General features: G+C 73.4%; 48 protein-coding genes (2 of these 48 running past the window's edge). 20 read left to right on the forward strand and 28 right to left on the reverse strand.

The features are described 5' to 3' along the window. Positions 1 to 558, forward strand: the 3' portion of a protein-coding gene (locus OG989_RS03410) for a class I SAM-dependent methyltransferase (RefSeq protein WP_327029637.1). The gene continues 639 nt to the left of window position 1, outside the view; the window shows 558 of its 1,197 coding nt (coding positions 640–1,197); its start codon lies off the left edge, out of view; the stop codon is at positions 556 to 558. Between the two features lie 238 nt (positions 559 to 796). Then, on the forward strand, positions 797 to 1,213 hold the full coding sequence (locus tag OG989_RS03415; RefSeq protein ID WP_091627481.1) for a helix-turn-helix domain-containing protein: 417 nt from the start codon (positions 797 to 799) through the stop codon (positions 1,211 to 1,213). Positions 1,214 to 1,264: 51 nt separating this feature from the next. Here the strand turns inward: OG989_RS03415 and OG989_RS03420 are convergent, their stop codons facing one another. Both OG989_RS03420 and OG989_RS03425 read right to left on the reverse strand, forming a co-directional pair. After that, positions 1,265 to 2,386, reverse strand: coding sequence for a hypothetical protein (locus OG989_RS03420; RefSeq protein WP_225852453.1), 1,122 nt, complete (start codon positions 2,384 to 2,386; stop codon positions 1,265 to 1,267). 188 nt (positions 2,387 to 2,574) lie between these two features. Further along, positions 2,575 to 4,710 carry a RecQ family ATP-dependent DNA helicase gene (locus OG989_RS03425; RefSeq protein WP_327029638.1) on the reverse strand — a complete coding sequence of 712 codons (2,136 nt, stop codon included), beginning with the start codon at positions 4,708 to 4,710 and terminating at the stop codon, positions 2,575 to 2,577. 219 nt (positions 4,711 to 4,929) lie between these two features. Here OG989_RS03425 and OG989_RS03430 point away from each other — a divergent pair, with 219 nt between their 5' ends. After that, on the forward strand, positions 4,930 to 5,775 hold the full coding sequence (locus OG989_RS03430; RefSeq protein WP_151456749.1) for a hypothetical protein: 846 nt from the start codon (positions 4,930 to 4,932) through the stop codon (positions 5,773 to 5,775). A gap of 73 nt (positions 5,776 to 5,848) precedes the next feature. Here the strand turns inward: OG989_RS03430 and OG989_RS03435 are convergent, their stop codons facing one another. Then, positions 5,849 to 7,036: a serine hydrolase domain-containing protein gene (locus tag OG989_RS03435; protein WP_327029639.1), complete on the reverse strand. Its 1,188-nt coding sequence runs from the start codon at positions 7,034 to 7,036 to the stop codon at positions 5,849 to 5,851. A gap of 109 nt (positions 7,037 to 7,145) precedes the next feature. On the opposite strand from OG989_RS03435, the gene OG989_RS03440 reads away from it, so the two are divergent. Continuing rightward, positions 7,146 to 7,622, forward strand: a complete 477-nt coding sequence (locus OG989_RS03440; RefSeq protein WP_151456746.1) for a hypothetical protein — start codon at positions 7,146 to 7,148, stop codon at positions 7,620 to 7,622. A gap of 150 nt (positions 7,623 to 7,772) precedes the next feature. Here the strand turns inward: OG989_RS03440 and OG989_RS03445 are convergent, their stop codons facing one another. The 5 genes from OG989_RS03445 to OG989_RS03465 are packed head-to-tail and all read right to left on the reverse strand — an operon-like array spanning position 7,773 to position 12,500. Beyond that, the gene (locus tag OG989_RS03445) at positions 7,773 to 8,900 is read right to left on the reverse strand and encodes a branched-chain amino acid ABC transporter permease (RefSeq protein ID WP_151456745.1); all 1,128 of its coding nucleotides are present in this window, start codon (positions 8,898 to 8,900) and stop codon (positions 7,773 to 7,775) included. Further along, positions 8,897 to 9,787, reverse strand: coding sequence for a branched-chain amino acid ABC transporter permease (locus OG989_RS03450; RefSeq protein WP_151456744.1), 891 nt, complete (start codon positions 9,785 to 9,787; stop codon positions 8,897 to 8,899). Before OG989_RS03450 ends, OG989_RS03445 begins: the two co-directional genes overlap by 4 nt. Beyond that, entirely contained in the window at positions 9,787 to 10,551 is a 765-nt protein-coding gene (locus OG989_RS03455) for an ABC transporter ATP-binding protein (RefSeq protein ID WP_151456743.1), read from the reverse strand. Before OG989_RS03455 ends, OG989_RS03450 begins: the two co-directional genes overlap by 1 nt. Continuing rightward, a complete protein-coding gene (locus OG989_RS03460; RefSeq protein ID WP_151456742.1) occupies positions 10,551 to 11,294 on the reverse strand; it encodes an ABC transporter ATP-binding protein in 744 nt (247 codons plus the stop codon). The genes OG989_RS03455 and OG989_RS03460 overlap by 1 nt, the downstream gene beginning before the upstream one ends. A 6-nt stretch (positions 11,295 to 11,300) precedes the next feature. Then, positions 11,301 to 12,500 (reverse strand): substrate-binding domain-containing protein, encoded by a 1,200-nt coding sequence (locus OG989_RS03465; RefSeq protein WP_132230839.1) that lies wholly within the window; start codon positions 12,498 to 12,500, stop codon positions 11,301 to 11,303. An 899-nt stretch (positions 12,501 to 13,399) separates the two neighbouring features. Between OG989_RS03465 and OG989_RS03470 the strand changes: the two genes are divergently transcribed. Then, positions 13,400 to 14,734, forward strand: coding sequence for a TrkH family potassium uptake protein (locus tag OG989_RS03470; protein WP_151456485.1), 1,335 nt, complete (start codon positions 13,400 to 13,402; stop codon positions 14,732 to 14,734). Further along, complete coding sequence (locus OG989_RS03475; RefSeq protein ID WP_151456484.1) at positions 14,724 to 15,392, forward strand: potassium channel family protein; 669 nt, start codon at positions 14,724 to 14,726, stop codon at positions 15,390 to 15,392. The genes OG989_RS03470 and OG989_RS03475 overlap by 11 nt, the downstream gene beginning before the upstream one ends. An 11-nt stretch (positions 15,393 to 15,403) precedes the next feature. Here OG989_RS03475 and OG989_RS03480 read toward each other — a convergent pair whose 3' ends face one another. The 7 genes from OG989_RS03480 to OG989_RS03510 form a co-directional block, all read right to left on the reverse strand. Then, a complete protein-coding gene (locus OG989_RS03480; protein ID WP_327029640.1) occupies positions 15,404 to 17,086 on the reverse strand; it encodes a serine/threonine-protein kinase in 1,683 nt (560 codons plus the stop codon). A gap of 70 nt (positions 17,087 to 17,156) precedes the next feature. Continuing rightward, a complete protein-coding gene (locus tag OG989_RS03485) occupies positions 17,157 to 18,710 on the reverse strand; it encodes a fused MFS/spermidine synthase (protein WP_327029641.1) in 1,554 nt (517 codons plus the stop codon). 36 nt (positions 18,711 to 18,746) lie between these two features. Next, entirely contained in the window at positions 18,747 to 19,787 is a 1,041-nt protein-coding gene (locus OG989_RS03490; protein WP_327031101.1) for a coiled-coil domain-containing protein, read from the reverse strand. A gap of 192 nt (positions 19,788 to 19,979) precedes the next feature. Continuing rightward, positions 19,980 to 20,792 carry an inositol monophosphatase family protein gene (locus OG989_RS03495; RefSeq protein ID WP_327029642.1) on the reverse strand — a complete coding sequence of 271 codons (813 nt, stop codon included), beginning with the start codon at positions 20,790 to 20,792 and terminating at the stop codon, positions 19,980 to 19,982. After that, a complete protein-coding gene (locus OG989_RS03500; protein ID WP_151456480.1) occupies positions 20,785 to 21,237 on the reverse strand; it encodes a response regulator in 453 nt (150 codons plus the stop codon). Before OG989_RS03500 ends, OG989_RS03495 begins: the two co-directional genes overlap by 8 nt. After that, positions 21,234 to 23,003, reverse strand: coding sequence for a sensor histidine kinase (locus tag OG989_RS03505; RefSeq protein ID WP_327029643.1), 1,770 nt, complete (start codon positions 23,001 to 23,003; stop codon positions 21,234 to 21,236). Before OG989_RS03505 ends, OG989_RS03500 begins: the two co-directional genes overlap by 4 nt. Next, a complete protein-coding gene (locus OG989_RS03510; RefSeq protein ID WP_151456478.1) occupies positions 23,000 to 24,178 on the reverse strand; it encodes a PP2C family protein-serine/threonine phosphatase in 1,179 nt (392 codons plus the stop codon). The genes OG989_RS03505 and OG989_RS03510 overlap by 4 nt, the downstream gene beginning before the upstream one ends. 307 nt (positions 24,179 to 24,485) lie before the next feature. Between OG989_RS03510 and OG989_RS03515 the strand changes: the two genes are divergently transcribed. Beyond that, a complete protein-coding gene (locus tag OG989_RS03515; protein ID WP_327029644.1) occupies positions 24,486 to 26,861 on the forward strand; it encodes a M28 family peptidase in 2,376 nt (791 codons plus the stop codon). An 84-nt stretch (positions 26,862 to 26,945) separates the two neighbouring features. On the opposite strand, the gene OG989_RS03520 is transcribed toward OG989_RS03515, so the two are convergent. From OG989_RS03520 to OG989_RS03545, 6 genes are all read right to left on the reverse strand, one after another. Beyond that, positions 26,946 to 27,413: a hypothetical protein gene (locus OG989_RS03520; protein ID WP_151457179.1), complete on the reverse strand. Its 468-nt coding sequence runs from the start codon at positions 27,411 to 27,413 to the stop codon at positions 26,946 to 26,948. 108 nt (positions 27,414 to 27,521) lie between these two features. After that, positions 27,522 to 28,166 (reverse strand): response regulator transcription factor, encoded by a 645-nt coding sequence (locus OG989_RS03525; protein ID WP_192581575.1) that lies wholly within the window; start codon positions 28,164 to 28,166, stop codon positions 27,522 to 27,524. 35 nt (positions 28,167 to 28,201) lie between these two features. Further along, on the reverse strand, positions 28,202 to 29,464 hold the full coding sequence (locus OG989_RS03530) for a sensor histidine kinase (protein ID WP_151457177.1): 1,263 nt from the start codon (positions 29,462 to 29,464) through the stop codon (positions 28,202 to 28,204). Between the two features lie 93 nt (positions 29,465 to 29,557). Beyond that, on the reverse strand, positions 29,558 to 29,812 hold the full coding sequence (locus tag OG989_RS03535) for a Smr/MutS family protein (RefSeq protein WP_007465523.1): 255 nt from the start codon (positions 29,810 to 29,812) through the stop codon (positions 29,558 to 29,560). 213 nt (positions 29,813 to 30,025) lie between these two features. Next, the gene (locus OG989_RS03540) at positions 30,026 to 30,394 is read right to left on the reverse strand and encodes a tetratricopeptide repeat protein (protein ID WP_327029645.1); all 369 of its coding nucleotides are present in this window, start codon (positions 30,392 to 30,394) and stop codon (positions 30,026 to 30,028) included. 96 nt (positions 30,395 to 30,490) lie between these two features. After that, positions 30,491 to 31,261, reverse strand: coding sequence for an ROK family protein (locus OG989_RS03545; RefSeq protein ID WP_132230825.1), 771 nt, complete (start codon positions 31,259 to 31,261; stop codon positions 30,491 to 30,493). Between the two features lie 75 nt (positions 31,262 to 31,336). On the opposite strand from OG989_RS03545, the gene OG989_RS03550 reads away from it, so the two are divergent. The 3 genes from OG989_RS03550 to OG989_RS03560 all read left to right on the forward strand — a co-directional run bounded on the left by OG989_RS03550 (position 31,337) and on the right by OG989_RS03560 (position 34,126). Next, positions 31,337 to 32,974: an ABC-F family ATP-binding cassette domain-containing protein gene (locus OG989_RS03550; RefSeq protein WP_327029646.1), complete on the forward strand. Its 1,638-nt coding sequence runs from the start codon at positions 31,337 to 31,339 to the stop codon at positions 32,972 to 32,974. A 38-nt stretch (positions 32,975 to 33,012) separates the two neighbouring features. Continuing rightward, a complete protein-coding gene (locus OG989_RS03555; protein ID WP_151457752.1) occupies positions 33,013 to 33,330 on the forward strand; it encodes a hypothetical protein in 318 nt (105 codons plus the stop codon). 70 nt (positions 33,331 to 33,400) lie between these two features. After that, positions 33,401 to 34,126 carry a methyltransferase domain-containing protein gene (locus OG989_RS03560; RefSeq protein ID WP_327029647.1) on the forward strand — a complete coding sequence of 242 codons (726 nt, stop codon included), beginning with the start codon at positions 33,401 to 33,403 and terminating at the stop codon, positions 34,124 to 34,126. 27 nt (positions 34,127 to 34,153) lie between these two features. Here the strand turns inward: OG989_RS03560 and OG989_RS03565 are convergent, their stop codons facing one another. After that, entirely contained in the window at positions 34,154 to 35,161 is a 1,008-nt protein-coding gene (locus tag OG989_RS03565; protein ID WP_327031102.1) for a LacI family DNA-binding transcriptional regulator, read from the reverse strand. A 136-nt stretch (positions 35,162 to 35,297) separates the two neighbouring features. On the opposite strand from OG989_RS03565, the gene arfA reads away from it, so the two are divergent. Genes arfA through OG989_RS03590 form a run of 5 tightly spaced genes read left to right on the forward strand, consistent with a single transcriptional unit; the run spans position 35,298 to position 41,084 of the window. Continuing rightward, on the forward strand, positions 35,298 to 36,812 hold the full coding sequence (gene arfA / locus OG989_RS03570; RefSeq protein WP_327029648.1) for an arabinosylfuranosidase ArfA: 1,515 nt from the start codon (positions 35,298 to 35,300) through the stop codon (positions 36,810 to 36,812). Between the two features lie 57 nt (positions 36,813 to 36,869). Then, positions 36,870 to 38,198: an ABC transporter substrate-binding protein gene (locus OG989_RS03575; RefSeq protein ID WP_327029649.1), complete on the forward strand. Its 1,329-nt coding sequence runs from the start codon at positions 36,870 to 36,872 to the stop codon at positions 38,196 to 38,198. Between the two features lie 6 nt (positions 38,199 to 38,204). Beyond that, positions 38,205 to 39,170 (forward strand): carbohydrate ABC transporter permease, encoded by a 966-nt coding sequence (locus tag OG989_RS03580; RefSeq protein ID WP_151454947.1) that lies wholly within the window; start codon positions 38,205 to 38,207, stop codon positions 39,168 to 39,170. 10 nt (positions 39,171 to 39,180) lie between these two features. Continuing rightward, a complete protein-coding gene (locus OG989_RS03585) occupies positions 39,181 to 40,071 on the forward strand; it encodes a carbohydrate ABC transporter permease (protein WP_327029650.1) in 891 nt (296 codons plus the stop codon). After that, complete coding sequence (locus OG989_RS03590) at positions 40,068 to 41,084, forward strand: glycoside hydrolase family 43 protein (protein WP_327029651.1); 1,017 nt, start codon at positions 40,068 to 40,070, stop codon at positions 41,082 to 41,084. The genes OG989_RS03585 and OG989_RS03590 overlap by 4 nt, the downstream gene beginning before the upstream one ends. A 126-nt stretch (positions 41,085 to 41,210) precedes the next feature. Here the strand turns inward: OG989_RS03590 and OG989_RS03595 are convergent, their stop codons facing one another. Continuing rightward, positions 41,211 to 42,713, reverse strand: coding sequence for an amino acid permease (locus OG989_RS03595; RefSeq protein ID WP_225852230.1), 1,503 nt, complete (start codon positions 42,711 to 42,713; stop codon positions 41,211 to 41,213). A gap of 311 nt (positions 42,714 to 43,024) precedes the next feature. On the opposite strand from OG989_RS03595, the gene OG989_RS03600 reads away from it, so the two are divergent. Both OG989_RS03600 and OG989_RS03605 read left to right on the forward strand, forming a co-directional pair. Beyond that, complete coding sequence (locus tag OG989_RS03600) at positions 43,025 to 44,689, forward strand: glycoside hydrolase family 10 protein (RefSeq protein ID WP_327029652.1); 1,665 nt, start codon at positions 43,025 to 43,027, stop codon at positions 44,687 to 44,689. 179 nt (positions 44,690 to 44,868) lie between these two features. Continuing rightward, positions 44,869 to 45,405, forward strand: coding sequence for a phospholipase (locus OG989_RS03605; RefSeq protein WP_327029653.1), 537 nt, complete (start codon positions 44,869 to 44,871; stop codon positions 45,403 to 45,405). A 79-nt stretch (positions 45,406 to 45,484) separates the two neighbouring features. On the opposite strand, the gene OG989_RS03610 is transcribed toward OG989_RS03605, so the two are convergent. After that, positions 45,485 to 48,319 (reverse strand): ATP-binding protein, encoded by a 2,835-nt coding sequence (locus tag OG989_RS03610; RefSeq protein WP_151453405.1) that lies wholly within the window; start codon positions 48,317 to 48,319, stop codon positions 45,485 to 45,487. 99 nt (positions 48,320 to 48,418) lie between these two features. Beyond that, entirely contained in the window at positions 48,419 to 48,637 is a 219-nt protein-coding gene (locus OG989_RS03615; protein ID WP_151453404.1) for an FmdB family zinc ribbon protein, read from the reverse strand. A 38-nt stretch (positions 48,638 to 48,675) separates the two neighbouring features. On the opposite strand from OG989_RS03615, the gene OG989_RS03620 reads away from it, so the two are divergent. From OG989_RS03620 to OG989_RS03630, 3 genes are all read left to right on the forward strand, one after another. Continuing rightward, positions 48,676 to 50,307 (forward strand): lytic transglycosylase domain-containing protein, encoded by a 1,632-nt coding sequence (locus OG989_RS03620; protein ID WP_327029654.1) that lies wholly within the window; start codon positions 48,676 to 48,678, stop codon positions 50,305 to 50,307. A gap of 72 nt (positions 50,308 to 50,379) precedes the next feature. After that, a complete protein-coding gene (locus tag OG989_RS03625) occupies positions 50,380 to 51,396 on the forward strand; it encodes a GNAT family N-acetyltransferase (protein WP_151453410.1) in 1,017 nt (338 codons plus the stop codon). A 97-nt stretch (positions 51,397 to 51,493) separates the two neighbouring features. Continuing rightward, on the forward strand, positions 51,494 to 54,772 hold the full coding sequence (locus OG989_RS03630; RefSeq protein ID WP_327029655.1) for a lamin tail domain-containing protein: 3,279 nt from the start codon (positions 51,494 to 51,496) through the stop codon (positions 54,770 to 54,772). 64 nt (positions 54,773 to 54,836) lie between these two features. Here the strand turns inward: OG989_RS03630 and OG989_RS03635 are convergent, their stop codons facing one another. The 3 genes from OG989_RS03635 to OG989_RS03645 all read right to left on the reverse strand — a co-directional run. Further along, positions 54,837 to 55,403 carry a helix-turn-helix domain-containing protein gene (locus OG989_RS03635; protein WP_192581302.1) on the reverse strand — a complete coding sequence of 189 codons (567 nt, stop codon included), beginning with the start codon at positions 55,401 to 55,403 and terminating at the stop codon, positions 54,837 to 54,839. Positions 55,404 to 56,174: 771 nt separating this feature from the next. Then, positions 56,175 to 57,158 carry a porphobilinogen synthase gene (hemB, locus tag OG989_RS03640; RefSeq protein ID WP_327029656.1) on the reverse strand — a complete coding sequence of 328 codons (984 nt, stop codon included), beginning with the start codon at positions 57,156 to 57,158 and terminating at the stop codon, positions 56,175 to 56,177. Positions 57,159 to 57,177: 19 nt separating this feature from the next. Further along, positions 57,178 to 57,671, reverse strand: the 3' end of a protein-coding gene (locus tag OG989_RS03645; protein WP_327029657.1) for a uroporphyrinogen-III synthase. It continues 1,087 nt past the right edge of the window; only the last 494 of its 1,581 coding nucleotides appear in the window; its start codon lies off the right edge, out of view; it ends in the stop codon at positions 57,178 to 57,180.

A 57,671-nucleotide genomic window follows, 5' to 3' on the forward strand; every position in this document is an offset into this window, starting at 1 on the left:
AACACCGAGCTGGCCGAGCGGCTGGGCTGGGCAGACCGGGTCAGCTTCGTGGCCGGCACGATCGCCGACGCCGTCGTGGAGCCCGCCCCCGATCTGGTGCTGGCCCTGCACGCCTGTGACACCGCCACCGACGAGGCGCTGGCCCGGGCGGTGCGCTGGCAGGCCCGCTGGGTGCTCGCCGCGCCGTGCTGCCACCACGACGTCGCGGCCCAGCTCCGCGCGCGGCCGGCCCCGGCCCCGTACGAGCTGCTGACCCGGCAGGGCATCCTCCGGGAGCGCTTCGCGGACGTCCTCACCGACGCGCTGCGGGCCGGGCTGCTCCGGCTGCACGGCTACCGGGCCGAGGTGGTGGAGTTCGTCGACTCCCGGCACACTCCGCGCAACCTGCTCATCCGGGCACGACGCACCGGCACCGCGCCCACCGCCGCCCAGCGGACGGAGTACCGGGAACTCGTCGACCAGTGGGCGGTCACCCCACGGCTGGCGGCGCTGCTGCCGCCGGTGCCCGCGCCGGCCCCCGGCACCCCGGTGCCGGAAGGCGTCGCGGCTGCCCGCTGAGCGACCTCGGGCGTCGCGGCCACCCGGCCCCGGGAGGGCGCACCGGCCGACGGACGGGCGTCGAGCGTGGTCGAGCGGTCACGGAGACCGCCGGGCGCGTGTGATCCACGCCATTCCGCAGGGTGCGGAGTCCCGCTCACGAGACGGTCTGGTCGATCAGTCAACTGTTTCCCTGCCTTTCCGTACTACCCTCGGAGGCGCACCGCCGGGTGCCGGTCGGGAGGGAAGACCCGCAGGGATGGGTTCCGTAGAGGTTTCTCCGCAGATGGCCTTCGCACGTTTCGTACGGCGCGCCATCGACGACGCCCGCGAGGAACGCGGCTGGACCGTCACCGACCTGGCGTCCCACACCGGCGTCGGTCGGTCGACCGTGTTCCGTTGGCTCGCCGGAGACTGGCAGGACTACCCCGAGCTGGCCAAGGTACGCGGCTTCTGCGCCGCGCTGGACCTGCCGGTCGCGGCAGCGTTCCGCGCGCTCGGCCTGCCCGACGCCGGTCCCGCGCCCCGCCGGCGCGTCGACGACGGCCCGGTCGAGGCGGACGTCCGGGTGATCCTGCAACGGCTGGCCGACCCGACCGTGCCGGCCGAGGAGAAGCACCACATCCGCGACCTGCTGCGCTACCTGGCCCGCCGCCCCATCCGCCGCGCCGGCTGAGCGCCACCAGCGGAAAGTGCCTCACCCGGCTTCGGGCGGCATCCGCGGGGGTCAGGGCACCGTCAGCGTGAACTCGGCGGTCCGCACCACGCCGGCGACCTGGAAGTCCAGGTAGAGCCGGTACCGGCCCGGGTCGGGCGTGGTCACCCAGAACGTCACCGCCCCGTCGACCGGCTGCGGCTCGGGGTGGACGTGCAGGTAGCCGAGATCCCCCTCGCGCAGGGCGACCAGGTGTCCGTACGCGCCGAGGTAACGCTCCAGCGCCGGGGGTCCGCCGGCCGAGTCGACACGGAAGGTCAGCGGCACGGTCACGCCGGCCTGCGGGGTGCCCTGGTAGTCGACGGTGAAGCCGTCGACCGTGGCGGAGGACGCCGGCGCCGGCAGCGGCCTCGGCTGGTAGCCGCCCGGCGCGGTCAGGTCCACCCCGAGGGTCACGGCGGTCTGCCGGCCGTCGTCGGCGAGCGCGGTGAAGTCGGCGTACGCCCGCCAGACCCCCGGCTGCGGCAGGGTCAGCGGCACCGACCAGGTGCCGTCGGCCGCCATCGTCGGGTGCAGGTGCTGGTAGCCGGTCAGGTCGCGACGCACCACGATGAGGTGCATCGGCTTCTCGTGCACGACCGCGAACCGGGTCACCGGGCGGCGTTGCGCGTCCCGCACCAGGAAGCGCAGTTCGCCCGCGCGGCCGGCGGTGAACGTGGCGGCCAGAGGGGTGAGCGTGTAGCCCGCCGAGCTGACCGAGAGACCGGCGGCCTGCGCCGCCGCGGCCTGGTCGACGCCGTGCTCGTGGGCGCCCGTACCCGGCGGGTGGCTGTGGCCGGTAAGGGCGCTGTCCGGTCCCGCCGCAGCGGACGGGCCGCCGCCGTTCAGCCGACCGAGGCCGAAGCCGAGCAGGACGGCGAGCACCAACCCGCCGACGACCAGCGCAAGCCGGACGGTGCCGCGGTCCGGCACGGCCGACACGTGCTCCGGCCCGGCGGACGCCTGCTCCGACGAGACCAGCGCACCGTCGGACGCGACCGGCGCCTGCTCCGGCGCGGCCGGCACGCCCTCGGGCGCGGCCGATGTGTGCTCCGGCGCGGTCGGCACGCCGTCGGGCGCGGCCGAGGCGTGCTCCGGCGCGGCCGACACCTGGTCAGGCACCGCCGCCGTCCCGGTCGCGAACGGGCTGCTCATCGGTCATGCCGCCCACGCTACCGCCCGTCGGCACCGCGTCGGCCCGCCGGTGGCGCGGCGTGGCGACGGTCGCAGTCCGCCCGCGTCGGGAACTTTCCCGACCGGTCCGGACACGACGCCACCGCAGCTCGGGCCCCTCCGCCCAGGCATCGGCGGCCCGGCCCGCCGGACCGGGCGGCGCCGGTGGCTCAGCCGGCTACGGCCAGGGCGAGCGGGAGCACGTCGGGGGCGCCGGCCCGGCGCAGTTCCCGTGCGGCCATCGTCATCGTCCAGCCCGAGTCGACCAGGTCGTCGACGAGGAGCACGGGCCCGTCGAGCCCGGCGAGGGCGTCGGCCAGGTCGTCCGGCACGGCGAAGGCGCCGTGCAGGGCGCGTACCCGCTGGGCGCTGTTGCCGCGCGGGCCGCCGGCCGGCGCGCCGGTCGGCGTCACCGCACCGAGCAGCGGCAGCCGGCCCACGGCGGCGATCCGCTCGGCGAGCGAGCCGACCAGCCGGGGCCGGCGGCGCGAGCCGACCGCGACCACCCCGACCGGGCGGCGCGGCCACCGCTCGTCGCCGTGCGCCCACGCCTTCAGCACCTCGACCACGGCGGCGGCCACGTCTTCGGGTACGGCCACGTCCGCCGCCTCCGGCCCGACCAGGTCGCGCAGCCGGCCGCCCCACCCCAGGTCGGACAGCCGCCCCACCGCCCGCCCCGGCAGCGCCTGCTCCGCCGGGGCGATCCGCCCCTTCAGCGGTACGCCCACCGCCTCCAGCCCGGTCGGCCAGAGCTTCTTCGGCGTGATCTCCACGCCGGGCCGGCCGAGGAAGGTCTGCGCGGCGGTCTGCGCCACCTCCGACACGTCGGCCGTGAACAGCGGGCCGGCGCAACGGTCACAGCGGCCACAGTCGGCGGCCCCGACGTCGTCCAGGCACTCGCGCAGGTAGCGCAGCCGGCAGTCGGGGGTGCTCGCGTACTCCCGCATGGCCTGCTGCTCGGCGGTGCGCGCCTCGGCGACGCGGCGCAACCGGGCCTCGTCGTAGACCCAGGGCTCGCCGGTGGCGAGCCAGCCGCCGCGCACCCGGCGGACCGCGCCGTCGACGTCGAGCACCTTGAGCATCAGCTCCAGCCGGGCCCGGCGCAGGTCGACGATCGGTTCGAGCGCCTGGGTGGAGAGCGGCCGGTCGGTGTGCAGGGCGGCCAGGACGGCGCGGACCTGCGCCTCGGGCGGAAAGGCGAGCGAGGCGAAGTAGCGCCAGATCGCGGCGTCCTCGGTGCCGGGCAGCAGCAGCACCTCGGCGTGCGCGACGGCCCGGCCGGCACGGCCGACCTGCTGGTAGTACGCGATCGGAGACGGCGGCGCGCCGAGGTGCACGACGAAGCCGAGGTCGGGCTTGTCGAAGCCCATGCCCAGCGCGCTCGTGGCGACGAGCGCCTTGATCTTGTTGTCCAGCAGGTCCTGCTCGGCGGCCCGCCGGTCGGCGTCCTCGGCCTGCCCGGTGTAGGAGGCGACGGCGTAGCCCCGGGAACGCAGGAACTCGGCGGTCTCCCCCGCCGCGGCGACCGTCAGCGTGTAGACGATGCCCGAGCCGGGGAGCCGGTCCAGGTGGTCGGCGAGCCACGCCAGCCGGTACGCCGGGCTCGGCAGCTCGACCACGCCGAGGCGCAGCGACTCCCGGTCCAGGCTGCCGCGCAGCACGAGGGCGTCGCCCAACTGCTCCGCCACGTCGGCGGTGACCCGGGCGTTGGCGGTGGCCGTGGTGGCCAGCACCGGGGTGCGCTCGGGCAGGTTGCCCAGGAACGTACGCAGCCGGCGGTAGTCCGGCCGGAAGTCGTGCCCCCAGTCGGAGACGCAGTGCGCCTCGTCGACCACCAGCAGGCCGGTCGTGGCGGCCAGCTTCGGCAGCACGGTGTCCCGGAAGTCCGGATTGTTGAGCCGCTCCGGGCTGATCAGCAGCACGTCCACGGCGCCGGCGTGGATCTCGGCGGTGATCTCGTCCCACTCGTCGAGGTTGGCGGAGTTGATCGTGCGCGCCCGGATGCCGGCCCGGGCCGCCGACTCGACCTGGTTGCGCATGAGCGCCAGCAGCGGCGAGACGATCACGGTGGGCCCGGCGACGCCTTCTGCGCCGGCCGCCTCCCGGTCCCGCAGCAGGGCGGTGGCCACGAAGTAGACCGCCGACTTGCCCCACCCGGTGCGCTGCACGCAGAGGACCCGACGACGGTCGACCACCAGCGCCTCGATCGCCCGCCACTGGTCCTCCCGGAGCCGGGCGTGCTCGCCGGCCAACCGCCGCAGCACCGCCTCGGCCCGCTCCCGTACCGCCGTCCGATCCTGGCTCATCCGGCATTTCTACCAGCTCCGGCGGACGTTCCCCGCTTCCGCGAGACGGCGGACCGCCCGGGGGCACACCGCCCGACCGCCCTCGGAGGGAACGGCCCGCGCGGGTCGGCCGCTTATGAGGCCGAGCGCCCGGGCGGGCCCTCAGGGCCAACGCGGCGGCCCGGGCGCGTGCCAAGATCTGCGGCGGCAACAGTCCAGCTAGGAAAGAGAATCATGCGAATCACGCAGCAGACCGGCCCCGCCGGCAGGGTCCGACGGGTCGCGGCGGCAGCCGTCTCCCTGGTGGCCGCGACCTCCCTGGTCGCCGGGTGTGGCAACGACGACGCCCAGGACGCCCCGGCGGCCTCCTCGCCGGTCCCGGCGGCGTCCCCGTCGGCCAACCCGAAGAGCACGCTCCTGGCGGCGGTGCCGGACGAGGAGGACCCGGCCTTCCGGTTCAGCGGCAGCGACCCGACCGGCGTCGTCACCGGCGTGGTGGACCCGGCGGGCAAGGGCATGGACCTCACCGTGACCGAGAAGGACAAGGAGCTCGACTTCACGATGAAGCTCTCCTTCCGCCTCATCGAGCAGCGTTCCTGGATGAAGGTGAGCTTCGACGGCGCCGAGGAGCTCAGCAGCATGCTCAAGCTGCCGAAGAAGTGGATGGAGCTGGACCACGCGAAGCTGACCGACCCGGCCAGCGTGCCCTACTACGAGGGTGCCGACCCGGGCAACACCGGCGCGATCCTCGGGGCGGTGGGAGACACCGTGACGGACCAGGGCGGCGGGACCTACACCGGGACCGTGGACCTGACCCACGGCGAGCACGTGCGCCAGGCCATGGCCGACGCCGTGGACGTCGACGCGCTCGGCGCCGCGGCGAAGACGATCCCGTTCACGGCCGTCGTCGGGGCGGACGGGAACCTCACCTCGCTCACCCTGGAGATCCCGGCGGTCGGCAAGCTCAAGGCCACGAAGTACGTCGTGAAGTACTTCGACTTCGGCAAGGCCCCGAAGGTCACCGTGCCGACGGGCAGCCAGGCGCAGAAGGCTCCGGCGTCGGCGTACGAGCTGCTGAACAGCTGACGTACGAGGACGGGAGACGGGGTCGCGGTCGCACGAGGGGGCCGCGGCCCCGGTCGGGGCGGGCCGGCAGTGGTCAGGCCGGCGGGCGGGACACCACCGCCCGGACCGCGTCGACCAGGCTGGTCGTGCGGGGGTCCGGGCCCATCGTGACGCGGAGCCCGCTCGTCACGTAGCCGAAGGCGATGCCGCTGGCCGGGTCGGCGTAGCCGAGCGAGCCACCGTGGCCGGGGAAGCCGAAGGCGGTGGGCGACCACCAGGGCTGTTCGGGCAACGGCAGGCCGAAGCCGAGCGCCGGCCGGGTCGGCACCAGCAGGACCCGGTCGACCCCGCCGGCCTGTTCGCGGGTGGCGGCGTCGAGGGTGGCCGCGTCGAGGATCCGGACGCCGTCGACCTCGCCGATCAGGCCGGCGTAGAAGCGGGCCAGCGACGAGGCGGTGCAGATGCCGTTGACCGCCGGGATCTCGGCCACCCAGGCACGCGGGTCGGCGAGGTCGAGCGGCGGGTCGGTCACCATCGTCGACCGGACCACCAACGAGGCCGGATCGGTGTACGCGGCAAGCACCTCGGACGCCGCTGCGGCGGCCAGCACCTCCGACGCCGCAGCGGCGGCGGGCGGGGCGACCGGCTGCTCGACGAGCCGGGCGACCCGGTGCGCCTCGGCGGCGGGCAGACCGACCCAGAAGTCCAGGCCCAGCGGTGTGGCGATCTCGTCGGCGAAGTACGTGCCGAGGCTGCGGCCGGAGACGCGGCGTACCACCTCGCCGACCAGCCAGCCGTAGGTGAGCCCGTGGTAGCCGTGTGCTGTGCCTGGCGGCCAGGCCGGCGCCTGGGCGGCCAGCGCGGCGACCGCCGGCTCCCAGGTCAGCGCCTGCGCCAGTGGAACCGGACGGTCGAGCACCGGCAGCCCCGCCTGGTGGGACAGGAGCCAGCGGACCGGGATCTCGCCCTTGCCGGCCGCCGCGAACTCCGGCCAGTACTCGGCGACGGGTGCGTCCAGGTCGAGCTGCCCGCGCTGAACCAGCAGGTGCGCGCAGGCCGCCGGCACGCTCTTGGTGGCCGAGAAGACCACCTGGAGGGTCTCCTCCCGCCAGGCGCGGCCGGTGGCGGGATCGGCGAGCCCGCCCCACAGTCTGGCCACCTCCCGACCGTGCCGGTAGACGCTGAGGGCCGCGCCGATCTCGGACCGCGTCTCGAAGTTCGCCAGGAACGCCTCCCGGACCGGCTCGTAACCTGCCGCCACGGTGCCGCTGACCACGGACATGCGCTCTCCTTCCGGAGCGTCGGGCCCGGACGACGATCAGCCCGGGTAGCCGCGTCAGGATAGCCTGACGCTGACAGTCAGGAAAACCTGACAAGCATATGCTTGCGGGATGGCGGAGGAAGTGGTGCCGGGGCACGCGGACCTCATCGGGTTCCGGTTGCCGGACGGGACGCTGAGTACCGACGCCGCAGCGCCCGCGACGACCGTCGGCTACCGGGCCGGGTGCAGTTGCGGCTGGGTCGGCGCCAGCGACTACCCGGCCGCCGAGGAGGGCCGCTGGATGGCCGCCTCCGAGTGGGGCGGACACATCAGGCCGATCCTGGCCGCCACACCGCCCGGTTGGCTGATGGGCCGTTCCGACACCCTCCGCGACAACGTCGCCGAGCTGGCCACGACGTGGCCGTTGCAGGCGCTCGGCATCCTCGCCGAGGTGGAACGCTGGCAGCGGCCGCTGATCGAACGCGCCGTCGTGTCGGCGCGGGAGGCCGGGCTCTCCTGGGCCGAGATCGGCAACGCGCTCGGCATCAGCCGGCAGTCGGCGCACGAGCGGTTCCGCAACCTCGCACCGCCGAAGCCTCCCGCCTGAACGGGTCCGGAGGCGCGCCCCGCCCACAGCGGTCGGTACTCGATCGACGCCCGCGGGCCGTCGGTCCCCGGCCACGCGCAGGCCCCGCCGATGACGAGCCGTCGCCGGGCGGCGGCAGCTGCGTCATCGGCGGGGCCTGGGCCCGCGCCGTCAGGAGCGGCGGGACGGGGTGCGCAGGGAGTGCTTCAGCAGTGCCAGGCGCGGGGCGAGGCTGGCCAGGCCGCCGGGGAAGAAGTAGACGGCCAGGATGAAGACCGTGCCGAGCACGAAGAGCGGCTGCGACAGCGGGTTGCTCAGGAACGCCGGCAGGGCCTCCACCGCGTCGGACGTGCCGAACGCGACCAGCCGGTGGTCCAGGTACATGTAGAGGATCCCGCCGATCACCGGGCCCCACCGGGTGCCCGGCCCGCCGAGCACCACCATGACCAGCAGCGCCAGGGTCCACTCGGAGGAGGTGATGTGCGGCGAGGCGCCGCCGACGATCAGGACGTAGACCGCGCCACCGGCCGCCGCCAGGCCGCCGGCCAGGGTGAACGCCACCAGCTTGAACCGGTACGGGTCGAGCCCGAGCACCCCGATCCGCCGCTCGTCGTCGCGCAGGCCGGCGAGCACCCGCCCGGTCGGCGAGCCGGAGACCCGGTGCACCACGAAGACCACCACGACCAGGTACGCCAGCGCCAGCCAGTAGAGGTTGACGGTGTTGGTGACCCCGACCAGCCCCTCGGGCAGCCCGGAGACGTCCAGCGGCAGCCCCTCCTCGCCGCCGGTGAGCCCGCCGAAGTCGCGGGCCACCAGGATCGCCCCGACCTGGGCGAAGGCGAGCGTCACCATGGCGAACGCGATGCCGACGGTACGCAGCGCCACCGCCCCGAGCAGCGCGGCGAGGATCGTCCCACCGATGATCGCGAGCAGCCCCGCCTGCCACAGCGGCAGCCCCGCCTTGGTGACCAGAATGTCGGTGCCGTAGACGCCGGCGGCGAAGTAGAGGGCGTGCCCGAAGGAGAGCATCCCCGTCCGCCCGAAGAGCAGGTCGTACCCGGCGGCCAGGCCGCCGAAGACCAGGCAGACGGCGAGCAGTTGCAGGGTGCCCGGGGAGTTCAGCGCCCCCTCGAAGATCCCCGGCAGGTGCAGCGTCGAGTACGGCAGGATCAGCGCGACCACCAGCGCGACCAGCGGCAGGTACGGGCGCAGCCCGTGCCACCGTCGGCGCCCCGGCGTCAGCTCGTCGGGCACGGCGGCCGGCGGTGCCGGAACCTCGGGGCTCTTGACCTCGGTCATGCCGTTGCCACCTTTCCGGCGATGCCCTGCGGGCGCAGCAGCAGCACCACGGCCAGCAGCGCGACCACGCAGATGTCGCCCAGCCCGGAGGTGCCGTAGTAGTTGACGAACTGTTGGGTCAGGCCGACGGCGACGGCCGCGTACGCGGACCCGATCACCGAGCCCATCCCGCCGATGACCACCACGATGAACGCGAAGATCAGCAGCGAGCCGCCCTGGCCGGGCGAGACGGTGCCGAAGTAGACGCCGCCGAGCGCGCCGGCCAGCGCCGCCGCCGCCCCGCCGATGGCGAAGACCAGGGTGAACGCCTTGCGCACGTCGATGCCGAGCGCCGTGACCATCTCCCGGTTCTCCACCCCGGCCCGGATGATCAGGCCGTAGCGGGTCCAGCGGAGGAAGGCCAGGATCGCGCCGAGCACCAGCACCGCGGCGATGATCAGCAGCAGGCCGCCGTTGGGCACGTTGGCGCCGAGGATTCCGGTGACCTGCCGGGTCCACTCGGGGCGCGGGAAGGGCCGGGCGTCCGCGCCCCAGGTCGCCTGGAGCAGCGCCACGCCGGCCAGCGAGAGGCCGACGGTGACCAGCACCTGCTCGATGGTGCGGGAGTAGAGCGGCCGGATCAGCACCAGCTCGACGAGCACCGCCACCAGCGTGCCGGCGGCCACCCCGAAGATGACCGCGACCACGAAGCCGAAGCCGTCCGACCCTGCGCCGGGCAGGTTGTGCGCCGCCCACCAGGTCCCGTACGCGCCGACGCCGAGGAAGACGCCGTGCGCGAAGTTGAGCACGTCGGCCAGGCCGAAGACCAGGGAGAGCCCGCTGGCGACCAGGAAGTAGAGCGCCGCCAGGCCGAGCCCGGTCAGCGTCAACAGGATGACGGTGTCCATCAGTGCTGGTCCTTCCGCGCGGCGGCCGGCGTACCGGCGGGGTGGTGTCCCTCCGCCGAGCCGACGCCCAGCAGCGACTTGGTCAGGGCGGTCTCCAGCAGCAGTTCCTGCGCGTCGCCGGTCCAGGCGACCTGGCCTGCGGCCAGCACGACCGCGTCCCGGGCGAGCCGCCGGACCACGGCCAGGTTCTGCTCGACGAGCAGCACCGGCACGGATTCGGCGACCCGTTCCAGCACCTCGGCCACCTCGGTCACCACCTTCGGCGCGAGCCCCTTGGTCGGCTCGTCGACCAGCAGCAGCCGGTTGTCGTTGAGCAGCACCCGGCCGATCGCGAGCATCTGCTGCTGCCCGCCGGAGAGCGAGCCGGCCCGTTGCCGTCCGCGCCGGTCCAGCTCCGGGAAGAGCGCGAACACCTTGTCGTACGCCGGGGTGCTGCCCCGCCGCTCGGCGAGCCGGAGGTTCTCCGCGACGGTGAGCCCGGCGAAGACGCACCGGTCCTCCGGCACGTAGCCCAGCCCGCCGCGGACCAGCCGGTGGGTGGGCCGGGCCAGCAGGCTCTGGGCGCCCATCCGGACGGTGCCGCGCACCTCGCCGGCGGGCGGGGTGAGGCCGACGATCGCGCGCAGCGTGGTCGTCTTGCCCACGCCGTTGCGCCCGAGCAGGACGGTGACGCCGGTCGGGGCGACCGTGAAGGACACCCCCTGGAGGATGTGCAGCCCGGCGATGCGGACCGACAGGTTCTCCACGCTGAGAATGGGTTCCACTAGAGCGACTCCCCCAGGTAGGCCTCTTGCACGGTGGGGTTGGCCATCACCGTCTCCGGGGTGTCGCAGGCCAGCAGCGCGCCGTGGTGCATCACGGCGATCCGGTCGGCCAGTTCCAGGATGACGTCCATGTGGTGCTCGACCATCAGCACCGACCGGCCGCTGTCGCCGGTGAGCGAGCGGATCACCGAGACCAGCTCGGGTACGTCCTCGGCGCTGACCCCGGCCATCGGCTCGTCGAGCAGCATGACCCGGGGCTCCCCGGCGAGCAGCAGGGCGATCTCCAGCTTCCGCTTCTCGCCGTGGGCGAGGGTGCCGGCCAGCGCCGTACCCCGGTGGGCGAGGCCGACGCGGTCGAGCGCCGCGTCGGCGGCGGCGGCGACCTCCCGGTCGGCCGCCGCCCGCCGCCACAGCTTCATCGAGCCCCCGCGGTGCGCCTGCACGGCGAGCCGGACGTTCTCCCGCACGCTGAGCGAGCCGAAGACCGAGCTTGCCTGGAAGGTACGGCCGAGGCCGAGACGGGCCCGCTTGTGCGGCGGCAGGGAGCCGATGTCCTGCCCGTCGAGGGTGATCCGTCCTTCCGTGGCCCGGCGTACGCCGGTGATCAGGTTGAACAGTGAGGTCTTGCCGGCGCCGTTGGGCCCGATGACGCCGAGGAACTCCCCGGGCGCCAGGTCGAGGTAGACGCTGTCGACGATGGCGACCTCACCGATCCGCCAGGTCAGACCGCGGGTGGCGAGCATCTGGTGTCAGCCCTTCATCGCCACGGCCGGCGGCGCGGACTCGTCCCCGGTCAGCGCCTTCTGGGCGGTGGCCGTGAACGCGGTGCCGCTGCCGGACAGCTTGGCTTGGAACATCGGCTGGAGCAGCGCGTGGTCCTCGGCCCGGATGGTCATCTTGCCCTTGACCCCGTCGAAGCTCCAGCCCTCCAGCGCCTTCACCATCTTCTCGACGTCGTCGCCGCCCTCCTCGATGGCCCGTACGACCATCTGCGCGGCGGCGAAGCCGTCCGGGTGGAACAGGTCGACGGTGCCGACCTTGGCCTTCAGCGCCTTCACGGCCTCGTTGTCGGAGGCCCCGTCGAAGTAGTGCGACAGGAAGGAGATCTTGCTGCCGGCGGCGCCGAAGGTCGGCCACGAGGCGCGGATGTCCAGGCCCGTGACGACCGTGGTGGAGGAGAGCACGCCCTGCTGGTCGAGCGTCTGCCACATCGCGGGGGCGGTGGTGCCGGCCCAGGCGACGAAGAGCAGGTCCGGCTTGGCGGACTTGATCTGGCTGGCGAACGGGGTGAACTCGGTGGCGCTGGCCGGCGCCCGGACGCTGCTGACGGCCGCGCCCGCGCCGCCGATGACGGCCTTCACGGCCGCCTCGTTGGCGTCGCCGAAGGCGCCGTCTTGGGCGAACACCACGACCTTCTTGCCGGCCGGGTCGCCGATGAACGACTTGGCGGTCACCACGTCCTGGTACGACTGCCGCCCGGAGCGGAACGTGTACTTGTTGGCGCCGGTCACCGCGTCGGTGGCGGCGGGCCCGGAGATGAAGAGCACCTTGTTCTGCGCGGCGATCGGGGCGACCTGGAGGGCCACGCCGGAAGCCGTCGAGCCCGCGATGATCTTGTTGCCCTTGCCGATCAGGTCCTTGGCCGCGGAGACCGCCTTCGCCGGGTCACCCGCGTCGTCGACCTCGGTGACCTCGACGGCCCGGTCGCCCACCTTGTTGGTGCCCTTGGTGGCGAAGTCGAGGCCGGCCTTGAATCCCTCGATGTACTGCTTGCCGTAGCTGGCGAGGGCTCCCGACTGGGAGTAGACCAGGCCAACCTTCACCGGGGCGGCGCTGTCGCCGCCACCGGAGGCGGTGTCCTGCGGGCTGCCACAGGCCGTGGCGGCGAGCGCCGCGGCCATCATCGTGGCGGCGGAGAGGAACACCCGCCGCGTCGTCCGGACCGTCATTGCGACTCCACGTGAGGACTCGGAGGTAGGGAACTCATATGACGGCTCACGCTAGAAGTGACGTCACCCACGGGCTATGTGGCCGAAACACACAAGTAACAGGGGTGGGGTGGTCGGGGGTTACAACGAGCACGACACGGTGACGACCCCACCCGTCCGCGATGGGCGCCCGCCCCATCGACGGAAGTGATGCTGTGTCGCTCCGCGCCACCGATACCCACCGAATGCCGTATTCCTCCCGCCCTCCGCCGACCGAACCCCCCGCCAGCGAACCCCGCTGCCCGACCCTCGCCGGCCGAACCCCGCCGGGCTGCCCCGGCCGCCCGTCAGACCTCCCGTCCGGCCGCACCCGGACGGCGTTCGGGAGATCTTGGTACGAAGACGCCCCCAGAGGGGCCGATTCCCACCAAGATCTCCGGGATGCGGCGAGCGCAGCGCCGCGCGCCGGGTCGCGGCGGGTGCGGCGGGGTTCGGCGGGCCGGGCCGTGCCGGGTGCGGCAGGGTTTGGCCGGGCGGGGCGCGACGGGGTGCGGGGCGAGGTGTTGCGGGGTGTGCCGGGCGGACGGCGCGAAGCAGGCTGGGGGTCCGGCAGGTGCCGTGGAGGGGGCCGCCCTGGCTGGTCTGGCTGACGTTGGCCGAGGACGGCGGCGCATCCCGCTGGTCACCGGCCTGGTGGGCGGCCTCGTCCGGCGGGGGCCGCCGCCCCCATGGATGGGGCGGCTCGACAGCGGCTGCGCAGCCCGGCGCGCTTGAGTCGTCTACGACATCAGCTCGACAGCCTCGCACAGGAAGGACGCCGGCGGGCGGATGGCGGCAGGGCGGGTGGCGGGGCGTGGTTTGGGCTCGGTCGGGATGCCGGTTTACACACCCGGATCGCGCCGGAAAAGGAAGATTGTCTGGTGCGCCGGCTTCTTCGTCACCCCGTACGGCTCGTGCCGCTCGGCTTCCTGGTGACGATCCTGGTCGGCACCGGACTGCTGATGCTGCCCTGGGCCACCAGCGAGTACCGGCACACCCCGTTCCTGACCGCCCTCTTCACCGCCACCTCGGCGGTCTCGGTGACCGGAATGGCGGTGGTGGACACCCCGAACTACTGGAACGGGTTCGGGCTCGTGATGATCACCGTGCTCACCCAGGTCGGCGGCCTCGGCATCGTGACCGGTGCGACCCTGGTGATCCTCGTGGTGGCCCGGCGGCTGGGGCTGCGCAGCCGGCTGCTGGTGCAGGCCGAGACCGCCGAGTTCGGCATCGGCGACGTACGCCGGCTGCTGCTGCACATCGCCGGCCTCGCGCTGGCCTGCGAGGCGGTCATCACCGCGATCCTGACCGCCCGGCTGTGGATCACCTACGACTACCCGTTCGGCCGGGCCCTCTGGGGCAGCGTCTTCCACGCCGTCCAGGCCTTCAACAACGGCGGGTTCGCCCTCTACACCGACAGCCTGGTCGCCTTCTCCACCGACGCCTGGGTCACCCTGCCGCTGGCCTTCGGCACGATCATCGGCGGGCTGGGCTTCCCGGCGCTCTTCGAGGCGGCGCGGGAGTGGCGGCACCCGACCCGGTGGGCGGTCGCCACCAAGCTGACCGTCTGGGGCAGCCTGACACTGCTGGTGGTGGGCTTCACCGCCCTGCTGACCATCGAGTGGGCCAACCCGCGCACCCTGGGCATCTACACCTGGCCGGACAAGCTCCTGGTGGCGTTCGCCCAGAACTCGTACATCCGCACCGGCGGTTTCAACGTCCTGGACGTGGACGGCCTGGAGGAGGAGAGCTATCCCCTCTTCATCGCGCTGATGTTCATCGGCGGCGGCAGCGCGAGCACGGCCGGCGGGATCAAGGTGGCGACCTTCTTCCTGCTCGCCTTCGTGATGTGGGCGGAACTGCGGGGAGAGCCGGACGTGACGGTCGGGAAACGCCGGGTGGCCACCGCCAGCCAGCGGCAGGCCATCACCGTCGCCCTGCTCAGCGTCGCGCTGTTGGCCTGCGGCACGGTGCTGCTGATCTTCATCACCGAGGGAGTCCCCTTCCACGCGGCGCTGTTCGAGGTCACCTCGGCGCTCACCACCACCGGACTCAGCGTCGGGATCGCCGCGTCGCTGCCGGAGAACGGCCAGCTCGCCCTGATCATCCTCATGTTCGTCGGCCGGATCGGGCCGCTGACCCTCGGGTCGGCGCTCGCCCTGAACACCCGCCGGCGGCTGTACCGCTACCCGGAGGAGCAACCCGTTGTCGGCTAGGAGGACGGACGAGGGCAGTGTCGTGGTGATCGGACTGGGCCGGTTCGGGTGTCACCTGTCCGGCGCACTGGCCGCGATGAACCACGAGGTGCTGGCCATCGACCGCAACCCGGAGCAGGTGCAGCGGTGGTCGGCGCAGCTCGACCGCGTCGTGCAGGCCGACTCCACCGAGGAGGGGTCGCTGCGCCAACTCGGCGTGGCGGACTTCGGCCGGGCGGTGGTCGCCATCGGCGCCTCGTTGGAGGCGAGCGTGCTGACGGTGCTGGCGCTGGTCGAGCTGGGCGTACCGCAGATCTGGGCGCGGGCCACCTCGACGAAGCACGCCAAGATCCTGAACTCGGTCGGCGCGCACCACGTGATCTTTCCCGAGGCGGAGACCGGGGAGCGGCTGGCCCACCTCATCGTCAGCAGGATGCTCGACTTCATCGAGTTCGGCGACGACTTCGCCATCGCCAAGGTGTGCGCCCCGGAGGCGATGCTCGGCCGGCCGCTCTCGGAACTGACGCCCACCGGGCGCTACGGCGTACGCGTGGTGGGCGTGAAGCTGCCCGGGGAACGCTTTCGGTACGCCACCGACGCCACCGTGATCGCCCCGGGCAGCATGCTGATCGTCGAGGGGGACATCGAGCAGGTGCAACGGTTCTCGGAGTTCAGCTGACCCCGGCGGGCTCAGTCGTCGTCATCGTCCCTTTCCGTGTCCCTTTCCCTTTCCGTTTCCTGACTTACTTTTTTTCCACCACCCGCCTTGCCCTTGCCCTTGCCGGAGTTGTCGGACTTGGCCTTGGACCCGCCGGAGTTCCCGGCCGATGTGCCGGCCTTCTTCGGCGGGGCCTTGACGGTGGGCGCCTTGACCGGTGCCTTGGCCGGCGCCTTGGTGGTGGGTGCCACGCTGGGCGCCGCGCCGGCCACCCCGGAGACCTGCGCCCCGCAGGCCTCGTCACCGAGGCGGAACTCCAGCGGCAGCGGGTTGGCCCCGCCGTGGCGGCCGGTCAGCGTGAGTTTCTCGGACGCGCCGGGGGCCAGCGCGGCCCGCTCCGGAGCCGGCTCCACGAGCACCGTGCGCCCCTGCTGGCGCACCGGGACGGGGGCCGCCTTCGTCACCGTCTGCTGGCTGGGGAAGGTGAAGCTCAGCCGCCAGTCGCGCAACTCCCGCATGCCGGTGTTGGTCAGGGTCAGCTCGGCGGCGAAGTCCTTGCCGGAGTCCGTGCGCAGCGCGTACGTGACCCGGCAGGGCGGCGGCGTCTCCGCCCCCATCCGCGCCTCCGTCGGCTGGTCGATGCCGCCGCTGGCGGGGCTGTGCGAGGTCACCCCCCACAGCGCCGCGGTCACCGCCACCAGCCCGGCGGCGGCCACCCCCGCCTCGATCCGCCGGCGCCGGGTCGCCGCGCGCCGGTTGCGCGTACGGGAGAACGGCAGCGCGTCGGTCGCGGCGGACCAGGGCAGGATCGTGGTGCCGGCGGCGGCCAGCGCGTCCTCGTCCACGGGCCCCGATGCGGGGGAGACCGGCACCGGGGCGATCATGCCGGCGGCCTCGGCGAGCGTACGCGCGACCTCGGCGGTGGCGGGCCGGTCGCCCGGGCGCTTGGCCAGGCAGCGGCTCACGAGCTCGCGCACCTCGTCGGGCAGCCCCGGCACCGGCGGCATCGGCTCCGGCTCGTTGTACATGTGCGCGCGCAGCATCTGCGTGGTGGTGCTCGCCTGCCACGGCAGCCGGCCGGTGAGCATCCGGTAGAGCAGCAGGCCGACCGCGTACACGTCGGTGGCCGGGGAGACCTGGCCGTTGTCGAGCCGCTCCGGGGCGAGGTACGCGGGGGTGCCGAGCAGTGCGCCGTCCGGCCCCTTCTCCTTCTCCCCCACCAGCGCGGAGATGCCGAAGTCGACCACCTTCACGCCGGTGGCGGTCAGCATGACGTTGCCCGGGGTGACGTCGCGGTGCACCACGCCACGGGCGTGCGCGGTGGCCAGCGCCGAGGTGACCTCCGCGCCGATCGTCACCGCCTCCCGCCAGGGCAGACTGCCCCGGCGCAGTCGGCCGGTCAGCGACTCCCCGTCGACCAGCTCCATGACGACGTACGGCACGGTCAGGCCGACCTGCTCCGACTCGCCGTAGTCGTACACGTTGGTGATGTTGGGGTGGCACAGCCGGGCTGCGGCCTGCGCCTCGATCCGGATGCGGTGCCGGAACGCGCGGTCGGCGGCCAGCCGCGACGCGAGCACCTTGACCGCCACCTGCCGGCCCAGCACCTCGTCGTAGCCGCGCCAGACGACGGACATGCCGCCCGCCCCCAGCTGTTCGATCAGCCGGTACCGTTCGCCCAGCAGTTGTGCGCCGTCCCGGATCGGTCCACCCATGAGGGTCGTTGTTGCCCCGGACCGACCCGGCTACACCTGAAGGGTCGGAATCGGTCAGCGATTCACCCGTTCAGGCGGTGGCGAGGAGCTGGTCCACGGGCGCGTAGTCGTCGGTCAGCACCAGCGCCTCGCCGACGAACGCGGTGAGGTCGGCACCCGCCAGCAGGCTGGCGTCCTCCCGCAGCTCGGCCAGCCGGGCGCGGACCGCCTCCAGCGGCAGCGGGGCGTCGGAGGCGACGATGAGGAAGTTCGAGCCCTCCTGACCGGCGAGCGCCGCCGCCGGGGCGATCAGGGCGACGTGCCGGAACTCGGCGGCGACGGTGGCCAGCTCGCTGCGGATGAAGCGCAGCGGCGGGTAGTCGATGACGTTCTGCACGTAGACGCCGCCGGGGCGGGTCACCCGGCGGACCTCGGCGGCCATCTCCCGGGTGGCGAGGTGCCAGGGCACCACCAGGTGCCCGAACGCGTCGCCGACCACGAGGTCGCGGCTGTCGGTGCCCTCCCCCGCGACGAGCAGCCGGGCGTCACCCACGACCGCCCGCAGGTCCGGCCCCTGGCGTACGCCGAGCTGGCGCTCGCCCAGCTCGACCAGCCCGCCGTCGATCTCGAACACGACGTTGTCGGTGCCCGGACGGGTGGCGGTCAGGTAGCGGGGCACGGTGAACCCGCCGCCGCCCAGGTGCAGCGCGTCGAGCCGCTGCCCCTGCGGGGCGACCACGTCGGCCACCGCCCCGATCCACCGGGTGTACGCGTACTCCAGGTGGGTCGGGTCGGCGAGGTCCACGTACGAGTGCTGGGCCGAGTTGAGCAGTAGGGTGCGGCCGGAGTCCCGGGCGGGATCGACCTCCACGCTGGCGCAGTGGTAGGCGGTCTCGATGTCGCACGGGTTCGGGGCGACGGTGGTCAGCCCGGCGCCGACGAGACCGAGCACCGCCAGGGCGGCCTTGGCGCGGGCGGGGCCGGGCAGCTCCGCGCGGTCCTGGCGGCGCAGCCACACCCCGAGGCCGAGCCCGGTGAGCCCGAGCGAGGCCGCGAGGGCGAACAGGATGACCGTGCTGGGCAGCGCGGCCACCAGCACGAAACCGGTGACCAGGGTGGCCGTGACCGCGCCCAGCGTGCCTACGCTGGAGAGCCGGCCGACCACCTGGCCGGTGCGCCGCAGGTCGGCGAGCTGGAGCTTGACGACAAGCGGGGTGACGGCGGCGAGCAGGGCCGCCGGCACGAAGACGGCGAGCGCGACGAGCAGCAGGATGGCCGAGGCCGCCCCGCCGCGCAGCACCTCGCCGGCGTACCGGACGACGGGCAGGGTGACGGCCGTGGCGATGCCGGCCAGCACCAGCGCCGGGGCCAGCATCGCCCTCGGGTTGCGCCGGTCGGCCAGCCAGCCGCCCGTCCACGCGCCGTAGGCGATGGCGGCCAGGGCGATGCCGATGACCGAGCTGGTCACCTGGAGGGTCACCCCGACGTACGGCCCGACCAGCCGCAGCGCGGCGGTCTCCAGCACCAGGACGGCGCCGCTGGAGAAGAAGACCAGGAACGCGGCGAGGCCGTTGGGCAGGGCCCGGGCGGTCGAGGCCGCCGGAGCGGCGGGCGGGACCGTGACGTCGGAGGATGGGGAGCTCACCCGCGCGATGGTACGCAGGAAAACTGGGCCCCCGGGTCAGTACATCGAGAGATGAACATGGTTCGTGTGGTCGGCGGCGGGGCTGCCGCTGCCGCCGTACGCCCGCCAGCCGGTGCCGGGGTGCCAGATCTGCCGGTACCAGATCACGTAGAGCACGCCCAGCCGGCTGGCGTTGCGCACGTGCCAGGCGGCGAGGCTGTCCCCGTACGACTTGTCCCCGCCGGTGGCGGTCTTGTCCTCGAACCCGCCCGTGGCGGCCGAGAAGTCGCAGGCCCGGCCCTTGGGGTGCTCGCCCGAGCCGCCGCTGCGGTAGCAGGAGACGTGCCGCTTGTAGCCCGCGGCCTGGGTCTGCTTGAGGGCGTTGAGCGTGCGCGCGGTGATGCAGCCGGAGGTGGTCGGGTCGTTCACCGAGCAGGACTCCGACGGCCAGGACCCGTCCGAGTTGCGGGGGGCCGGCTTCGCCGAGGTGGAGTTGCCGCCGCTGAAGCCGCCGCTGCTGCCCGAGCTGACCTCCGCGAGCGCCGCCTCGGCCTCCTTCTTCTTCTTCGCCATCACGGCGAGCTGCTTCTGCTGCTCCCGGACCTCGGTGTCGATGGCGATCTTGGCCTGCCGCGCCTGCTCCCGCGCCTCGATCAGGCTGCGCAGTCGCCTGCTGTCGCGCTGTGCCATCAGGTCGAGGCTGGCCGCCCGGTCCAGGAACGCCTCGGGGGAGGCGCTGTTGAGCAGCATCGACGTGGGCGTCAGCCGGCCCAGCCGGTAGGACTGGGCGGCCACCTCGCCGACCTGCGCGGTCAGCTCGACCAGCCGGACCTCCACGGCGCCCAGCTGCCCGGCCAGCTGCTTCTGCCGGACCTTGGAGTTCTCCAGCTTCCCCTTGGCCTCGATGTGCGCCTTGGCGGTGGCTTCCAGGGCGTCCCGGAGCTTCTTGGTGCCGCCCTCGTTGGGCTCCGCGTACGCCGGCACGGCGCCGACGCCGAAGAGCAGGGTGACGGCGACGAGCAGGGCGGTCAGCGGACGGCGGGCACGTCGCCCGGCCGACAGGGCGGTCAGCGGGCGACCGTGACGCCCGACGGGCATGGTCCTGCGCACGAAAGCATCCTTCCGTCGGCCGCCGGCCCCGGATGACAACACGGCGCGGCGGCGGCCCCCGCCGGGCGCCGGTCGGCGGCCTGCTGGCGGAGACCGGCGGTCAGGATACCGGACGGAGCACGCCGGGCCAGGCCCGCGAACGCCCGGACCGTCGGACGTCCACGCAGGGTCGCAGCGACGTCACGCGCCGTCGAGCAGAGCCTCACGCACGTCCACCCAGATCTGCTCGCTCGCGGCGACCAGGAGGCCGTGGCCGTCGTCCCCCGGGCGGTAGTCGGTGCCGTCGAAGCGCCGCGCGACCCCGCCCGCCGCCCGGACCAGCAGGGCGCCCGGGGCGTGGTCCCACGGCAGGGTGCGCCAGAAGAGCACGAAGTCCTGGTCCCCGGTCAGCACGTCCAGGTACTCCCGGCCGGCGCAGTGCTGGCCGGGCAGCATCTCGCCCAGCCGCGCGCCGCCCGCCTCGACCAGCGCGCGCGGCGCGGCCGGCAGCGCGTGCGACATCGCGGCGCCGCGCACCGCGTCGAGCGCGGGCGCCCGGTCGCCGGTCCGCACCGGCCGGCCGTCGAGCCAGGTGCCCTCGCCGGCCCGCGCGACGGCCAGCGTCCCGGCGAGCGGGTCGAGCACCCACGCGGCGACGGGATCCCCGTCGGTCAGCAGCGCCACCATCAGCGCGAACGGCTGCCGGCCGGCGGCGAAGTTCGAGGTGCCGTCGACCGGGTCGACGAGCCACACGTCGCCGGAGGCGCGCAGGTGCTCCAGCAGGGCCGGGTCGTCGGCGACCGCCTCCTCGCCCACCACCACCGAGCCGGGGCGCAGCCGGCGCAGGGCCGCCGAGATCACCTCCTCGGCGCGGCGGTCTGCCACGGTGACGAGGTCGCCCGGCGCCTTCTCGCTCACGTCGGCGTCGTCGAGCTTGCGGAACAGCGGAAGCACGACCTGGTCGGCGGTCTCGCGCAGCAGACCACCGACGTCGTCGAGCAGGGTGTCAGCCACGCGGCGGCAGCTTCACCACGCTGACGAAGAACTCGTCGATCTGCCGGACCACCGAGATGAAGCGCTCGAAGTCCACCGGCTTCGTCACGTACGCGTTGGCGTGCAGCTGGTAGCTGCGCAGGATGTCCTCGTCGGCCTGGGAGGTCGTCAGCACCACCACCGGGATCCGGCAGAGCTGCTCGTCGGACTTGATCTCCTCCAGCACCTCCCGGCCGTCGCGGCGGGGCAGGTTCAGGTCGAGCAGGATCAGGTCCGGCTGCACCACGTCGGCGTACTGGCCCTCCCGCCGCAGGTAGGCGAGCGCCTCGGCGCCGTCGGAGACGACGGTCAGCCGGTTGCGGAGCTTGTGCTCCTCGAACGCCTCCTGGGTCATCAACACGTCACCCGGATCGTCCTCGACCAGCAGGACCTCGATCGGGCTCTTGCCGTCCGCCGGCGCGGTCATCCCACCGTCTCCCTCATGTCACCCGTTCTACCGCCTTCCGGTGCCCGGCCGGGCCCGTCCGTGGTCTCCGCCTCGTCGGCGCGCCGGTCGGCCTGCGCCGGAGCGCCGCCCGTGCCGGCCCCGGCGGCGGGCTCGTCGCCGTCCCCGGGCGTCCCGTCGCCGTCCCCGGCCACGCCGTCCCCGGTCGCCGGCTCGGCTGCGGACGCGGCGGCCGCCTCGACGTCCTCGGGGAGCGCCGGGAGGGTGAAGCGGATCGCCGTGCCCTCCTCGGTGCCCGTGTCCACCCAGACCCGACCGCCGTGGTACTCCACGATCTTCTTGACGATCGCCAGCCCGATCCCGGTGCCCGGGTACGCGTCCTTCGCGTGCAGCCGCTGGAAGATGACGAAGATCTTGTCGGCGAACTCCGGCTCGATCCCGATGCCGTTGTCCTGGCAGCTGATCTCCCACTCGTCGCCCACGAGGCGGGCCGAGACGTGCACCTTCGGGGGCACGTCGGGGCGGCGGAACTTGACCGAGTTGCTGACCAGGTTGGCCAGCAGGTTGGTCAGCAGCGGCTCCTCGCCACGGATGACGGGCAGCTCGCCCCAGGTCAGCTCCGCGTCGGCGTACTGCCGGGCCGCCTCGGTCTGGCCGGCCACGTCGCCCATGATCTTGTTCATGTCGACCTCGGTGAAGCCGGTGGTGAGCCGGCCGATCCGGGAGAAGGCGAGCAGGTCGTTGATCAGACGCTGCATCCGCTGCGCGCCGTCGACCGCGAACGCGATGTACTGGTCGGCCCGCTCGTCCAACTGCCCGGCGTAGCGGCGCTGGAGGAGCTGGCAGAAGCTGGCCACCTTGCGCAGCGGCTCCTGGAGGTCGTGCGAGGCGACGTACGCGAACTGCTCCAGGTCACGGTTGGAGCGGGTGAGTTCCTCGGCCTGCTTCTGGAGCTGGCTGTTGACCCACTCGATCCGCTCCCGGGCCTCCCGTACCTCGGCCAGGTCCTTGGCGATCTTGCGCCGCATGGCGTCCACGTCCTCGGCGAGCCGGAGGAACTCGGGCGGACCGGCGCCGGCGATCCCGTGCTGGTAGTCGCCCTCGGCCACCTCGCGGACCTGGTCGGCGAGGCCGGTCAGCGGGCGGATCACCATCTTGTCCAGGGAGACCAGCAGCATGCTGCCGGCGATGATCACCACCGCGAGGGCGGCGATCAGCAGGACGACCAGCAGGTTGCTCGTCCGCAGGACGTCCTCGGCACTGCGCTGCCGGGCCTCGAAGATCTCCTGCTGGAGATGGTCGACGGCGCCGCGTACGTCGTCGAACTGCTCCCGCGCCTGGTCGGTGATGAGCGCCTGCCCCGCGGTCGTGCCGTTCTGCTGCGTCGTGGTGACCACCGGCACCGCCACCGCCTGGCGCCACGCCTCGGCCCGTTCCTCGACCAGCCGGATCTCCTGCCGAAGCTCCGGATAGTCGTCGACCAGCCGCTGCATCGAGGCGACCAGATCCTGCTCGCGCTTCCGGCCCGCCTCGTACGGCGTCAGGTCCGCCGGGTTGCCGCTGACCGCGTAGCCGCGGACCGCCGTCTCCTGGTCCAGCAACGCGTTCAGCAGCTCCTGCGCCTGCACCCGCAGCGGGCCGGTCTTGTACAGGATCGCGTCGATGTGCGTCCGGTTCTTCGCCGCCAGCGCCACCTCGCCGCCGGCCAGCCCGATCAGCAGGACCGCGACGACGGTGAGCAGCGTGACGACCCGCCGGCGCAGGGTCCAGTCGCCGACGCGCGTCACCTGCCACCGCCCCGGCTGACCAGGAGCATGGCGACGTCGTCGGCGAACGGACCGCCGTTGAGCTGCTCGGCGCGCCCGACCAGCCAGGCCGGCAGCTCCGACAGCGGCACGGCGAGGGTCGCCGGATCGGCGAGCAGTCCGCTGAGGCCCGGCACGTCGAGGCGCTCGTCGCCCTCGCCGATCCGGCCCTCGATGAGGCCGTCGGTGTACATCAACAGGGACCAGTCATCGGTGTCGAACTCCAGGTCGTAGGCCACGGGCCGGCGGGGTCGTACGCCGAGCAGCAGGCCGCCGGGTGCCGGAACCGGCACCACCTTGCCCCCGGCGAGCAGCAGCGGCGGCGGGTGCCCGGCCAGCCGGACGGTGGCCCGGTTGGCGTCGAGGTCCAGCCGCACGGTCGCGACGGTCGCGAAGATCTCCTGGAGCCGGCGCTCGCTCATCAGCACCTGTTCCAGCGCCGGGAGCACCTCGTCGTCGGGCACACCCGCGAGGATCAGCGCCCGCCAGGCGACCCGGAGCTCGACGCCGAGGGCCGCCTCGTCCACGCCGTGCCCGCAGACGTCGCCGACGATCAGGTCGAGCCGGTCGGGCCGGGTCTGCACCACGTCGTAGAAGTCACCGCCGATCAGGGCGGCGTGCCGGCCGGGCCGGTAGAAGGTGTGCACCGCGACGACGTCGGTGGTCATCAGCGGCTGGGGCAGCAGGCCCCGTTCGAGGCGGGCGGACTCGGCCTGGCGCAGCTCGACCTCGCGCAGCCGCCGGGCGTTCTCGTCGGCCCGCTTGCGCTCCACCGCGTAGCGCAGCGCCCGGGTCAGCAGCACCCCGTCGACCTGGCCCTTGACCAGGTAGTCCTGGGCACCCTCGGCGACGGCGACGATGCCGAGGTGCTCGTCGGAGCGGCCGGTCAGCACGCAGACGGCGGCGCCACTGGCCATCTCCAGCACCTGACGCAGCCCGTCGAGGCCCTGCGCGTCGGGCAGGCCCAGGTCGAGCAGGACGCAGTCGACGCCCATCACGCGCTGCCGGGCCTCGCTGAGGCTGGTCGCCACCAGCAGGTCGATCATCGAGTTGGTCTCGGCGAGCAGCTCACCGACCAGGAAGGCGTCGCCCTCGTCGTCCTCCACCAGCAGCACCCGCAGCCGCTCGCCGGGAGGCAGGTTGGGATGACGTCCCATGCCGCCGTGCGGATACGGCACGACGGAGGAACCGGCCATGCCGGTCCCCCGGTGCGGCCGGGTCACCGCCGCGAGACGCGGGAGATCGCTGGTGATGTCGGGCTCCTTCCGAGTGCCCTGCTGATCCTGTATTAGACAACGTTCGCACACAACACGACGGGCTCCGCATGCGCGGGCATGGGTCGGATCACTGTGCGGCGAGGGGCAAAGCGGGCGTCCGCGCTCCCCCGGCCCGCACCGGGAGTCCCGCTGACGGCCGCCGGGGTGCAGGATGGTGCCCACCTGAGACCCGTCCCGAGGAGACCCCGTGGGCGCACCCCCCACCCGCCCCGCCGACCGCGCGCTGGCCCGGCCCCGTCGCCGGCTGGTCGCCGCCGCGGCGGCGCTCGCCGCGCTCGTCGCCGTCGGCGCCGGCACCCTGCTCGACCTGCGCACCCCCGCGCCGCGCCCGGCCGACGCGCCGCCGGGCGAGTTCAGCGCCGCCCGGGCGTACGAGCACGTCGAAGTCGTCGCCGCGCGGACGCACGTGGCGGGCAGCCCCGCCAACGACCAGGTCCGCGCGCACGTCGAGGGGGTGCTGCGCGGCCTCGGCCTGGAGACCGAGGTGCAGGACACCGTCGCGCCCGAGGCCGGCCAGCTCAGCGGGGCGGCCGGCGGGGCCACCCTGGCCCGGGTCCGCAACGTGGTGGCCCGGCTGCCCGGCACCGACCCCACCGGCAAGGTCTTCCTCGTCTCGCACTACGACTCGGTGCAGTCCGGGCCGGGCGGCAACGACGACGCCGCCGGCACCTCGGCCATCCTGGAGGTGGCCCGCGCCCTGGCCGCCGGTCCCCGGCCACGCAACGACATCGTCTTCGTGCTCACCGACGCCGAGGAGGCGTGCCTGTGCGGGGCGGCGGCGTTCGCGTCCAGCCACCCGCTGGCCGCCGACGGCGGCGTCGTGCTCAACCTGGAGGCACGCGGCTCGACCGGCCCGGTGATCATGTTCGAGACGTCGCGGGACAACGCCGCCCTGGTGGACGCCTTCGGCCGGGCCGCGCCGCACCCCGTGGGCACCTCGTTCGCCGTGGAGATCTACCGCGCGCTGCCCAACGACACCGACTTCACCGCGTTCCTCGACAACGACTTCGTCGGGCTGAACTCGGCGTACATCGACGGCGGGGCGATCTACCACACTCCGCTGGACACTCCCGCCGCCATGGACCGGTCCAGCCTCCAGCACCACGGCGACAATGCCCTCGGCCTCGCCCGTGAGTTCGGCCGGGTCGACCTGAGGGCGCTGGACTCCGGGCACGACGCCACCTACTTCCCCGTCCCGGGCGGGCTGGTCCGCTACCCCGGCTGGCTGGTCCTGCCGTTGGCGCTGCTCGCGCTCGCCGCCGTGGCGGCCCTCGGCTGGCTCGCCCTGCGGCGGGGCCGCACCACCGGGGGCCGGCTCGCCGCCGGGTTCGGGCTGGCGCTGCTGCCGCTCGTGCTCGCCCCGCTCGCCGCGCAGCTGCTCTGGGCGGCGATCACCGCGCTGCGGCCCGGCTACGCCGAGCTGCTCGACCCGTACCGGCCCACCTGGTACCGGCTGGCCGTGGTGGCGCTCGCCGCCGCCGTCCTGTTCACCTGGTACGCGCTGACCCGCCGCCGGGTCGGCCCGGCCGCGCTCGCCGTCGGCGGGCTGGGCTGGCTGGCCGTGCTCGGGGTGCTGCTCGCCGTGCTGGTGCCCGGCGGGGCGTACCTGGTCACCCTCCCGGCCCTGGCCGGCGCGGTGGCCGGGCTGGTCGCGCTGAGCGTGCGCATCGACGGTCCGTGGCCGGTGGTCGCGACGACCCTGGCCGCCGCGGTGGCCGTGGTGATCCTGCTGCCCACCGTCGTCCTGCTCTTCCCGGCGCTCGGCATGGCCATGGGCGGGGTCGCGGCGCTGGTCGCGGTGCTGCTCGGCCTCGCCGCGCTGCCGGTGGTCGACCTGCTGCACCCGCAGGCCGGCGGGCAGCGCGGACTGCTGGCCGTGCGCGCGCGCCGACTCGGCGCGCTGCCGGCCGCCGCCACCACGCTGGCGGCCGTGGTCCTCGCCGGGGTCGGGCTCGCCGTCGACCGCTTCGACGCCGCGCACCCCGCGCCCACCCACCTGATGTACGCCCTCGACGCCGGCACCGGGCAGGCCCGCTGGCTCAGCCACGAGGAGGACCCGCAGCCCTGGACCGACGGCTACGTCGACGGGGTGACCGAGGTCGCCGACTTCCCCGGCCTGGGCGACACCGAGCTGCGCGCCGGCCCGGCGCAGGCGGCGAGCCTGCCCGCCCCCAAGCTGGAGGTGCTCGCCGACACCACCGCCGGCACCGAGCGCACCCTGCGCCTGCGGCTCGTCCCGCAACGCCAGGTCCGGCTGACCACCCTGCACGTCGACGCGGCGACCGCGACGGTGCTGCGGGCGGAGGTGGCCGGCCGCGCGGTGCCCGTGGAGGCCCGGGAGGGCCGCTGGGGCTTCGGCCTGGTCTTCCACGCCCCGCCGCCGGAGGGGATCGAGGTGACGCTGACCGTCACGCCTAAGGCGGGGCAGGTGGCGCTGCGCGCGATGGACGCCAGCGACGGCCTGGACGCCCTGCCCGGCTTCCGCCCGCGCCCGCCGGACGTGGGGATCGTGGGCTCGCACAGCTCGGAGATGCTGGCCGTGGCCCGTACCTATCCGCTCTAGGGCAGGCGGCGGGGGTGGCTCGGAGAACGGTCGGTCGCCGAGCCACCCCCGCACCTGTCAGCAGCGGGTCGCCGTGACGTCAGCTCAGCCGCGGGTGACCGTGACCTCGGCGGTGAAGGCGCCGCTGCCGTTGCCCGGCGCGTCGTCGTTGATCCGCAGGTACAGCGTGCTGCCGGAGCCGTAGTAGGTGAACGTCGTGCCGGTCCCGGCGTACCGGTAGTTGCCGTTGGTCTTGGCCAGCAGCGAGAAGGCGCGGGCGTTCGTCATCGGGAACTTCGAGTCGCCGGCCATGTTCGTCCAGCCCTGCGGCCCGTTCTGCCCGGTGAGCCACACGCCGGACCAGATCGACCCGTAGGCGCTGATCTGGACCCGGTCGCCGTACTGTAGCCAGCAGCCGGAGTTGACGTCGTACGACGCCTCCTCGACCTGCTTGGTCTCCTCGCAGACGATCGTGCTGGTGGCCGCCGCCTGTGCCGGCGTCACACCGACCAGCGCGCTGCCCGCCACGGCCGCCGCCACCGCGAACCGGGCCGAAACCGTCTTGAACCTCATGTGGTCCCCCTCGAAATGGTTGCCGTTACGGAGATCAACACTAGGAACTTGGACGTCGGGGCACCTCAGTGCGAGCACGTAATTGCTGTCGGCCAGGGGTCAGTCCGGTCAGTCCGCCAGGAAGGTCAGCACCGCGAGCACCCGCCGGTGGGTGTCCGGCTCGTCGGCCAGGCCGAGCTTGGCGAAGATGCTGCGTACGTGGGTCTCCACGGTGCGCTCGGAGAGGTGGAGTTCGGCGGAGATGCCCCGGTTGGCCCGACCCGCCGCCATCCGGGCCAGGATCTCCCGCTCACGCGGTGACAGCGCGCCGACACCGACCGACACGCGCGGGCGGCGCAACAGCCGGTCGACCACGATCGGATCGATCGCCGTGCCCGCCGCCGCGACTCTGCGCACGTCGCGGACGAACCCGGTGACGTCGGTGATCCTGTCCTTGAGCAGATAGCCGACCCCGCCGCCGGGCTGCTGGAGCAGGGCCAGGGCCTCCCGGTGCTCCAGGTGCTGGGACAGCAGGAGCACGGCGACGCCGGGGTGACGACGGCGTACGGCCAGCGCGGCGCGGACGCCCTCCACGGTGAAGCTGGGCGGCATGCGGATGTCGACGATCGCGATGTCCGGCTGGTGCTCGGCGACAGCGGCCAGCAGTTGCTCGCCGTCGCCCACCTCGGCCACGACCGTGATGCCGTGCTGCTGAAGCAACAGCGCCAGGCCGCTGCGCAGCAGTACAGAGTCGTCGGCCAGAACCGCCCGCACACCACCGTCCCGAGCGGCGACCGGTACGGCCCGGGTCATGACGCCGCGAGTGGCATGACGGCGCGTACCGCCGTGCCACGCCCCCGGGTGCTCGACACCCGCAAGGTCCCGCCGCACGACTCGACGCGCTCCCGCAGGCCGTGCAGCCCGCCACCCGGCACCGCGAGCGCGCCGCCGATCCCGTCGTCGTGGACGGTAACCTCGACCCGGCCGCCGCTGGTGGCGAGCGTGACGGACACCCGGCCCGCCCGGGCGTGTTTCTGGCTGTTCGTGACCGCCTCCATGGTGACGAAGTAGGCGGCGACCGCGACCGGTTCGGGCAACGTGAGGTGGCTGACCCGGTCGTCGACCAGGACGGGGACCGCGGCGCGCTCGGCGATGGCAGCCACCGCCCCGGAGAGGCCGTGGCACACCAGGGCCGCCGGGTTCATGCCCCGGACGAGGTCGCGCAGATCGGCGATCGCCTGCTCGACCTCCGCCGCGCCGCGCGCGACCAGGGCGGGATCGTCCTGCCGCAGCATCATTGCGGCGGCGAGCAGCCGCTGTTGCACTCCGTCGTGCACGTCACGCTCCACCCTGCGGCGCTCCCGGTCGCGAGCCCGGAGCAGGTGGCGGCGCTCGGCGCGGTGCATGCTGAGCGCGGCCCCGACCGGGATCAGCGCCGCACCGAGGGCGTAGAGCGTGGTCGGCCAGTGCCCGGAGCCGTAGGCGACAGTGCTCAGCATCGCCGTGCACAGGCCGTTCACTGCCAACGCGGCCCAGAACGGGGCGTACACATGCCGTTCGGCGCGGTCGGCCCGGCGGTACCGCACGATGAACAGCCCGGCGAGAAACACGCCGACCAGCGGATAGGACCACGCCCGCAGGTGCAGCAGATGACCGGTGCTCAGTGTCCCGGCCACCATGGCCCCGGCGACGAGCACCGGCCAGTACGCGTAGCCGGCCGCGGCGACGAGCCGCTCCCACCGCCCCCGCAGTCGGCCCGACGACACGATGAGACCGGCGTGCAGGTGCATCGGGTCGTGCACGATGCTCAGCATCATGCCGGCGGTGAACAGGGCGGGCAGGGTGACGCGACCCCAGGCGTCCAGCAGCCACACCAGGCCACAGACCACCAGCAACGGCCCGATGCGGTTGGCGGGACGCTCCCGCCACAGCCGCAGTCCCACCTCGACGTGCAGGACCCCGGTGACGGCGAGACAGGCCAGCTCCCAGGGATCCGTCCAGTACAGCGCCAGCAGCGGTCCGCACAGCAGCGTCGCGGTCGCGACGCGGAGCGGCCACCGTAGAAGTTCCATGATCAGGATGGTGCCGCGTGGTCGCAAGCATCGGTGTACGTCCGTCGGCAGCCCGACTTTCCGCCCACGGGTGGGTCGGGGAAGCGGAAGCTCCTACTTCCAGCGGAAGTGGACGAAGAGGCGGCCGAAGTTCTTCGAGTCCTTCTCGACCCGGTGGTAGAGCTGCTTGACGTCCTTCTGGTCGAGGAAGCGCAGCACCCGCTTCTTGAGCTGGCCGGAGCCCTTGCCGGGGATGATCTCGACGAGGGTGGCCTTCTTCGCCACCGCCTCGTCCATGATCCCGCGCAGGGCCCGGTCGATGTCCTGGCCCTTGTTGAAGATCTCGTGCAGGTCCAGCTTCAGCTTCACCGCACACCCGCCGCCAGCTCACGTCCCATGACGCCGATGGTAGGCCGCCCGAGGCCGCCGGCGCACCGACCGGTGATCAGGACGCCATGTACGTCATCCGACGACTCTGACGTCCATGGCGTCCTGATCACCATCGGCGCTCGGCGTTACGCGTCCCCGTGACGAGCGCGAGGGCGGGGCAGCTCCACCGAGCTGCCCCGCCCTCGTCCGCCGTCAGCGGGTGCCCTCGACCCGGGTCTGCACCCGGTCCAGGGCGGTGCGGTAGTCGTCGTTGCCGCTGTGCATGGCCGCCGCGATACGCAGGTGCCGCAGCGCGTCGGCGTGCCGGTTGAGCCGCTCCAGCGTGCGGCCCAGCACGTGGTGGGCGTAGTGGTCGGCGGGGTCCCGGTCGATCAGCTCCCGCAGCTGCGCCTCGGCCCGGTTGAGCTGGGCCGAGTGGAAGTACGCGCGGGCGAGCAGCTGGCGTACCGAGGCGTTGCCGGGCTCGGCCTCGACGATCGGCTCGAGCAGCCGGGCAGCCCCGGTCGGGTCACCGGCCTCGAAGAACATGGTCGCCCGCCGGTACTCGGCCAGAAGGTCCATCCGACCCACCCCCTCGTGTCGCGCCACTGTCCCGACGCTGGCACAACATCAGCCGTACCGCGACTGTTCCCGGGGCGGGAACCGCGCGGGCCGGGGTCAGGTGGGGGCGCCGTGCCGGCCGGCGGCCAGCTCCCAGGCGCGTACGCCGCCGACGATGCCGGCGGTGTTGGGCACCACCACCACGTCGTCGCCCATCCGCACGAGCTGCTCGGGGCGGATCAGCCGGGAGTTGCCGCCGCCCAGGTAGAGCCGGTCCCAGCGGAACACCGGGCGCAGCCCGTCCACGACCTGGCGGATGCGGCGGGACCAGAACGCGTCCCCGAGCCGGCGCCGCTCCGGCTCCCCCACGTACGTGTCGTAGGTGGTGTTCCAGCGCACCGGGGCGTGGGACAGCTCCAGGTGCGGGGCGAGCACCCCGCCGTCGAAGAGCGCGCTGCCCAGCCCGGTGCCGAGGGTCAGCACCAGCTCGCAGCCGGTCCCGGCGACCACGCCGGCGCCGTGCACCTCGGCGTCGTTGAGCACCAGCGCGGGCACGCCGAACGCCTCGGCGAGCGCGGTCCGCGCGTCGTACCCGGACCACTGGGCGACCAGGCCCGGGTCGACCTTCGACCGGGGGCCGGAGCGGGTCACGTAGTGCGGGGTGGCGACCACCACCCCGTGCCGGATCATGCCCGGCAGGCCGACGGTGAGCCGGTCCGCCGTGGGCAGCCGGCCGGCGAGGTCCAGCAGCGTCTTCACGAAGAGCGCCGGCGGCAGGGGGTACGGCGTGGGCACCCGCAGCGGCCGGGCGCGCATCGTGCCCGCCTCGTCCAGCACGGATGCCTTGATCCCGCCGCCGCCACAGTCGATCGCCAGAGTGGTCACCACCCGAGCAGTGTGCCGCGCGCGTGCCGGGGCGTGGAGCAAGGGTGGGTGACCGGGGCGGGATAGGGTCGGGCACTGATGAGCGCGACGATGATCGTCAAGGGGCTGGCCGCGGGGCACGGGGACCGGGCACTGTTCGCCGGGCTGGACCTGGTGGTCGCACCGGGGGACGTGGTGGGGCTGGTCGGGCCGAACGGGGCCGGCAAGTCGACGCTGCTGCGTACCCTCGCCGGACTGCTGCCGGTGGAGGCCGGCAGCGTGACGCTCAGCCCGCCCACGGCGAGCGTCGGGCACCTGCCGCAGGAGCCCGAGCGGCGGCCCGGCGAGACCGTGCGGGACTTCCTGGCCCGGCGCACCGGCGTCACCGCCGCGCAGGCCGCGTTGGACGCGGCGACGGCCGCGCTCACCGACGGCGCGCCCGGCGCCGACGACGCCTACGCCGAGTCCCTGGAGCGCTGGCTCGCCCTCGGCGGGGCCGACCTGGAGGAACGGGCCGAGCAGGTGGCCGCCGAGCTGGGGCTCACAGTCGACCTGGAGCACCCGATGACCGGCCTCTCCGGCGGCCAGGCGGCCCGGGCCGGGCTGGCCTCGCTGCTGCTCAGCCGCTACGACGTGTTCCTGCTCGACGAGCCGACCAACGACCTGGACCTGGCCGGCCTGGAGCGGCTGGAGGAGTTCGTCACCGGGCTGCGCGCCGGCACGGTGCTGGTCAGCCACGACCGGGAGTTCCTCGCCCGCACGGTCACCCGCGTGCTGGAACTGGACCTGCACCAGCAGCAGGTCCGGCACTACGGCGGCGGCTACGCGGGCTACCTGGAGGAGCGCGAGGTCGCCCGCCGGCACGCGCGGGAGGACTACGAGGAGTACGCCGACACCCGGGCCGGCCTGGAGGCGCGCGCCCGCACCCAGCGGGCCTGGATGGAGAAGGGCGTGAAGAACGCCCGCCGCAAGGCCACCGACAACGACAAGATCGGCCGCAAGTTCCGCGCCGAGTCGACCGAGAAGCAGGCGGCCAAGGCCAAGCAGACCGAGCGCCTGATCGAGCGGCTGGAGGTGGTCGAGGAGCCGCGCAAGGAGTGGGAGCTGCGGATGGAGATCGCCGCCGCGCCCCGCGCCGGCGCCGTCGTGGCCTCGCTGCGCGACGCCGTCGTACGCCGGGGCGACTTCACCCTCGGCCCGGTGACCCTCCAGATCGACTGGGCCGACAAGGTGGCGGTGACCGGGGCGAACGGCTCCGGCAAGTCCACCCTGCTCGCCGCCCTGCTGGGCCGGCTCCCCCTCGACTCCGGGCACGCCGCGCTCGGCCCGGGCGTGGTGGTCGGCGAGGTGGACCAGGCCCGGGGGCTGTTCCTCGGCGACGTGCCGCTGATCGACGCGTTCGGCGCCGCCGTACCGCACCTGTCGCCGGCGGACGCGCGGACGCTGCTGGCCAAGTTCGGCCTGCGCGCGGGGCACGTGCTGCGGCCGGCGGCGACCCTGTCGCCGGGCGAGCGGACCCGGGCGGCGCTGGCGCTGCTCCAGGGGCGCGGGGTGAACCTGCTGGTGCTGGACGAACCGACGAACCACCTGGACCTGCCCGCCATCGAGCAGTTGGAGTCGGCGCTGGCCAGCTACCCGGGCACGCTGCTGCTGGTCACCCACGACCGGCGGATGCTCGACGCCGTGACCACGAACCGGCGGCTGCGGGTGGCCGCCGGGCGGATCGCCGAGGATTGATCCGTGCCGACCCGCTCGCGGCGGGTGAGAATGACCTCATGCTCAAGTGGGAGTACGCGCTGCTGGTCCGCCGCCGCCAGGCGGCTACCACCGACATCGGCTGGGAGATCGTCTTCGTCTGGTACGGCCCCGACGGCTCCATGGTCGACGTGACGCCCTACGGCGACACCGCGCTGGCCCATCTGAACCGGGCCGGTGACCAGGGCTGGGAGCTGGTCTCGATGAGCGAGGACCCGTCCATGCCCGGCAACAGCGAGCTGCACCGCTACCACCTCAAGCGGCCCAAGGCGGCCGCCCCGCCGCCCCGGCAGCGGATGCGCGGCGGCGGACGCCCCCGGCGGACCATCGGCGGCTGACCGCCCTGCTCGGGGCGTCCGGGGCATAACGGGCGGGGATCCGGGTATCGGCCGGCGGGAGGTGGCCCGGATGGTCGCGCTGGCACAGAACCCGCCCTCGGCCGAGCGGCTGCGGGCGGTCGACGGATTCCTCACCGAGGCCTGGGTCGACCAGGCCCGGCACGACGACCGGCTGCGCGACCTCGCGGTCGAGGTGCGCTTCGACCGGGGGGTGGCCCACCTGAGCGGCGAGGTCGCCGGGCAGGACGAGCTGCGCCTGGTCCGGGACCGGGTCGGCCGGCTCGCCGGGGTGCTCGGCGTCTGGTGCCGGGTACGCGTCGGCGGGCGCGACCCGGTGGTGGTCGACCTGGGCTGTGGCGCCACGAAGCAGTGGCCGGGCAATCTGGGGCTGGACATCTTCCCGGCCCCGGGGGTGGACGCGGTGGCGGACCTCTCCGGCTCGCTGCCGCTGGCCGACGACTCGGTGGACGTCTTCTTCGCGGTGCACATCCTGGAGCACCTGATCGACTTCCTGCCGCTGGTCGACGAGTGCCACCGGGCGCTCCGGCCGGGCGGCGTGCTGCACATCATGAGCCCGTGGTGGCGGCACGTGAACGCCGTCGCCGACCCGACCCACGTCCGGCTGCTCGACGTGCAGACGGTCAAGGGCGTCTGCCTCCAGCGCCCGCCGGGCACCCCGCGCTGGTATCCCCTGCACGTCGGCTGCGACGGCGCCTCGATCTTCGCCGACCTCACCCCGCTGCCCCCGGACGCGGACGGCCCCACCCCCGCCCACCTGGCCCGTTTCTTCGACTGACCGCCGCCCCTGGCCAGCCGGGGGGGGTCAGCGGCCGAGGGTGCTCTCGCGGGGGGCCAGGCGCCAGGGAGCCGAGAGTTCCCGGGGCGGGGCGGTGCGGTCGCCGTCGATCCGGCCGGCGAGCAGTTCCACCGCCAGCCGGGCGATGCGCTCCTTGTCCGGCGCGATGGTGCTCAGGGTGGGCACGGAGAAGCGGCCGTCCTCGATGTCGTCGAAACCGGCCACCGCCACGTCCTCGGGGACGCGCAGGCCCGCCTCGTGCAGGGCGCGCAGGACGCCCAGGGCGAGGGTGTCGTTGAAGCAGAAGACCGCATCGGGGCGTACGCCGGAGGTCAGCAGGCCGCGCATCGCGGCGGCGCCGTCCGCGCGGTGCCAGGCCGTCGCGGGCGCCACCAGCCGCTCGTCGTACGGGAGGCCGGCGTCGGCGAGCGCGGCGGTGTAGCCGGCGAGCCGCAGCCGTGCGCTGGCCCCCTCGGGGGTGCGCTGCGAGCCGATGGCGGCGATCCGGCGCCGGCCGAGACCGGCCAGGTGGGCGGTGATCTCCCGGGCGGCGCCCACGTTGTCGATCCCGACGTGGTCGGCGGGACCGTGGTCGACCCGCTCGCCGAGCAGCACCAGCGGGGTGCCGGCCAGCCCGGTGAGGTCCTCGGCGGTGAGCGCCAGCGGGCTGAAGATCAGCCCGTCGATCAGGTGCTCGGTGATGCCCGACGCGACCGCCCGCTCCTGCTCCCGACCGCCGCCGGTCTGGTCGATCAGCACCGTCCAGCCCAGCTCGGCCGCGGCCGTGACGACGTGCCGGGCCAGTTCGGCGAAGTAGGGGATGTCCAGTTCGGGGACCGCGAACGCGATGATCCCGGTGCGCCCCTTGCGGAGGTTGCGCGCGGAGAGGTTGGGCCGGTAGTTCAGCTCGGCGATGGCCTCCTCGACCCGGGCCCGGGTGTCGGGCCGGACGTGCACATAGCCGTTGACCACGTTGGAGACGGTCTTCACCGACACGCCGGCGCGCTCCGCCACGTCCTTCAGCCTGTGCCGCACCACGTCGCCCTCCCCCATGGGGCGCACTTTACCGCGTAGGGGCCTCTTTACAACGTTGCTTACAACGTTGTACAAACCAGGAGCACCAGGTGACCACGGTCACCCGGGACCGGCAACGAGGAAAGGTGGCACCCCCTTGCGGACCGCGCAGCTCACCATCGACCCGGCCTTCGCCGTCGGACCGGCCGACCGGCGGCTCTTCGGCTCGTTCGTCGAGCACATGGGTCGCTGCGTCTACGGCGGGGTCTACGAGCCCGGGCACCCCACCGCGGACCCGCGCGGCCTGCGCGGCGACGTGCTGGAGCTGACCCGGGAACTGGGCGTCTCCGTGGTCCGCTACCCGGGCGGCAACTTCGTCTCCGGCTACCGCTGGGAGGACGGCGTCGGCCCGGTCGGTGACCGCCCCCGCCGGCTCGACCTGGCCTGGAAGACCGTCGAGACCAACGCCTTCGGGCTCGACGAGTTCATGACCTGGGCCGCCGAGGCGGGCGTCGAGCCGATGATGGCCGTCAACCTCGGCACCCGGGGCGTGCAGGAGGCCTGCGACCTGCTGGAGTACACGAACCATCCGGGCGAGACCCAGCTGTCCGACCTGCGCCGCAAGCACGGCGCCGAGGAGCCGTACGGGGTGCGGCTCTGGTGCCTGGGCAACGAGCTGGACGGCCCGTGGCAGGTCGGCCACAAGACCGCCGACGAGTACGGCCGGCTCGCCGCCGAGACCGCCCGCGCCATGAAGATGATCGACCCGTCGATCAGCCTGGTGGCCTGCGGCAGCTCCAACCGGACGATGTCCACCTTCGCCTCCTGGGAGGCGACCGTGCTGGAGCACACCTACGAGCACGTCGACTACATCTCCGCGCACACCTACTACGACCCCTCCGACGGCGACCGGGCCAGCATCCTGGCGTCCGCCGTCGACATGGACAACTTCATCCGCGAGGTCGTCGCCACGGCCGACCACGTGGCCGCCAAGCAGCGGCACCGGCGGAAGCTGAAGATCTCCTTCGACGAGTGGAACGTGTGGTACCAGTCCCGTCTCCAGGCCGACCTGGACCGGCGCGGCTGGGTGGAGGCACCGGCGCTGATCGAGGACGACTTCACCGCCGTCGACGCGGTGGTGGTCGGCGACCTGCTGATCACCCTGCTCCGGCACGCCGACCGGGTCGGGGTGGCCTGCCAGGCCCAGCTCGCCAACGTGATCGCCCCGATCCGCACCCGCACCGGCGGCCCCGCCTGGCGGCAGAGCATCTTCCACCCGTTCGCGCTGACCGCCCGGCACGCCCGCGGCACCGTGCTGCGCACCGAGCCGGTCGGCCCGACCTACGAGACGAAGCGGTACGGCGAGGTCCCGGTGCTCGACACGGTCGCCGTTCACGACGAGGAGACCGGCGAGCTGACCGTGTTCGCGGTCAACCGGGGCTCGGACGACCTCCCCCTGGACATCGACCTGCGCGGGCTGCCGGGGCTGTCCGGTAGATCCCACTTGAGCCTCGCCGCCGGGGACGACCCGACGGCGACGAACACCGAGGCCGAGCCCGACCGGGTGACGCCCCGGCAGCTGCCCGACCCCACCACCGACGGCGGCCGGTGCTCCGTGCGCCTTCCGGCCGTCTCCTGGAACATGCTGCGCTTCTCCCCCACCGGCGGCTGACACCGCACCGGTCCTGAGCAGGCACACTTCATCCCGTCCCTCAAGGAGCGAAACCTCATGATGCAGAACGAAATGAGCCGGCGGCGCCTGCTCGGCCTCGGCCTCGGGCTCGGCGCCGCGGCCTCGTTGACCCTGGCCGGGTGCGGCGGCGACGACGACAGTTCGGGCCCGGCGGCCGGCAACGGCGGCAAGGACTACACCGGCCCGAAGGTGGACCTGAAGCTGTGGAACGGCTTCACCGGCGGCGACGGCGACATCTTCAAGGCGCTGGTGAACCAGTTCAACACCGAGCACCAGAACATCGCCGTCTCGATCGCCACGTACCAGTGGGAGGACTACTACAACAAGCTCCCCGGCGCGGCCTCCAGCGGCGCCGGCCCGGACATCGCGGTCATGCACATGGACCAGCTCGCCACCTTCGCCGCGCGCGGGGTGATCACCGAGCTGGACGACGTCGCCAAGACCCTGGAGCTGTCGGAGGGCGACTTCGCCCCCACCGTCTGGAAGGGCGGGCTCTACAACTCCAAGCGGTACGGCATCCCGCTGGACATGCACCCCCTCGGCTTCTACTACAACAAGGGGGTCATGCAGAAGGCCGGCCTGGACCCGAACAAGCCGCCGACGACGAAGGACGAGTACACCGCCGCGCTGACCGAGCTGAAGAAGTCCGGGGTGCAGGGCTTCTGGGTCAGCCCGTTCCAGTTCACCGGCGGCATGACCTTCTACTCACTGCTGCACCAGTGGGGCGGCAGCGTCTTCGACGCCGAGGCCACCAAGGCCACCTTCAACTCCGACCAGGCCGTCGAGGCGTGCACCTGGCTGACCGACCTGATCAAGCAGGGCCACTCCCCGGCCAACGTCGGCCAGGACGCCGACTACCTGGCCTTCAAGAGCGGCAAGAACGCGTTCAACTGGAACGGCATCTGGCAGATCAACGACCTCAAGAAGAGCCCCGACATCCAGTGGGGCGTCGCGCCCCTGCCGCAGATCGGCACGCAGCCGGCCGCCTGGGCCAACTCGCACAACTTCACGATCGTCAAGCAGCGGGCCAACGACGCCAACAAGGTCTCCGCGGCGAAGGTCTTCATCAACTGGCTCAGCCAGCACTCCCTGGACTGGGCCAAGGGCGGCCAGGTCCCGGCCCGCAAGGCCGTGCGGGACAGCGCCGACTTCAAGGCGCTGGCCGAGGTCAACGCGCTCGCCCCCGAGCTGGAGTACGCGGCCTTCCCGCCGGCGGCCCCGGGCCTCGGTGAGGTCATGACGACCTTCTACAACTCGTTCAACGAGGCGGCGCTGGGCAAGAAGTCGCCGAAGCAGGCGCTGGACGACGGGGTGACCAAGGCGAACAAGCAGCTGGAGGACAACCGCAAGAAGTACGGGAGCTGAGTCCCCGTGGCGGACGTGATCGAGGCGGGGGCGGCGCGTGCTGACGCGCCGCCCCCTGCGGCCGACGCCCCCCGTGGCGGCGCCCGGGCGGGCCGGGCCGGGCGGGCGACGCCGTACCTCTTCCTCGCCCCGTACCTGCTCCTGTTCGGGGTCTTCGGGCTGCTGCCGATCCTGCTCGGTCTCTGGCTCTCCGTGCACCAGTGGGACTTCCAGCTGCCCAACCGGCCCTTCGTCGGGCTGGACAACTACAAGGAGCTGTTTTCCAGCGACTCGGCCGTCTACGGCGACTGGTGGCAGAGCGTCCGGGCGACGGCGATCTTCACGGTCTTCGCGGTGCCGCTGCTGGTGGTCGTCCCGCTCGGGCTGGCGCTGCTGCTGAACCGCTCGTTCCCCGGCCGGACCTTCTTCCGGGCGATCTACTTCGCGCCGTACGTGCTGGGCGTGGCGGTGATCGGCCTGCTCTGGCGGTTCCTGCTCGACGCCAACCTGGGCCTGGTCAACCGGATCGCCGGGATGGTCGGGCTGCCGGCCGACACCCCGTGGGTGACGGCCGTGCCGTGGGCCTGGGTCTCGCTGGTCGGGGTGACCGTGTGGTGGACCTCCGGCTTCAACGCGGTGATCTACCTGGCCGGGCTCCAGGACATCCCGCAGGAGCTGTACGAGGCGGCGAAGGTGGACGGCGCGAGCGCCTGGGAACGGTTCCGGCACGTCACGCTCCCCGGGCTGCGTCCGGTGCTGCTCTTCGTGATCACCACGACCGTGCTCGCCTCGGCGAACGTGTTCGGCCAGTCGTTCCTGATCACCCAGGGCGCGCCGGGCACGGAGACCCGCACGGTGGTCTGGTTCATCGTCGAGGAGGGGCTGCGGGACAACGACGCCGGCCGTGCCGCCGCGATGAGCATCGTGTTCGCGCTGATGCTGGCGGTCGTGAGCATCGCCAACTTCCGCCTCTTCCGCTACCGGGAAGACTGAGGGGACCGCCATGACGACGCCCACACGCGCCCCCGCGCCGGCCCCCGCCGACGCCCCGGCGACCGGCCGCGCCCCGGGGGGCGCGCTGCGCCGGACCGCGCTCTACGCCACCCTGGTCGCGCTCGCCCTGGTCTTCCTGCTGCCGCTGCTGTGGATGGTCATCACCTCGCTGAAGACCTACACCGGGGCCCAGCAGATCCCGCCGACCTGGCTGCCGGACCCGATCTCCGGGTACGGCTACGAGCAGATCCTGAACAACTCGGCCAACCCCGTGCTGCGCTGGTTCGCCAACAGCATGCTGGCCGCCACCGCGCACGCGCTGCTGGTGGTGGCGACGGCCTCGATGGCCGCGTACGCCCTGGCCCGGATGCGGTTCCGCGGTCGCGGGGTGCTCTTCGCGCTGATCGTCGGGACGCTGTTCATCCCGCCGACCTCGTTGATCATCCCGAACTTCCTGATCGTCGACGAGCTGAACTGGATCGACACCCTGAGCGTGGTGATCGTCCCCGGGGCGGCGAGCGCGTTCGGGGTGTTCTTCCTGCGGCAGTTCTTCCTCTCCCTGCCCCGGGAGCTGGAGGAGGCCGCGGTGCTGGACGGGGCCAACCAGTGGCAGATCTTCTGGAAGGTGGTGCTGCCGCTGTCCAGGCCGGCGCTGGCCACGCTGGTGGTGCTGTCGTTCCTCACCAACTGGAACGACTTCCTCTGGCCGATCTTCGTGCTGTTCAGCCCGGAGACGCTCACCCTGCCGCCGGGCCTGGGCCTGCTCCAGGGCTCCTACGTCACCGACTATCCGGTGATCATGGCGGGGGCGGTGCTGGCCAGCGTGCCGGTGCTGATCCTCTTCGTGCTCGCCCAGCGGCACATCATCCAGGGCGTCTCCCGCAGCGGGCTGAAGGGATGACGGTCGGGACGACCCGGCGGCGCGGCGCGGCGGCGGTGCTCGCCGCCGCGCTGCTCGTCGCCGGGTGCGGTGGTGGAGAAGAACCTTCGAGCACGGGAGACGACGCGCGCATGTTCACCAACCCGGTCGTACGCACCGACGCGCCCGACCCGCAGGCGATCCGGGTGGGCGACACCTGGTACCTGTTCCACACGAACGCCGGTGGCCGCAACGTCCCGGTGCTCACCTCCCCGGACCTGGTCGACTGGACCCCGGCCGGGGACGCGCTGCCGGAACTGCCGGCGTGGGCGGACGCCGGGAAGACCTGGGCGCCCGAGGCGATCGAGCTGGCCCCGGACCGGTTCGCGCTCTACTACACCGTCGCCGGGCGCGAGTCGGGGCGGCAGTGCGTCGGGCGGGCCGTGGCGAGCGCGCCGCAGGGGCCGTACCGGGACGACTCGGCCGGTCCGCTGATCTGCCAGGCGGAGCTGGGCGGGGCCATCGACGCCAGCCCGTTCCGGGACGCCGACGGCAGCCTCTGGCTGCTGTGGAAGAACGACGGCAACGCCATCGGGGTGGACACCTGGATCTGGTCGCAGCGCCTCTCCGACGACGGGCTGCGCCTGGTCGGCGAGCCGACGAAGTTGCTGAAGCAGACCGAGCCGTGGGAGGGCACCCTGATCGAGGGCCCGTTCCTGCACCGCCACGACGGCAGGCTGTTCCTGTTCTTCGCCGCGAACGCCTACGACCGGGCCGAATACGCGGAGGGCTACGCGATCTGCGAGTCGCCCGCCGGGCCCTGCGTGAAGGCCCCGGAGAACCCGATCCTGAAGACCAACGAGGTCGCCTCCGGGCCGGGGCACGCCTCGATGGTGGTCGAGGACGGGCGCACCTGGCTGCTCTACCACGCCTGGCTACCGGGCCAGGAGGGCACCGTCGACCCGGGCCGCCAGGTCTGGCTCGACGAGGTCGTCTGGAACGACGGCAAGCCCGTCGTCAAGGGCCCGACGGCGGGGCCGCAGCAGAAACCCTGAGCGCCAGGTCGCTGGCGGAGGGCGACCACCACAGGGTTTCCGGGGAGCCCGGCCCGCGCAGGGATCAAGCCTGACCGCCCGGAGCGGGCCGGGCTCCCCGGAAACCCCACCCCGCGACCAGCCGGATCAGACGGAAGCCGGTTCCCGGGAATCCGGGGACGAGGAACGCCGGGCGAGACGGTTGCGTCGGTAGCCGTAGCCGAAGTAGATCAGCACGCCGAGCAGCATCCACGCGGCGAACCGCAGCCAGGTCTCCACCGACAGGTTCAGCATCAGGTAGAAGCAGGCCAGCGCCGAGAAGATCGGCAGCACCGGGGAGAACGGCACCCGGAACGGCCGGTCCAGGTCCGGGCGCTTGCGGCGCAGGACCGGCACCGCGATCGAGACGATCACGAACGCCGCGAGCGCGCCGATGCTGACCAGGTCGGCCAGGGCCGACAGCGGCAGGAAGCCGGCGAGCAGCGCGACCGCCACCGTCATGACGGCCGAGATCCGGTACGGGGTGCCCCAGCGCGGGTGCACCTTCGCGATCGACGGCGGGATCAGCCCGTCGCGGCTGATGGCGAAGCCGATCCGGCCCATGGCCACGAGGTCGACCAGGATCACGCTGGTCAGGCCGGCGACGGCGGCGATGGAGACGAGGATGCCGGCCCACTCGGCGCCGACCGCGTTGAAGGCCGCCGCGATCGGGGCGCCCCGGTCGATCTGGTCGTACGGCACCATGCCCACCACGACCAGCGAGACGCCGATGTACAGCACCGTGGAGATCAGCAGCGTGCCGAGCAGGCCGAGGGTGAGGTCCCGGCGGGGCCGCTTCGTCTCCTCGCCGAGGTTGGCGACCGCCTCGAAGCCGGTGTACGCGAAGAAGACCACCGCGGCGGCGCTGAGCACGCCCACGAAGCCGAACACCGAGGGCTCCAGGCCGAAGAGCGCCTGGGTGACGGGCTGCTTGATGCCGTCCTCGCTGCCGTCGGCGGGCTGCGCCGGCGGGATGAACGGGGTGAGGTTGGCGGCCTTCACGAAGAACAGGCCGGCGACCACGATGAAGACGCAGATGGCGACCTTGACCAGCACCAGCAGGTTGGTCACCCGGGCCGACTCGCGGATGCCGACGATCGCCACGACGCCGAGCAGCAGCACGATGCCGATCGCGCCGACGTTGACGACGCTGCCCTCCTCGCCGAACCAGGCGGTGGGCAGGCCGACGAGTTCGGCCAGGTAGCCGGACCAGCCGCGCGCCACCACCGCCGCGCCGAGGGCGAACTCCAGCAGCAGGTCCCAGCCGATGATCCAGGCGACGATCTCGCCCATGGTCGCGTACGCGTAGGTGTAGGCGCTGCCGGCGGTCGGCACGCTGGAGGCCAGTTCGGCGTAGCAGAGGGCGGCGAGCAGGGCGACCAGGCCGGCGATGCCGAACGAGATCACCACGCCAGGGCCCGCGCTGTCGCGGGCCTCGATGCCGGTGAGCGTGAAGATGCCGGTGCCGATCACGATGCCGATGCCGAAGCCGGTGAGGTCACGGGCGCCGAGCCGGCGCTTCAGGCCGGGCCCGCCGTTCTCGCCGTCGGCCTCGCTCTGCGCGATCACGTCCCCGATCGGTTTGGTACGCAGCACGGACACCGTGGTCACCTCCCACCGTCCGGACCACCCTGGTGGCGGCCGGTGACCGGCGTTGCTACCCAGGGCGGACCCCCCTCAATCCCCACGTCTCGGGCCATTCGGGCCACCACCCGCCGTGTGCGCCCCGCCACGGCGCGTCCCGTGAGCCCGGCCACTAGGGGGAGCCGGCGTGGACGGACGGATCGATCGCGCCCAGACTCTTGCGCAGAGCCCGTGAGGTGTGAAAATTTCCTACCAGCGGCAGAATGTCAACGGCGAATCTTGCCGTCTGCGCCGCGATGAACCCCTGACACGGGAGCCCCAACGAAGGGACACACCGCATGAAGGCAACTCGGCTCGGAGCCGCCGGGCTGGCCGCCGCACTGCTCGGCGCGCTCGTCGCCGCCACCCCGGCGAGCGCGGCACCCGACGCGGCGACCACCGCCGCCTCCACCACCACCTGCGTCACCGACCCGGCCACGCCGAAGCGGCAGTTCCGGGCCATGTGGATCTCCTCGGTCGTCAACATCGACTGGCCGAGCAAGGCGTCCCAGACGTCGCCGGACCGCGTCGCCACGCAGCAGGCCGAGTACCGCCAGCTGCTCGACCTCGCCGAGCGGCTCAACCACAACGCCGTGGTCGTCCAGATCCGGCCGACCGCCGACGCGTTCTGGCCCTCGCCCCACGAGCCCTGGTCGGAGTACCTGACCGGGGTCCGCGGCGAGAACCCGGGCTGGGACCCGCTGAAGTTCGTGGTCGAGGAGGCGCACAAGCGCAACCTGGAGTTCCACGCCTGGTTCAACCCCTACCGCGTCTCCATGCCCGCCCCGGGCGGCGCCGGCGCCGACATCAACCAGCTCGCGCCCAACCACCCGGTCCGCGAGCACCCCGAGTGGACCTTCGCCTACCCGCCGGCCGGGGTCGCCGGCAGCCGGCTCTACTACAACCCCGGCATCCCCGAGGTCCGCGAGTTCGTGCAGACCGCGATGATGGACGCGGTCAAGCGGTACGACGTCGACGGCGTGCACTTCGACGACTACTTCTACCCCTACCCGAGCGGCACCCACCAGGTGCCCGACGACGCCACCTTCGCGGCGCACAACCGGGGCTTCACGGACAAGGCCGACTGGCGGCGGGACAACATCAACCTGCTGGTCCAGGAGATGAACGCCAAGATCAAGGCCGAGAAGCCGTGGGTGAAGTTCGGCGTCAGCCCGTTCGGCATCTGGCGCAACCAGTCGGCCGACCCGCTGGGCTCGGACACCACCGGCAGCCAGTCGTACGACATCATCTCCGCCGACACCCGCAAGTGGGTCAAGGAGGAGTGGATCGACTACATCGTGCCGCAGCTCTACTGGTACATGGGCCAGTACCCGGCCGCCGACTACACCCGGCTGGTGCCGTGGTGGGCGGACGTGGTCAAGGGCACCCGGGTGCAGCTCTACATCGGGCAGGCCGACTACAAGAGCGGTGACCCGGCCTACGGCTCCTTCTGGATGAACCCGCAGGAGCTGTCCAACCACCTGACGCTGAACCGGCAGTACCCGGAGGTCCTGGGCAACGTCCACTTCTCGGCCGTGCAGGTGCGGGCCAACCGGCTCGGCGCGACCGACATCTACGCCGCCGAGCACTACTCCCGCCCGGCGCTGATCCCGACCATGACGCACCTGCCGAAGAAGCCGCTGCTCATGCCGGTGGTCACCAAGGCCGCGCGGCAGTCCGACGGGGTCCGCCTGAACTGGCTCCAGCCGGCGAACGGCGTGGGCCCGCTCGGCACCGCCACGTCGTACGCGGTCTACCGCTTCGACGGGACCGGCCTGGCCGGCCGGTGCGACTTCGCCGACGCGGCGCACCTCGTCGACACGGTCCGCGCCGACGCGGGCAGCCGTACGCAGTCCTGGGTGGACACCACCGCCGAGGCCGGCAAGCGGTACACCTACTACGTGACCGCGCTCGACCGACTGGCGAACGAGAGCCCGGCCAGCCCGCCGGCCTTCGTCCGCTGACGTGACACCGAATGCCCCGGGTGCCCCTGGCGCCCGGGGCATTCGTCTGTTTCGACGCCTGTCACCAAATGTCGGTGGGCACCGCATCCCCCGGAACCATTCATGATCGACACTGTTCGGCACTCCGGTGACCCGCCGGTAACCCCCGTCCCGCCCGCCCATCCCCCGCGGAGGTACCCGTGCCCAAACGCCTCACCACCCTGCTCGCCTCGGCCGCGCTCACGATGCTCTTCGTCTTCGGGGTCTCCTCCCCCGCCGCCGCCGTCACGACCTCGCAGAAGCTGTCCGTCCTCTCCAACTGGACGCAGACGAGCGCCTCCAGCTACAACTCCTGGAACTCCGGCCGGCTCAACCAGGGCGCCTGGGCGGCGTACGGATTCAACTGGTCGACCGACTACTGCTCGTCGAGCCCGGACAACCCGCTCGGCTTCACGTTCAACCTCTCCTGCTACCGGCACGACTTCGGCTACCGCAACTACAAGGCGATGGGCCGGTTCTCCGCGAACAAGGCCCGCCTCGACGACGCCTTCTACGCCGACCTGAAGCGGGTCTGCGCCACGTACAACGCCGCCGTCCGGCCCGCCTGCACCAGCCTCGCCTGGACGTACTACCAGGCCGTCAAGGCCTTCGGCTCGCTCGCCGCCGTGCAGCAGGCCGACATCGACCGCGCCGCCCGGATGAAGGCCGACGCCGAGAGCCGCGCCGCCCTGCGCTGACCGCGCCCGTACGCCCAGGGGTTCGCGTCCCCGGCCAGCCCGATGACGCGGACCCCGACCGGCGGGTCCCACCCCGCTGTCAGGCGTGGCCGGTGTGGTGACGGCGACGGTCCGGGGCGACGGACTGGCGGGGAGCCACACGGGCGTGACCGGCGCCGAACCTCGCCGAGCCGACCGCCAGGTCCGGATGCTCGACGGCGAGGGCCAACGCCGCCGCCTCCTCCAAGCCCAGCTCGGTCCCCTCGCCGTACGCGCCGTCGAAGGTCGCGTCGCCCAGCTCCCGGCGCAGCTCCCCCTGCCGCTGCGCCCAGTACCCGCCGTAGATGCCCGGGGCGCAGCGCATGCTCGCCCGGGTCGCCCCCGCCGCGCCGAACAGGCGGGCCGCCGTCAGCCCGTCACCGCCTGCCGCGCAGCGCACGGCCATCGCGTTCAGCGTGTCGCAGGCCCGACCGTGGAAGCCGTGGCTCATCCGCGAGCGCAGCGCCACCTGGAGATGCTCGTGCGCGGCGACCAGGTCCCCGCGCGCCAGGGCGACCATCCCGAGCAGCATGTCGACCGAGCGCCGCCCCCGCTCCACCGGGCGGGCCGCCTCCACCGGGCGGGCCGCGCCCAGCAGCTCGGCCGCCTCGTCCAGGGCGCCCCGCCGCCAGAGCAGCTCGGCCAGGCTGAACACCCCGAAGAGCGCGTCGCCGAGCACCTCCTGGCCAGACGCCCAGTCGATCACCTCGCGGCAGATCCGCTCCGCCTCCGCGAACTGTCCCATGTCGACCAACGGGGCCGCCCGCCCGGCGAGCACCCGGGCGAGCAGGCCGGCGTCGCCCGCCTGCCGGGCCGCCGCCTCCGCCCGCTGGGAGTAGCGCAGCTCCTCGGCGAACTCGCCGTCCGCGCCGGCGTGCAGCGAGTGCATGTGGTACGCCGCCGCCAGCTCGGCGTCCGGGATCCGCTCCCCCGTCTCGGCGATCCGCCCGTACAGCCGGAACAGCCAGAGCCGCCCCTCCCGGGCCAGGCCCCGCTCCCGCCACCACTGGTCGAGGCCCCCGGCCAGCCGCAGGCCGGCCCGGGCACTGCCGCCGGTGGCGCACCAGCGCAGCGCGGCGCGCAGCTCGCCGGCGAGCGGGTCGAGGACGTAGAGCGACAGGGTCACCGGCCGCCCGTCCGGGCCCAGGTGGGCGCGCTCCAGCGCGTGCGTCGACCACGCCACGTGCCGGTTGCGGGCCGACCTCTCCTCCCCCGCCTCCGCCAGCCGCCGCGCCGCGTACGCCCGGATCGGGTCGAGCATCCGGTAGGTGCTGCCCGAGGCATGCGGCTCCGCCAGCACCATCGACTTGTCGACCAGCACCGAGAGCGGATCGAGCGGGTCGTCGCCGAGCAGCCACTCCACCGTCGCCAGGTCGACCGGGCCGGCGAAGACCGCCAGCCAGCGCAGCAACCGGGCGGCGCGCGGCCCCAGCGTGCGGTACGACCAGGTGACAGTGGCCTGCATCGTCAGGTGCCGCTCGGTGGCGGAACGCTGCACCGCCCGGACGGCCGGGCTGGGCGGCACCATCCCCACGGCCGCCGCCACCAGGTCCACCGTGTCCGGCCGACCGCCCGGCCGGTCCGGCTCCACCGGCGGGTCAGGGTCCTCCCGGCCCGCGTCGAGGGTGCCCAGCACGTCGTCGAGGCGCTCGGCGAGCTGCCCGACGGAGAGCACCCGCAGCCGGGCGGCGGCCAGCTCAATGGCGAGCGGCAGCCCGTCCAACCGACGCACCACCCGCCGCAGGTCGGCCGACTCGCCCGGATCCGGCGGCCGGCCGCCCCGGGCCGCCGCCGTCCGGTCCAGCAGCAGCGCGACCGCGTCGCTCTCCGCCCTGTCCACCGGCGGGTCGACCGACAGCGACGGGATCCGCCAGACCACCTCGCCCGGCAGGCCGAACGACTCCCGGCTGGTGGCGAGCACCCGGACGCCCACCCCGCCGGCGAGCAGCCGGGAGATCACGTCGGCCGAGGCGGCCGGCTGGGCGTCGCAGGTGTCCAGCAGGACGAGCATCCGGCGCGCGGCCGCGTACTCCACGAGCGTGTCGACCATCGGGCGGCCCGGCTCGGGACGCAGACCGAGCACGGCGGCGACCTCGAACGCCACCAGACCCGGGTCGGTGACCGCGGCGATGTCGACGAACCAGACACCGTCCGGATGGGACTCCACCAGGTCGACGGCGAGCTCCACGGCCAACCGCGTCTTGCCCGCACCCCCCGCGCCGAGGACGGTGACCAGCCGGTGCGCCTCCACCAGCTGCTTCAGCTCGGTCCGCTCGGCGTGCCGGCCGACGAACGAGGTGACCGGGGTCGGCAGGTTGTGCGCGGACGCGTCGGCGGTGCGGGGCCGCGGGAACTGCCGCTCCAGGCCGGGCGCGACCAGTTGGAAGAGCCGCTCCCGGTCGTCGAAGCCGCGCAGCCGGTGCAGGCCCAGGTCGTGCAGGGACACGTCGGGCGGCAGCGGCTCCGCGTGCCGCGCCGTCGACGCCGAACAGAGCACCTGGCCGCCGTGGGCGGCCGCGGCGATCCGGGCCGCGCGGTGCACCTCCGGGCTGACGTACTCGCCGTCGCGCGGCTCCGCCCAGCCGGTGTGCAGCCCCATCCGGACCCGGGGCATGGCCTCGGCGGTGGGCCACTCGTGGCTGGCCAGCGCCCGCTGCGCGGTCAGGCAGGCGGTCAGCGCGGCCGTCGCGTCGGGGAAGGCGAGGAAGAACGAGTCCCCCTCGGTCAGCAGCTCCGCGCCCTCGGTCGCGGCGATCGTGCGGCGCAGCAGGCGGCGGTGCTCCCGCAGCACCGGGCGGTAGTCCGGGCCGAGCAGCTGGGCCAGCCGGGTGGAGCCCTCGATGTCGGTGAAGACGAAGGTCACCAACCCGCTCGGAAGGTGGATCCGTGGCGACATGGTGGAACCTCCGCCCGTGACGTCGGACTCATGCTGCCTGATACCGGACCATCACGCATCGTGAGAACGGTCGGCCGGAGCCGACTGCGGGCCCGCAGGTCAGCAGCCGCAGCCACCGCCGCAACAACCCCCACCGGCCGGCGCCGGCGCGCCACCGGCCGCGCCGCCGCCCCGGCCGGTGACCGCGACGGTGGAGAGGAGCTTGACCGTGTCGGTGTGCCCCTGCGGGCAGGACGCCGGCTCAGCGGCCTGCGACATCGGGCGGTTGACCTCGTAGGTGTCGCCGCAGGCGCGGCAACGGAACTCGTACCGGGGCATGGCACCAGGGTACGACCGGTCCTGACGTACGGGGGGACATGGGTGATACTCAACTTGTGGTGGACGGCGAGGACAGGACGACCCTTCGGCCCCTGCGGCCGGCGGCACCGATCGACGGGCCGCTCGCCGGTTCCGGCGCCGCGCCCGAACCCGCGACGCGGTTGCCGCGTCCCCGCCGCCCCTGGCTGAGATCCACCGCCGCCGGCGACACGAAGCCGGCCACCGAGGCCAAGCCGGCGACCGCGGCCACCGCCGAGACGAAGCCGGCCACCGAGGCCAAGCCGGCGACCGAGGCCACCGCCGAGAAGGCGAAGCCGGTCGACGAGGCGAAGCCGGCCACCGGCACCAGGCCGGTCACCGAGCCCACCGCCGAAGCGAAGGCGGCGGAAGAGGCGAGGCCGGCGGAAGAGGCGCAGTCGGCGGAAGAGGCGAAGTCGGGCGACGGGCCGGCCGCCGACGCGAAGCCGGCCACGACCGGCAAGCCGGACGACAGCGCCAGCACGACCGGGAAGCCGGGCGACAGCGCCGCCACGGCCGCGAAGCCGGACGACGGAACCGCAGCCGGCCCTGACACGAAGGCCGGCGGCGCGGCCGGGGCCTCCACGACCGGGCCCGGGGCGAAGACCGGTGACGACGCCGGCGCCGCGTCGGCCACGGGCGCGGGCGACCTCGCGAAGACGAAGGTCGACGTGCCCGCCACGAAACCGGCCACCGGGCCCCGGCGCCGCCGGGTGCAGTTCGCGCACGCCGTACGCCGGCCACCGCACCGCGTCGCGATGGGCGCCGCCCGCGCGACCCGGGACTGGTCACGGCGGCCCAGTGGGCGACTCACCCTGCCCGGGGTGTTCCTGCTCGCCCTGGTCGCGGCGACGGCTGCGGCGGGTGCGCTGCTGGTGCCCGCGACGGCCCGGGGACCCCGTCCGGTCGCGGTCGACGCCACCTCCACCGCGCCGACCACCGTTCCGCAGGCGCCGCTGCCCGGCGGGACCCCACTGCCCGGCGGCACGGTGCTGCCCGGTCAGACGCCACTGCCCGGCGGCACGGTGCTGCCCGGCGGGACGGTGCCGCCCGGTCCGCTCCCCGGCGGGGTCACCGGCCGGCCGTCGGACGCGCTGGCCGGCTGGGCCGCCCAGGTCGGGCCGAAGGTCGGCATCTCGCCGGTGGCCGTGCAGGCGTACGGCTACGCCGAGGTGGTGCTCGCCCAGACCAACCGCAGCTGCGGGCTGAGCTGGACCACCCTGGCGGCCATCGGGTTCGTCGAGTCGGGGCACGGCCAGGCCAACAACGCGACGCTCCGCCAGGACGGCAAGGCGCTACCTGAGATCATCGGTCTGCCGCTCGACGGGCAGGGCGGCCGGATGCGGATCCCCGACACGGACCGCGGCGTGATGGACAAGGACCCGATCCTCGACCGGGCGGTCGGGCCGATGCAGTTCATCCCGACGACCTGGCAGGAGATCGGCGCCGACGCCGACAACGACGGCGTCAAGGACCCGCACGACCTGGACGACGCCGCCCTCGCCGCCGGCAACTACCTCTGCAAGGGCGGCCGGAACCTGACCATCCCCGCCGACTGGTGGAACGCGATCCTGTCCTACAACGACGTCCGCCGGTACGCCCAGGATGTCTACGACACCGCCAACCGGTACGGACAGGCGAGCCGCACGTGAAGTGATCGTCTGCATACATTGGAGAACTGGACACTTCCCCCGGGCAGCGGTTAGCGGCAAGCTAGACGGGTGATGGTGCGCGAGTGGGACCCCAGGACCGCGTCGTCCGTCGAGATCGCGTCGCTGCTGGACACGCTGAACGCGGTCCTGGCGGCCGATCTGCCGCAGGACCCGCCGTGGCGGGAGAGTTCCATGCGGGAATACCTCGCCGAGGTGATGCCCGGTGAGCGGCGGATCTCCTGGGTCGCCCAGGCGGAGCCGGCGGCCGACGGCAGCCCGGGGGCGATCCTGGGCCACGTGCACGTGCTGCTGCTCGGTGACATCGGGGTGCTGGAGGTGCTGGTGCACCCGGCGGAGCGGCGCACGGGCCTCGGGCGGGACCTCGTCCTGACCGCCGCCAGGCGGGTCTACCAGGAGGGTTTCCAGTCGATCGGGGTCGAGGTGGTCGGCGACACGCCGGCCGTCGCCTTCTACGAGTCGCTCGGCTTCTCGAAGGAGTACGTCGAGACCCGCAGCGTGCTGGACCTGTCCGGGGTGGACTGGGCCGAGCTGTCCGAGATGGCCACCGGCATCGGCGCGGGCTACCACCTGGAGTTCCACCCCGGCGGCCCGCCGGACGAGCTGATCGAGACGTACGCGCGGGCCAAGGCGGAGGTGCGCGACGTCGAGGACGGCGAGCTGCGCCCCAGCTCCTACGACCCGCAGCGGCTGCGCGACAGCCTGGACTGCCTGCACCGGCGGGGCATGAAGCCCTACATCGTGCTCGCTCTGCACGAGCAGACCGGTGAGGTCGCGGGGCTGACCGAGGTGGTCGTGCCGGTCCAGCATCCCACCCGCGCCGACCAGTACGACACCATCGTCGTGCAGGACCACCGGGGCTACGGCATCGACCGGGCGATCAAGGCGCGGATGCTGATGGAGCTGCGCTCGGCGGAGGCGGAGCTGACCGAGGTGCAGACGTGGAACGCGCAGGCCAACGAGGCCATGCTCAAGGTCAACGCCGAGTTGGGCTACCGCCCGGACCGCGAGTGGTGCGAATACAGCATCGACGTGGCCGAGCTGGTGCACCGCCTCGACGCCGGACGCTGACCGGAACGTTCACGAAACTGTCCGGTGGGGGATGGACGGCGGTCAGCACCGACCCTTAACGTGCGTTAGTTCCCCGCCCACCCATCGTGGAGGCCTCATGCGCCCGCGCCGCACTCTTGCCGCGCTCGCGACCGCCACCGCCGCCGTGACCGTCGCGGCTGTCGGCGTCGCACCCACCGCGGCCAGCGCCGCGCCCACCGACCTCTTCATCTCCGAGTACGTCGAAGGCTCGTCGAACAACAAGGCGATCGAGCTGTTCAACGGCACCGGCGCCGCCGTCGACCTGGCCGCCGGCGGCTACCAGCTCCAGTTGCACTTCAACGGCTCCACCACGCCGACGAACCTGGCCCTCACCGGCACCGTCGCGGCCGGCGACGCCTTCGTCCTCGCCGCCGCCTCGGCCGCGCCGGGCATCCTGGACCGGGCCGACCAGACCACCAGTGCCAGCCTGTTCAACGGCGACGACGCGATCGTGCTGCGTCGGGGCGGCACCGTGCTCGACTCGATCGGCCAGGTCGGCGTCGACCCGGGCACCGAGTGGGGCACCGGCGTCACCAGCACCGCCGACAACACACTGCGCCGGTCGGCCGCCGTGACCTCGGGCGACACCGACCCCTCCGACGCGTTCGACCCGGCCGCGCAGTGGGCCGGCTTCCCCGTGGACACGTTCGACGGCCTCGGCGCGCACGTCGTCGACGGCGGCGGACCGGTCGACGCGCCCGCCACGCTGACCTGCGGCCCGGCGCTGGTGACCTCGGTCGGCACGGCGGCCACCCGGGAGGTCACCGCCACCGACCCGGACGACCGCATCGTCGACCTGGCGGTCACCTCCGTCGACCCGACCCCGGCCGCCGGCTCCGTCAGCCGCTCGGCGGTCACCCCGGCCGACGCGGTCGGCGGCACCGCCCGCGCCACGGTCGCCACGAGCGCCGACCTGGCCGCCGGGGCGTACACCGTGGTGCTGACCGCCACCGACGCGGACGGTGGCACCGCCACCTGCACCCTGGCCGTGCAGGTGACCCGGGAGCTGACCGTCGGCGAGGTGCAGGGCCCGACCACCGACGCAGAGTCCGGCCCCGCCGACCGGTCGCCGCTCGCGCCGGTCTCCGGCAACGGGACCAGCAGCACGCTGTACGACGTACGCGGCGTGATCACCCAGCGGACCCTCGCGCGCGACTCGTCGGGCCGCGACCAGCACGGGTTCTTCCTGCAGAGCCGTAGGGACGCCACCGACGGCGACCCGACCAGCTCGGACGGCATCTTCGTCTTCATGGGCTCGTTCACCTCTTTGATCGGCGGCTACGTGCCGACGGTCGGCGACGAGGTGGTGCTGCGCGCCCGGGTCTCCGAGTACTTCAACTTCACCCAGCTCTCCGGCGCGTCGCTGGTGCGCCGGGTCGCCTCCGGCGTGGACGTGAACGCCGAGGTCCAGGTGACCGACGCGGTGCCGCCGGTCGAGGTGGCGGCGGCGCAGCGCTTCTTCGAGCGGCACGAGGGCGCCCGGCTGCGCGTACGGGCCGGCAGCGGCGCGGTGAGCGGGCGCAACGTCTTCGCCTCCACCGCCGACGCCGAAATCTTCGTGATCGACCGGGACGACCCGCTGCTCGACCGCGCCGACCCGTACGCCCGCCGGGTGTTCCGGGACGCGCACCCGCTCGACAACGACCCGGGCCGCCGCTTCGACGACGGCAACGGGCAGCGCGTCCTGCTCGGCAGCATGGGCGTGAAGGGCACCACGGGCGACAGCGCCACGCTGCTCCCGCCCGCGCGCACCTTCGACACGCTGACCGTCGACGCGGTCGGCGGGCTGTACTACTCGTTCGAGAAGTACGGCGTGCAGGTCGAGGCGGCGGCGTTCACGGGCGGGGCCGACCCGTCGACGAACAACCCGCCGAAGCCGGCCAACCGGTCGGAGGAGGTCGCGGTCGCGACCTACAACGTCGAGAACCTGTACGACTACCGTGACGACCCGTTCGACGGCTGCGACTTCGCCGGCAACGCCGGCTGCACCGGGGTGCGTCCGCCGTTCGACTACGTCCCGGGCAGCGAGCAGGAGTACCGCGAGCAGCTCGTCGCGCTGGCCGACCAGATCACCACCGACCTGCACTCCCCGGACCTGATCCTGGTGCAGGAGGCCGAGGACCAGGACATCTGCTCGGTCTCCGGCACCGAGCTGGTCTGCGGCAGCACGGACAACGCCGACGGCGCGCCGGACAGCCTCCAGGACCTGGCGCTGGCCATCACGGCCGCCGGTGGCCCGGCCTACCAGGCCGCGTATGACCGCACCGGCGCGGACGCCCGGGGCATCACCGCGGCGTTCCTGTTCCGCACCGACCGGGTGTCGCTGGCGGCGCCCACCGCCGGCGACCCGCTGCTGGGCTCGGCGCCGACCGTTCAGTACCGGGGGGCGGCGCTGCCGGGCAACGCGGACGTGCAGAACCCGAAGGCGCTCAACGCGGTGCTTCCGGACGACGTGGACACGTCCACCGGCAAGGACGGGAACAACGTCTTCACCCGCGCGCCGCAGCTCGGCAAGTTCACGGTCGCCGCCGCGCCCGGCTCCGCCGAGCGGTACACGCTCTGGGCCGCGAGCAACCACTACTCGTCCGGGCCGGACAGCCGGGTCGGGCAGCGCCGGGAGCAGGCCGCGTACGGGGCCGCGATCGTCACCGCGATCGAGGCGTCGGACCCGCACGCGCGGGTGGTCTACGGCGGGGATCTGAACGTCTTCCCCCGCCCCGACGACCCCATCGCGACGGCGGCGGATCCCACCCCGTCGGACCAGCTCGGGCCGCTGTACGAGGCGGGCATGCGCAACCTGTGGGACGACCTGCTCGCCGACGCGCCGTCGTCCGCCTACTCGTACAGCTTCGAGGGGCAGGCGCAGACGCTGGACCACCTGTTCGTGAACGGCGCGCTGCACCGGGACCTGGTGCAGATGCGGGCCGCGCACGTCAACGCCGACTGGCCGGCCGACCACGCGGCCGACGGCAGCCGGGGTTCCAGCGACCACGACCCGCAGGTGGCCCGCTTCCGCTCCCGCGCGTCGCTGAGCGTCGGCGACGCGTCGGTGGTCGAGGGCGACCGGGGCACCCGGCCGCTGACCTACACGGTCACGGTGTCGCGCCCGCTGTCCCAGCCGGTGCTGCTCTGCGCCGCCACCTACGGCACCACGGCCCAGGCCGGCGCCGACTACGACCCGTACGTCGGCTGCAAGGTCCTGGCCGCCGGGCAGACGTCGCTGGCCTTCCCGGTGACCGTACGCGGCGACCGGAAGCGGGAGGCCGACGAGAAGGTGAACCTGGTCGTGGCCGGGGTGCCCGGCCTGCGGCTGGCCGATCCGCTCGCCGTGGGCACCATCACCGACGACGACTGACGTCACACCGGAGCCCACCCGACGGCCCGCCGCCCAGGAACGTCCTGGCCGGCGGGCCGTCCGCTCACCACGGGAAGCCCGGGCCGGGCAGCCGCGACGGCGGGGGCACGCGCGGTGGTGGAGGCACCCGCGGCGGCGGGGGCACGCTGCGGTACTTCGCCACCCGCACCTCCCACTGGCTGCGCCGCCGCATGGCGTCGCGGACCCGGCGGTCGCGGTAGAACGTCTCCGGCGGGCGGGCCAGCCCGTAGATGTCCGCCCACCACTCGCCCGGCTCGGGGTCGAGAATGGTGTCCAGGTGCGAGGGGTAGCGACGCCCCGCCCCGTCGCGGGTGTCCTGCCAGTCCCGCATCGGCTTCAGCACCCGCCCGAACTCGTCGACGACGGCCAGCCGGAACCCGGCGACCCCGATGATGCGGCGCAGAAGCAGGATGCTCGGCACCATCCGGCCGGCCTCGATCCGCCCGACGGTGGAATGGTTCACCCCGGCCCACCGGGCCAGCTCCCGCTGGCTGAGGCTGGCATGCCGCCGGACCGCCCGGACGATGCCCGCAGCCGGCCACGGGGTGTCGAACGGCTCGGTCAGCAGCACGGGCGGCTCGCGCGATCCCGCCCCCTGATCGGTACCCACCGCCTGATCGCCGCCCGACGACCCGACGGCACCCGACGGCCCAGCGCCGCCCGACGACCCGACGGCACCCGACGGCCCGACGGCAGCGGACAACTGGTCGGAACCAGCCGGTCGGTCGGGATCCCGGTCAGTTTCCGGTTGGGCGGGAAGCTCGGTCATCCCGTCACGCTCCCGGCTGCGATGCCTCTCCCGCAATCCCGCCCGCTGCGCCTGTGGATAACTCAGCCACCTGTGGAAAACCGACGACCGGTCCTTCCCCCACGCCCCTGGGCGCACCCGGCTAGGCAGTAACGCGCTGTAACAGGAGCGGTGGTTCCGCAGCTGCCTACGCTAAGTGATGGAGAATCCGGCCCTGAACGACCCTCGATCACCATCGCTGACGGCCACAACGCCATGACCAGCGACTTCCGTGTGGGCCCTCCTCAGGAGCGACGAACCTCTGCACGCCCCTTGCTCTGCATCCCCATATGCAACAGGCACTCCGGGTTACTGGCGCATATGGGGATGCAGAGCAAAGCGTCCGGAGGGCGGTGGGATCCGGGGCGCAGGTCGAGTACTCAGCGTTACTGTCAGGAATGCTGGCATGCGGAGCAGGCGTCTACTCGAAGCCGGCCCGCTCCGCTGCCCCGACCGGGTCGGAGACCGAAGGGGTCGGACCGGATCAGGGCGCGCCCGAACGGGCCGCGCCGGGCAGGACCAGCCCGCGCCGGGTCGCGCCGCACTGGGCCAAGCCGCGCCGCGCTGGGGCGGGTCGCGCTGGGGCGGGTTGGGTCAGTAGCGCTGGCGGAGGAGTCCGGCGGCCTCGACCGCCCAGTAGGTGAGGATGATCTGCGCGCCGGCCCGGCGGATCGAGGTGAGCGTCTCCAGCATCACCCGCTCCCGGTCGATCCAGCCGTTGGCGGCAGCCGCCTCGACCATCGCGTACTCGCCGGAGACCTGGTAGGCGGCGACCGGGACGTCCACCGCCGCACGGACCGCCGACACCACGTCGAGGTACGGCAGGGCCGGCTTGACCATCACCATGTCGGCGCCCTCGGCGACGTCCAGCTCGACCTCGCGCAGCGACTCCCGCAGGTTGGCGGGGTCCTGCTGGTAGGTGCGGCGGTCGCCCTCCAGGGCCGACTCCACCGCGTCCCGGAACGGGCCGTAGAAGGCCGAGGCGTACTTGGCGGCGTACGCCAGCACGGCGACGTCCTGGTGGCCCGCGGCGTCGAGCGCTCGGCGTACCACGGCGATCTGGCCGTCCATCATGCCGGACGGCCCGACCACACCGACCCCGGCGGCGGCCTGGGCGACCGCCATCTCGGCGTACGCCTCCAGCGTGGCGTCGTTGTCGACGCCACCGTCGGGGGTGAGCAGGCCGCAGTGGCCGTGCGAGGTGAACTCGTCCAGGCAGAGGTCGCTCATCACCACCGTGGCGTCGCCCACCTCGGCGACGACGTCGCGGATCGCGACGTTGAGGATGCCGTTCGGGTCGATCCCACCGGAACCCGTCGGGTCCCGCCGCTCCGGCACGCCGAAGAGCATGATGCCGCCGACGCCCGCCTGGACCGCCTCGGCCGCGGCCTTGCGGAGCGAGTCCCGGGAGTGCTGGAGCACCCCCGGGAGCGACGCGATCGCCCGCGGTTCCGTCAACCCCTCCCTGACGAACATCGGCACGACCAGCTCGGCCGGGTCGACGCGGGTCTCGGAGACCAGTCGCCGGATGGCCGCGTTGCGGCGCAGCCGGCGGGGCCGGATCTCGGGGTACGGCATCACGGACCTCCTGCTACGACTACCGGAACCTCAGGGCGGTCGGCCCCTGCACCTTCGAGCCACGGCGCTGCTTCGCCGGCATGGCGGCGAGCTTCTCGCGCAGCTCGACGGCGTAGGCGGCGAGCGCCTCCACCAGATCGGGGACCGAGGCGTGCGGCGGCTGGACGTCGACCCGCAGGCCGAACTCCGTCGCGGTCTCCGCCGTCTTGGGCCCGATCACTGCAACGACGGTACGGGCGTGCGGCTTCCCCGCGATACCCACCAGATTGCGCACCGTCGAGCTGGACGTGAAGAGCACCGCGTCGAAGCCACCCGACTTGATCGCGTCCCGGATCTCGGCGGGCGGCGGGGCGGCCCGTACCGTCCGGTAGGCGGTCACGTCGTCGACCTCCCAGCCGCGCTCGGTGAGCCCGGCGGCGAGGGTCTCGGTGGCGATGTCGGCGCGCGGCAGCAGCACCCGACCGACCGGGTCGAGGATCTCGTCGTGCGGCGAGAACTCGGCGAGCAGCCCGT

It is taken from the genome of Micromonospora sp. NBC_01740 (assembly GCF_035920365.1).
GTDB lineage: Bacteria > Actinomycetota > Actinomycetes > Mycobacteriales > Micromonosporaceae > Micromonospora > Micromonospora reichwaldensis.

What these genes read in the sequence shown, in the direction of transcription:
- OG989_RS03415 (WP_091627481.1), top strand. Translation starts at nt 797, where the DNA reads ATGGGTTCCGTAGAGGTTTCTCCGCAGATGGCCTTCGCACGTTTCGTA.
- OG989_RS03510 (WP_151456478.1), bottom strand. Translation starts at nt 24,178, where the DNA reads ATGGGACGTCATCCCAACCTGCCTCCCGGCGAGCGGCTGCGGGTGCTG.
- OG989_RS03600 (WP_327029652.1), top strand. Translation starts at nt 43,025, where the DNA reads ATGAAGGCAACTCGGCTCGGAGCCGCCGGGCTGGCCGCCGCACTGCTC.
- OG989_RS03575 (WP_327029649.1), top strand. Translation starts at nt 36,870, where the DNA reads ATGATGCAGAACGAAATGAGCCGGCGGCGCCTGCTCGGCCTCGGCCTC.
- OG989_RS03480 (WP_327029640.1), bottom strand. Translation starts at nt 17,086, where the DNA reads ATGGGTGGACCGATCCGGGACGGCGCACAACTGCTGGGCGAACGGTAC.
- OG989_RS03450 (WP_151456744.1), bottom strand. Translation starts at nt 9,787, where the DNA reads ATGGACACCGTCATCCTGTTGACGCTGACCGGGCTCGGCCTGGCGGCG.
- OG989_RS03500 (WP_151456480.1), bottom strand. Translation starts at nt 21,237, where the DNA reads ATGACCGCGCCGGCGGACGGCAAGAGCCCGATCGAGGTCCTGCTGGTC.
- OG989_RS03560 (WP_327029647.1), top strand. Translation starts at nt 33,401, where the DNA reads ATGGTCGCGCTGGCACAGAACCCGCCCTCGGCCGAGCGGCTGCGGGCG.
- OG989_RS03550 (WP_327029646.1), top strand. Translation starts at nt 31,337, where the DNA reads ATGAGCGCGACGATGATCGTCAAGGGGCTGGCCGCGGGGCACGGGGAC.
- OG989_RS03630 (WP_327029655.1), top strand. Translation starts at nt 51,494, where the DNA reads ATGCGCCCGCGCCGCACTCTTGCCGCGCTCGCGACCGCCACCGCCGCC.
- OG989_RS03530 (WP_151457177.1), bottom strand. Translation starts at nt 29,464, where the DNA reads ATGGAACTTCTACGGTGGCCGCTCCGCGTCGCGACCGCGACGCTGCTG.
- OG989_RS03540 (WP_327029645.1), bottom strand. Translation starts at nt 30,394, where the DNA reads ATGGACCTTCTGGCCGAGTACCGGCGGGCGACCATGTTCTTCGAGGCC.
- OG989_RS03440 (WP_151456746.1), top strand. Translation starts at nt 7,146, where the DNA reads ATGGCGGAGGAAGTGGTGCCGGGGCACGCGGACCTCATCGGGTTCCGG.
- OG989_RS03435 (WP_327029639.1), bottom strand. Translation starts at nt 7,036, where the DNA reads ATGTCCGTGGTCAGCGGCACCGTGGCGGCAGGTTACGAGCCGGTCCGG.
- OG989_RS03420 (WP_225852453.1), bottom strand. Translation starts at nt 2,386, where the DNA reads ATGAGCAGCCCGTTCGCGACCGGGACGGCGGCGGTGCCTGACCAGGTG.
- OG989_RS03610 (WP_151453405.1), bottom strand. Translation starts at nt 48,319, where the DNA reads ATGTCGCCACGGATCCACCTTCCGAGCGGGTTGGTGACCTTCGTCTTC.
- OG989_RS03625 (WP_151453410.1), top strand. Translation starts at nt 50,380, where the DNA reads ATGGTGCGCGAGTGGGACCCCAGGACCGCGTCGTCCGTCGAGATCGCG.
- OG989_RS03620 (WP_327029654.1), top strand. Translation starts at nt 48,676, where the DNA reads ATGGGTGATACTCAACTTGTGGTGGACGGCGAGGACAGGACGACCCTT.
- OG989_RS03555 (WP_151457752.1), top strand. Translation starts at nt 33,013, where the DNA reads ATGCTCAAGTGGGAGTACGCGCTGCTGGTCCGCCGCCGCCAGGCGGCT.
- OG989_RS03590 (WP_327029651.1), top strand. Translation starts at nt 40,068, where the DNA reads ATGACGGTCGGGACGACCCGGCGGCGCGGCGCGGCGGCGGTGCTCGCC.
- OG989_RS03460 (WP_151456742.1), bottom strand. Translation starts at nt 11,294, where the DNA reads ATGCTCGCCACCCGCGGTCTGACCTGGCGGATCGGTGAGGTCGCCATC.
- OG989_RS03615 (WP_151453404.1), bottom strand. Translation starts at nt 48,637, where the DNA reads ATGCCCCGGTACGAGTTCCGTTGCCGCGCCTGCGGCGACACCTACGAG.
- OG989_RS03520 (WP_151457179.1), bottom strand. Translation starts at nt 27,413, where the DNA reads ATGAGGTTCAAGACGGTTTCGGCCCGGTTCGCGGTGGCGGCGGCCGTG.
- hemB (WP_327029656.1), bottom strand. Translation starts at nt 57,158, where the DNA reads ATGCCGTACCCCGAGATCCGGCCCCGCCGGCTGCGCCGCAACGCGGCC.
- OG989_RS03465 (WP_132230839.1), bottom strand. Translation starts at nt 12,500, where the DNA reads ATGACGGTCCGGACGACGCGGCGGGTGTTCCTCTCCGCCGCCACGATG.
- OG989_RS03445 (WP_151456745.1), bottom strand. Translation starts at nt 8,900, where the DNA reads ATGACCGAGGTCAAGAGCCCCGAGGTTCCGGCACCGCCGGCCGCCGTG.
- OG989_RS03585 (WP_327029650.1), top strand. Translation starts at nt 39,181, where the DNA reads ATGACGACGCCCACACGCGCCCCCGCGCCGGCCCCCGCCGACGCCCCG.
- OG989_RS03490 (WP_327031101.1), bottom strand. Translation starts at nt 19,787, where the DNA reads ATGCCCGTCGGGCGTCACGGTCGCCCGCTGACCGCCCTGTCGGCCGGG.
- OG989_RS03425 (WP_327029638.1), bottom strand. Translation starts at nt 4,710, where the DNA reads ATGAGCCAGGATCGGACGGCGGTACGGGAGCGGGCCGAGGCGGTGCTG.